General features: G+C 37.9%; 71 protein-coding genes and 1 pseudogene (1 of these 72 cut by a window edge). 62 read left to right on the plus strand and 10 right to left on the minus strand.

The window, feature by feature from the left end; genetic code table 11:
• Positions 1–101: 101 nt before the first annotated feature.
• The 4 genes from CP355_RS00005 to rpoC all read left to right on the plus strand — a co-directional run bounded on the left by CP355_RS00005 (position 102) and on the right by rpoC (position 10677).
• Positions 102–557, plus strand: coding sequence for a GAF domain-containing protein (locus CP355_RS00005; RefSeq protein WP_098043637.1), 456 nt, complete (start codon positions 102–104; stop codon positions 555–557).
• 106 nt (positions 558–663) lie between these two features.
• Positions 664–3144: an ATP-dependent Clp protease ATP-binding subunit gene (locus CP355_RS00010; protein ID WP_098043638.1), complete on the plus strand. Its 2481-nt coding sequence runs from the start codon at positions 664–666 to the stop codon at positions 3142–3144.
• 222 nt (positions 3145–3366) lie between these two features.
• On the plus strand, positions 3367–7008 hold the full coding sequence (locus CP355_RS00015) for a DNA-directed RNA polymerase subunit beta (protein ID WP_098043639.1): 3642 nt from the start codon (positions 3367–3369) through the stop codon (positions 7006–7008).
• A 15-nt stretch (positions 7009–7023) separates the two neighbouring features.
• Positions 7024–10677 carry a DNA-directed RNA polymerase subunit beta' gene (gene rpoC / locus CP355_RS00020; RefSeq protein WP_025005269.1) on the plus strand — a complete coding sequence of 1218 codons (3654 nt, stop codon included), beginning with the start codon at positions 7024–7026 and terminating at the stop codon, positions 10675–10677.
• Positions 10678–10729: 52 nt separating this feature from the next.
• Here rpoC and CP355_RS00025 read toward each other — a convergent pair whose 3' ends face one another.
• The gene (locus tag CP355_RS00025) at positions 10730–11413 is read right to left on the minus strand and encodes an A24 family peptidase (RefSeq protein WP_087175957.1); all 684 of its coding nucleotides are present in this window, start codon (positions 11411–11413) and stop codon (positions 10730–10732) included.
• A gap of 182 nt (positions 11414–11595) precedes the next feature.
• Here CP355_RS00025 and rpsL point away from each other — a divergent pair, with 182 nt between their 5' ends.
• The 38 genes from rpsL (at position 11596) to rpsI (ending at position 32911) form a co-directional block, all read left to right on the plus strand.
• Positions 11596–12003 (plus strand): 30S ribosomal protein S12, encoded by a 408-nt coding sequence (gene rpsL / locus CP355_RS00030; protein ID WP_025014719.1) that lies wholly within the window; start codon positions 11596–11598, stop codon positions 12001–12003.
• A 15-nt stretch (positions 12004–12018) separates the two neighbouring features.
• Entirely contained in the window at positions 12019–12489 is a 471-nt protein-coding gene (gene rpsG, locus CP355_RS00035; RefSeq protein ID WP_003549021.1) for a 30S ribosomal protein S7, read from the plus strand.
• A gap of 33 nt (positions 12490–12522) precedes the next feature.
• A complete protein-coding gene (fusA, locus tag CP355_RS00040; protein ID WP_098043640.1) occupies positions 12523–14616 on the plus strand; it encodes an elongation factor G in 2094 nt (697 codons plus the stop codon).
• A 317-nt stretch (positions 14617–14933) separates the two neighbouring features.
• Positions 14934–15242 carry a 30S ribosomal protein S10 gene (rpsJ, locus tag CP355_RS00045; protein WP_013641475.1) on the plus strand — a complete coding sequence of 103 codons (309 nt, stop codon included), beginning with the start codon at positions 14934–14936 and terminating at the stop codon, positions 15240–15242.
• Between the two features lie 23 nt (positions 15243–15265).
• Positions 15266–15904 (plus strand): 50S ribosomal protein L3, encoded by a 639-nt coding sequence (gene rplC, locus CP355_RS00050; RefSeq protein ID WP_003625776.1) that lies wholly within the window; start codon positions 15266–15268, stop codon positions 15902–15904.
• Between the two features lie 14 nt (positions 15905–15918).
• Positions 15919–16536 (plus strand): 50S ribosomal protein L4, encoded by a 618-nt coding sequence (gene rplD, locus CP355_RS00055; protein ID WP_025005265.1) that lies wholly within the window; start codon positions 15919–15921, stop codon positions 16534–16536.
• A complete protein-coding gene (gene rplW / locus CP355_RS00060; protein ID WP_025005264.1) occupies positions 16536–16841 on the plus strand; it encodes a 50S ribosomal protein L23 in 306 nt (101 codons plus the stop codon). The genes rplD and rplW overlap by 1 nt, the downstream gene beginning before the upstream one ends.
• A 15-nt stretch (positions 16842–16856) precedes the next feature.
• Positions 16857–17693, plus strand: a complete 837-nt coding sequence (gene rplB, locus CP355_RS00065; protein WP_025005263.1) for a 50S ribosomal protein L2 — start codon at positions 16857–16859, stop codon at positions 17691–17693.
• 18 nt (positions 17694–17711) lie between these two features.
• Positions 17712–17993, plus strand: a complete 282-nt coding sequence (gene rpsS / locus CP355_RS00070) for a 30S ribosomal protein S19 (protein WP_025005262.1) — start codon at positions 17712–17714, stop codon at positions 17991–17993.
• A 19-nt stretch (positions 17994–18012) separates the two neighbouring features.
• Positions 18013–18366 carry a 50S ribosomal protein L22 gene (rplV, locus tag CP355_RS00075; protein ID WP_003625788.1) on the plus strand — a complete coding sequence of 118 codons (354 nt, stop codon included), beginning with the start codon at positions 18013–18015 and terminating at the stop codon, positions 18364–18366.
• Between the two features lie 13 nt (positions 18367–18379).
• Positions 18380–19054: a 30S ribosomal protein S3 gene (gene rpsC, locus CP355_RS00080; RefSeq protein ID WP_057729734.1), complete on the plus strand. Its 675-nt coding sequence runs from the start codon at positions 18380–18382 to the stop codon at positions 19052–19054.
• Complete coding sequence (rplP, locus tag CP355_RS00085; RefSeq protein ID WP_003625792.1) at positions 19054–19494, plus strand: 50S ribosomal protein L16; 441 nt, start codon at positions 19054–19056, stop codon at positions 19492–19494. The genes rpsC and rplP overlap by 1 nt, the downstream gene beginning before the upstream one ends.
• Positions 19484–19681: a 50S ribosomal protein L29 gene (gene rpmC / locus CP355_RS00090; RefSeq protein WP_025005260.1), complete on the plus strand. Its 198-nt coding sequence runs from the start codon at positions 19484–19486 to the stop codon at positions 19679–19681. Before rplP ends, rpmC begins: the two co-directional genes overlap by 11 nt.
• 18 nt (positions 19682–19699) lie before the next feature.
• Positions 19700–19966 carry a 30S ribosomal protein S17 gene (gene rpsQ / locus CP355_RS00095; RefSeq protein ID WP_005721626.1) on the plus strand — a complete coding sequence of 89 codons (267 nt, stop codon included), beginning with the start codon at positions 19700–19702 and terminating at the stop codon, positions 19964–19966.
• A gap of 31 nt (positions 19967–19997) precedes the next feature.
• Positions 19998–20366: a 50S ribosomal protein L14 gene (gene rplN, locus CP355_RS00100; protein ID WP_012211380.1), complete on the plus strand. Its 369-nt coding sequence runs from the start codon at positions 19998–20000 to the stop codon at positions 20364–20366.
• Between the two features lie 19 nt (positions 20367–20385).
• Positions 20386–20619 carry a 50S ribosomal protein L24 gene (rplX, locus tag CP355_RS00105; protein ID WP_003549035.1) on the plus strand — a complete coding sequence of 78 codons (234 nt, stop codon included), beginning with the start codon at positions 20386–20388 and terminating at the stop codon, positions 20617–20619.
• 14 nt (positions 20620–20633) lie between these two features.
• Positions 20634–21176, plus strand: coding sequence for a 50S ribosomal protein L5 (gene rplE, locus CP355_RS00110; RefSeq protein WP_087175958.1), 543 nt, complete (start codon positions 20634–20636; stop codon positions 21174–21176).
• A gap of 12 nt (positions 21177–21188) precedes the next feature.
• Complete coding sequence (locus CP355_RS00115; protein WP_003549037.1) at positions 21189–21374, plus strand: type Z 30S ribosomal protein S14; 186 nt, start codon at positions 21189–21191, stop codon at positions 21372–21374.
• A gap of 24 nt (positions 21375–21398) precedes the next feature.
• Positions 21399–21797, plus strand: coding sequence for a 30S ribosomal protein S8 (gene rpsH / locus CP355_RS00120; RefSeq protein WP_003625802.1), 399 nt, complete (start codon positions 21399–21401; stop codon positions 21795–21797).
• Between the two features lie 24 nt (positions 21798–21821).
• Positions 21822–22352, plus strand: a complete 531-nt coding sequence (rplF, locus tag CP355_RS00125) for a 50S ribosomal protein L6 (RefSeq protein ID WP_025005258.1) — start codon at positions 21822–21824, stop codon at positions 22350–22352.
• A gap of 25 nt (positions 22353–22377) precedes the next feature.
• The gene (gene rplR / locus CP355_RS00130; protein WP_007126808.1) at positions 22378–22737 is read left to right on the plus strand and encodes a 50S ribosomal protein L18; all 360 of its coding nucleotides are present in this window, start codon (positions 22378–22380) and stop codon (positions 22735–22737) included.
• A 17-nt stretch (positions 22738–22754) separates the two neighbouring features.
• The gene (rpsE, locus tag CP355_RS00135) at positions 22755–23261 is read left to right on the plus strand and encodes a 30S ribosomal protein S5 (protein WP_003625807.1); all 507 of its coding nucleotides are present in this window, start codon (positions 22755–22757) and stop codon (positions 23259–23261) included.
• 16 nt (positions 23262–23277) lie between these two features.
• Positions 23278–23463, plus strand: coding sequence for a 50S ribosomal protein L30 (rpmD, locus tag CP355_RS00140; protein WP_025005257.1), 186 nt, complete (start codon positions 23278–23280; stop codon positions 23461–23463).
• A gap of 23 nt (positions 23464–23486) precedes the next feature.
• Positions 23487–23927, plus strand: coding sequence for a 50S ribosomal protein L15 (gene rplO / locus CP355_RS00145; RefSeq protein ID WP_057729732.1), 441 nt, complete (start codon positions 23487–23489; stop codon positions 23925–23927).
• Positions 23927–25222 (plus strand): preprotein translocase subunit SecY, encoded by a 1296-nt coding sequence (gene secY, locus CP355_RS00150; protein WP_025005256.1) that lies wholly within the window; start codon positions 23927–23929, stop codon positions 25220–25222. The genes rplO and secY overlap by 1 nt, the downstream gene beginning before the upstream one ends.
• Positions 25223–25232: 10 nt before the next feature.
• Positions 25233–25889, plus strand: a complete 657-nt coding sequence (locus CP355_RS00155) for an adenylate kinase (RefSeq protein ID WP_025005255.1) — start codon at positions 25233–25235, stop codon at positions 25887–25889.
• A 71-nt stretch (positions 25890–25960) separates the two neighbouring features.
• The gene (infA, locus tag CP355_RS00160; protein WP_002878178.1) at positions 25961–26182 is read left to right on the plus strand and encodes a translation initiation factor IF-1; all 222 of its coding nucleotides are present in this window, start codon (positions 25961–25963) and stop codon (positions 26180–26182) included.
• A 16-nt stretch (positions 26183–26198) separates the two neighbouring features.
• Positions 26199–26315, plus strand: coding sequence for a 50S ribosomal protein L36 (gene rpmJ, locus CP355_RS00165; RefSeq protein WP_005721621.1), 117 nt, complete (start codon positions 26199–26201; stop codon positions 26313–26315).
• 28 nt (positions 26316–26343) lie between these two features.
• Positions 26344–26694 carry a 30S ribosomal protein S13 gene (gene rpsM / locus CP355_RS00170; RefSeq protein ID WP_003625815.1) on the plus strand — a complete coding sequence of 117 codons (351 nt, stop codon included), beginning with the start codon at positions 26344–26346 and terminating at the stop codon, positions 26692–26694.
• A gap of 24 nt (positions 26695–26718) precedes the next feature.
• Entirely contained in the window at positions 26719–27108 is a 390-nt protein-coding gene (rpsK, locus tag CP355_RS00175) for a 30S ribosomal protein S11 (RefSeq protein WP_003625817.1), read from the plus strand.
• Between the two features lie 45 nt (positions 27109–27153).
• On the plus strand, positions 27154–28092 hold the full coding sequence (locus CP355_RS00180; RefSeq protein WP_025005254.1) for a DNA-directed RNA polymerase subunit alpha: 939 nt from the start codon (positions 27154–27156) through the stop codon (positions 28090–28092).
• Between the two features lie 26 nt (positions 28093–28118).
• On the plus strand, positions 28119–28502 hold the full coding sequence (rplQ, locus tag CP355_RS00185) for a 50S ribosomal protein L17 (protein ID WP_003625821.1): 384 nt from the start codon (positions 28119–28121) through the stop codon (positions 28500–28502).
• A 183-nt stretch (positions 28503–28685) separates the two neighbouring features.
• Positions 28686–29537 carry an energy-coupling factor transporter ATPase gene (locus CP355_RS00190; RefSeq protein WP_098043641.1) on the plus strand — a complete coding sequence of 284 codons (852 nt, stop codon included), beginning with the start codon at positions 28686–28688 and terminating at the stop codon, positions 29535–29537.
• A complete protein-coding gene (locus tag CP355_RS00195) occupies positions 29513–30364 on the plus strand; it encodes an energy-coupling factor transporter ATPase (RefSeq protein WP_025005252.1) in 852 nt (283 codons plus the stop codon). Before CP355_RS00190 ends, CP355_RS00195 begins: the two co-directional genes overlap by 25 nt.
• On the plus strand, positions 30364–31161 hold the full coding sequence (locus tag CP355_RS00200) for an energy-coupling factor transporter transmembrane protein EcfT (RefSeq protein WP_087175964.1): 798 nt from the start codon (positions 30364–30366) through the stop codon (positions 31159–31161). Before CP355_RS00195 ends, CP355_RS00200 begins: the two co-directional genes overlap by 1 nt.
• 2 nt (positions 31162–31163) lie before the next feature.
• On the plus strand, positions 31164–31943 hold the full coding sequence (truA, locus tag CP355_RS00205; protein ID WP_056945456.1) for a tRNA pseudouridine(38-40) synthase TruA: 780 nt from the start codon (positions 31164–31166) through the stop codon (positions 31941–31943).
• Between the two features lie 113 nt (positions 31944–32056).
• Positions 32057–32500, plus strand: a complete 444-nt coding sequence (gene rplM / locus CP355_RS00210; RefSeq protein WP_025005250.1) for a 50S ribosomal protein L13 — start codon at positions 32057–32059, stop codon at positions 32498–32500.
• Positions 32501–32515: 15 nt separating this feature from the next.
• Positions 32516–32911, plus strand: a complete 396-nt coding sequence (gene rpsI / locus CP355_RS00215; protein WP_003625832.1) for a 30S ribosomal protein S9 — start codon at positions 32516–32518, stop codon at positions 32909–32911.
• A 98-nt stretch (positions 32912–33009) separates the two neighbouring features.
• On the opposite strand, the gene CP355_RS00220 is transcribed toward rpsI, so the two are convergent.
• Together CP355_RS00220 and CP355_RS00225 are read right to left on the minus strand one after the other, a co-directional pair.
• Positions 33010–33594 (minus strand): DJ-1 family glyoxalase III, encoded by a 585-nt coding sequence (locus CP355_RS00220; RefSeq protein WP_025005249.1) that lies wholly within the window; start codon positions 33592–33594, stop codon positions 33010–33012.
• 41 nt (positions 33595–33635) lie between these two features.
• On the minus strand, positions 33636–34295 hold the full coding sequence (locus CP355_RS00225) for an HAD family hydrolase (RefSeq protein WP_025005248.1): 660 nt from the start codon (positions 34293–34295) through the stop codon (positions 33636–33638).
• A gap of 73 nt (positions 34296–34368) precedes the next feature.
• Here CP355_RS00225 and CP355_RS00230 point away from each other — a divergent pair, with 73 nt between their 5' ends.
• The 6 genes from CP355_RS00230 to CP355_RS00255 all read left to right on the plus strand — a co-directional run bounded on the left by CP355_RS00230 (position 34369) and on the right by CP355_RS00255 (position 38732).
• Positions 34369–35127: a sulfite exporter TauE/SafE family protein gene (locus CP355_RS00230; RefSeq protein ID WP_098043642.1), complete on the plus strand. Its 759-nt coding sequence runs from the start codon at positions 34369–34371 to the stop codon at positions 35125–35127.
• 39 nt (positions 35128–35166) lie between these two features.
• Positions 35167–35847, plus strand: a complete 681-nt coding sequence (locus CP355_RS00235; protein ID WP_025005247.1) for a histidine phosphatase family protein — start codon at positions 35167–35169, stop codon at positions 35845–35847.
• A gap of 62 nt (positions 35848–35909) precedes the next feature.
• Complete coding sequence (locus CP355_RS00240; protein WP_098043643.1) at positions 35910–36809, plus strand: cation diffusion facilitator family transporter; 900 nt, start codon at positions 35910–35912, stop codon at positions 36807–36809.
• 8 nt (positions 36810–36817) lie between these two features.
• A complete protein-coding gene (locus tag CP355_RS00245) occupies positions 36818–37000 on the plus strand; it encodes a DUF308 domain-containing protein (RefSeq protein WP_025005245.1) in 183 nt (60 codons plus the stop codon).
• Positions 37001–37012: 12 nt separating this feature from the next.
• On the plus strand, positions 37013–37693 hold the full coding sequence (locus CP355_RS00250) for a 2,3-diphosphoglycerate-dependent phosphoglycerate mutase (RefSeq protein ID WP_087175968.1): 681 nt from the start codon (positions 37013–37015) through the stop codon (positions 37691–37693).
• Positions 37694–37796: 103 nt separating this feature from the next.
• Positions 37797–38732 carry an AAA family ATPase gene (locus tag CP355_RS00255; protein ID WP_098043644.1) on the plus strand — a complete coding sequence of 312 codons (936 nt, stop codon included), beginning with the start codon at positions 37797–37799 and terminating at the stop codon, positions 38730–38732.
• 66 nt (positions 38733–38798) lie between these two features.
• Here CP355_RS00255 and CP355_RS00260 read toward each other — a convergent pair whose 3' ends face one another.
• From CP355_RS00260 to CP355_RS00275, 4 genes and pseudogenes are all read right to left on the minus strand, one after another.
• Positions 38799–39128 (minus strand): hypothetical protein, encoded by a 330-nt coding sequence (locus CP355_RS00260; RefSeq protein WP_098043645.1) that lies wholly within the window; start codon positions 39126–39128, stop codon positions 38799–38801.
• 182 nt (positions 39129–39310) lie between these two features.
• Positions 39311–40146 (minus strand): annotated as a pseudogene (locus CP355_RS00265) (RhaT/GlcU family sugar-proton symporter).
• A 153-nt stretch (positions 40147–40299) separates the two neighbouring features.
• Complete coding sequence (gene pepC, locus CP355_RS00270; protein WP_098043646.1) at positions 40300–41649, minus strand: aminopeptidase C; 1350 nt, start codon at positions 41647–41649, stop codon at positions 40300–40302.
• Positions 41650–41979: 330 nt separating this feature from the next.
• Complete coding sequence (locus tag CP355_RS00275) at positions 41980–42282, minus strand: hypothetical protein (protein WP_098043647.1); 303 nt, start codon at positions 42280–42282, stop codon at positions 41980–41982.
• Between the two features lie 136 nt (positions 42283–42418).
• Between CP355_RS00275 and CP355_RS00280 the strand changes: the two genes are divergently transcribed.
• The 9 genes from CP355_RS00280 to CP355_RS00320 all read left to right on the plus strand — a co-directional run bounded on the left by CP355_RS00280 (position 42419) and on the right by CP355_RS00320 (position 51218).
• Positions 42419–42970, plus strand: coding sequence for a dUTP diphosphatase (locus tag CP355_RS00280; protein WP_025005238.1), 552 nt, complete (start codon positions 42419–42421; stop codon positions 42968–42970).
• A complete protein-coding gene (radA, locus tag CP355_RS00285; protein ID WP_098043648.1) occupies positions 42970–44346 on the plus strand; it encodes a DNA repair protein RadA in 1377 nt (458 codons plus the stop codon). Before CP355_RS00280 ends, radA begins: the two co-directional genes overlap by 1 nt.
• 75 nt (positions 44347–44421) lie before the next feature.
• Positions 44422–45921, plus strand: coding sequence for a glutamate--tRNA ligase (gene gltX, locus CP355_RS00290; protein WP_098043649.1), 1500 nt, complete (start codon positions 44422–44424; stop codon positions 45919–45921).
• 91 nt (positions 45922–46012) lie between these two features.
• Entirely contained in the window at positions 46013–47446 is a 1434-nt protein-coding gene (gene cysS / locus CP355_RS00295; RefSeq protein WP_098043650.1) for a cysteine--tRNA ligase, read from the plus strand.
• Positions 47439–47882, plus strand: a complete 444-nt coding sequence (locus tag CP355_RS00300) for a Mini-ribonuclease 3 (protein ID WP_025005235.1) — start codon at positions 47439–47441, stop codon at positions 47880–47882. Before cysS ends, CP355_RS00300 begins: the two co-directional genes overlap by 8 nt.
• A complete protein-coding gene (gene rlmB / locus CP355_RS00305; protein ID WP_025005234.1) occupies positions 47869–48621 on the plus strand; it encodes a 23S rRNA (guanosine(2251)-2'-O)-methyltransferase RlmB in 753 nt (250 codons plus the stop codon). Before CP355_RS00300 ends, rlmB begins: the two co-directional genes overlap by 14 nt.
• A gap of 142 nt (positions 48622–48763) precedes the next feature.
• Complete coding sequence (locus CP355_RS00310; protein WP_025005233.1) at positions 48764–49309, plus strand: sigma-70 family RNA polymerase sigma factor; 546 nt, start codon at positions 48764–48766, stop codon at positions 49307–49309.
• A gap of 75 nt (positions 49310–49384) precedes the next feature.
• Entirely contained in the window at positions 49385–49603 is a 219-nt protein-coding gene (locus CP355_RS00315) for a hypothetical protein (protein WP_005720420.1), read from the plus strand.
• 112 nt (positions 49604–49715) lie between these two features.
• On the plus strand, positions 49716–51218 hold the full coding sequence (locus tag CP355_RS00320) for a gluconokinase (protein WP_098043651.1): 1503 nt from the start codon (positions 49716–49718) through the stop codon (positions 51216–51218).
• A gap of 9 nt (positions 51219–51227) precedes the next feature.
• On the opposite strand, the gene CP355_RS10435 is transcribed toward CP355_RS00320, so the two are convergent.
• The 3 genes from CP355_RS10435 to CP355_RS00330 form a co-directional block, all read right to left on the minus strand.
• Positions 51228–51590, minus strand: coding sequence for a hypothetical protein (locus tag CP355_RS10435; protein WP_233186965.1), 363 nt, complete (start codon positions 51588–51590; stop codon positions 51228–51230).
• Between the two features lie 210 nt (positions 51591–51800).
• Positions 51801–52109, minus strand: coding sequence for a helix-turn-helix transcriptional regulator (locus tag CP355_RS10440; RefSeq protein ID WP_233186966.1), 309 nt, complete (start codon positions 52107–52109; stop codon positions 51801–51803).
• A gap of 123 nt (positions 52110–52232) precedes the next feature.
• The gene (locus CP355_RS00330; RefSeq protein ID WP_098043652.1) at positions 52233–53975 is read right to left on the minus strand and encodes a 1-deoxy-D-xylulose-5-phosphate synthase; all 1743 of its coding nucleotides are present in this window, start codon (positions 53973–53975) and stop codon (positions 52233–52235) included.
• 197 nt (positions 53976–54172) lie between these two features.
• Here CP355_RS00330 and rpmG point away from each other — a divergent pair, with 197 nt between their 5' ends.
• The 5 genes from rpmG to rplA all read left to right on the plus strand — a co-directional run.
• Positions 54173–54322: a 50S ribosomal protein L33 gene (gene rpmG, locus CP355_RS00335; protein ID WP_003549092.1), complete on the plus strand. Its 150-nt coding sequence runs from the start codon at positions 54173–54175 to the stop codon at positions 54320–54322.
• 8 nt (positions 54323–54330) lie between these two features.
• A complete protein-coding gene (gene secE / locus CP355_RS00340; RefSeq protein WP_087175978.1) occupies positions 54331–54498 on the plus strand; it encodes a preprotein translocase subunit SecE in 168 nt (55 codons plus the stop codon).
• A 100-nt stretch (positions 54499–54598) separates the two neighbouring features.
• A complete protein-coding gene (gene nusG, locus CP355_RS00345) occupies positions 54599–55156 on the plus strand; it encodes a transcription termination/antitermination protein NusG (RefSeq protein WP_087175979.1) in 558 nt (185 codons plus the stop codon).
• A 127-nt stretch (positions 55157–55283) separates the two neighbouring features.
• Positions 55284–55709, plus strand: coding sequence for a 50S ribosomal protein L11 (gene rplK, locus CP355_RS00350; protein ID WP_013853556.1), 426 nt, complete (start codon positions 55284–55286; stop codon positions 55707–55709).
• 82 nt (positions 55710–55791) lie between these two features.
• Positions 55792–56464 carry the 5' portion of a 50S ribosomal protein L1 gene (rplA, locus tag CP355_RS00355; RefSeq protein ID WP_056945458.1) on the plus strand. It continues 20 nt past the right edge of the window, so the window shows 673 of its 693 coding nt (coding positions 1–673); it begins with the start codon at positions 55792–55794; its stop codon lies beyond the right edge, outside the window.

The following is a 56464-nucleotide window of genomic DNA, read 5'->3' on the forward strand; positions in this document are numbered from 1 at the left end:
AAATCCCATTGATAGAATATCATAGAAATCTATCAACAGGATTTATCATAGAGCCTTTTCTTTTTGCTATAATACACACTAAAACTATAGGGGACATGAGAATGACAGCTACTACGAAAGAAAATTATGAATTGTTAGTGCAGCAGGCAAAGGCACTAGTTGATGGCGAAGATGACTGGATTGCCAATACTGCTAATTTATCTGCGCTTTTGTTTAATTCGCTTAATAATGTTAATTTTGCTGGTGTTTATCGCTTTGAAAACGGCGAGTTGATTTTAGGCCCATTCCAAGGGATGCCAGCTTGTGTGCATATTCAAATGGGTAAAGGCGTTTGCGGAACAGCAGCTAAGGAAGAAAAAACGCAAATTGTGCCCGACGTCCATGAATTTGCTGGTCACATCGCTTGCGACAGTGCTTCGAATTCTGAAATCGTCGTGCCTATTTTTAAGGATGAAAAATTATGGGGCGTTTTCGATTTTGATTCTACTAAGCTAAACAATTTTGATGAAACAGATCAAAAATATTTAACTGAAATTGCCGCCGCAATTTTTGATTAATTGCGCGTTTTTGATCATAATGATCACGGAGATAAGTTAAATTATTTTACTTACTGACAAAATAAAAGTAAAATACCATAACGTATTTTAAAGGGGTGGTGTTTGTATGGAAAACTCATATAGTAAAAGCGTTAATCAAGTATTGGAAATTGCACGTGAACAAGCACAGAATTTCCATCATCGCTTAATCGGAACAGAACACGTTTTATTGGCTTTAGTAATTGAAACAGACGGTGAAGCAGGGAAGATACTTCGTTCATGGGGCTTAACTCCTACTGCTGTGCGTGAAGAAATTGAGCGCTACACCGGCTACGGTTCAGCACCTAAAACTAGTTATATGGAAATGTCACCTCGTTTAAGCTTGGCACTAGATTATGCAAAAAGACAAGCCGATCAAGGTGGATATAAAGAAATTGAAACTAATCATGTTTTGCTTGGAATAACAGCTAGTGAACAAGTCTTGTCGGCCATGATTCTCAAGAATTTAAATGTGGATATTGGTCGCTTACGTCAAGATGTTAATGATAGCTTAGATCAGGAACAAGATTTTGGCGACTCAGCAAGCTGGTTAGGTAATAGCAATACAGCTACAGGGCAAAAGAAACGTAAAAATAGTACTACACCAACTCTAGATAAAGTAGCTGTTAATTTGAATCAACGTACTCGTGAAGGCGGTATTGATCCAGTTATTGGCCGCGAAAAGGAAATTAAGCGAGTTATTCAAATTTTGTCTCGTCGTACTAAGAATAATCCAGTTTTAGTAGGTGAACCTGGTGTAGGTAAGACTGCAGTCGCTGAAGCAATTGCTACAGAAATTGTTAATAAAAGAGTGCCAGAGGATTTACTCAATAAACGAGTAATGGCTCTTAACATGGGCAGTTTAGTAGCAGGTACCAAGTATCGTGGCGAGTTTGAAGATAGAATGAAGAAGATTTTGGATGAAATTGCTAAAGATGGCAGGGTCATTCTGTTTGTTGATGAAATGCATACTTTGATTGGTGCTGGTGGTGCTGAAGGAGCAATCGATGCTTCTAATATCTTGAAGCCATCACTTGCTCGTGGCGATATTCAAATGATTGGTGCTACTACATTTGATGAATATCAAAAGTATATTGAAAAAGATCAAGCATTAGCCCGTCGTTTTCAACAAGTACGTTTGAATGAACCTACTAAGAAAGATACATTGGCTATATTGAAGGGACTTAGACCTAAATATGAGAAGTTCCACCATGTAACTATTTCAGATGCCAGTCTTGAGGATGCTGTTGATCTATCTAGCCGTTACATTACCAATCGTTTCTTACCCGATAAGGCAATTGATCTGGTAGATGAAGCCAGTGCAGCTGTTAAAATTAAGACTAATGTTGGTTCAAATAAAGATTTAGTTCAAATTAATGAAAAAATAAAGAGTATTATTGAGCAAAAAAATGAGGCTGCTGCAAGTCAAAACTTTGTTCAGGCTGCGCAACTTCAAGAAGCACAAAATAACTTGCAAATGCAACGAGAAAAAATGGAAAATGCGCTGCAAGTTAAAGTTAGTGCTGAGGCTATTGTTGAACCAGAAGATATTGCCAAGGTAGTGTCTGATTGGACAGGCGTACCAGTTACTCAAATGAAGAGGGATGAGAGTCGCCAATTAGCTAACCTCGAAAGTATTTTGCACAAACGAGTTATTGGACAAGATAAAGCTGTCTCCGCTGTAGCTCGTGCAATTCGTCGTAGTAGAAGTGGTATTAAAGATGAACGACGCCCAATTGGATCATTCTTATTCTTGGGCCCAACTGGTGTAGGTAAAACGGAACTTGCTAAGTCAGTTGCAGCCGCAATGTTTGGCTCAGAAGATAATTTGATCAGATTAGATATGTCAGAATATATGGATCAAATCGCTTCCAGCAAGTTAATCGGATCAGCACCTGGTTATGTTGGTTATGAAGAGGGCGGTCAACTTTCTGAACAAGTTCGTCGTCATCCATATTCTGTTGTCTTGCTTGATGAAGTTGAAAAAGCTCACCCAGATGTATTCAATTTACTTTTGCAAGTCTTAGATGAAGGATTTTTGACAGATTCTAAAGGCAGAAAAGTTGATTTTAGAAATACGATTATTATCATGACTTCTAATCTGGGATCACGTACTTTATTTGACAGCAAGGCTGTAGGCTTTAATGCTGATAAGGTTGATCAAGCTAAAGCAAGACAAGCTAAGGTAGAGCAAGCAATTAAACAATTCTTCCGTCCAGAATTTTTGAATAGAATCGATGAGACGATTATCTTTGATGAATTAACTAAGAAACAATTGCGTGACATTGTTACCTTGTTGACTCATAAATTGGTAGTTCGTTTGCAGAAGAAAGGAATCACACTTAAGATTTCTCGCGCTGCTCTAGATAAAATCGTTCAAGATGGTTATGATCCCGAAAATGGTGCTCGACCACTTAGAAGAGCAATTCAAAATGATATCGAAGATAAGTTGGCAGAAATGTTGATTACCAGTGAAGTAAAATCAAATGATACTTTAAAAATCGGTAGTCAACATGGCCATTTAAAATTTGATGTTGTTTCTGATAAAAAGCTGGTAAAAACTAAGTGATATCAGGCATTAGACCTTGACAAAAAGTAGAAAAAGGCATATAATTTTTGCTGGTTTAAAAAGACTGAGATTCAGGATTTTGCTGATCTATTGTCCAGCAAAATGATAAGGACAAAAACGAAAAAGCTTCGTTTTTGTCTTTTTTATGCCTAAAATTGCAGTTTTTTGAATTTGTAACAGAAATGTAATATTTGCTTTCTTAGACAGAAAGGATGTTTTTCCTTGTTAAATGGACACGTAGTGAACTACGGTAAGCATCGAACTAGACGTAGCTTCTCTCGCATTAAAGAAGTATTGAAGCTCCCTAACTTAACTGATGTTCAAACCGAATCATATAAGTGGTTTCTTGATAAAGGCATTAAAGAAGTCTTTGATGACATCATGCCTATTAGTGACTTCTCAGGTAAGCTTTCATTAGAATATGTTGGCTACAAGCTTCAAAAGCCTAAGTATACAGTTGATGAAGCTCGTGATCATGATGCAACTTATGCTGCACCAATGCACGTAACTTTGAAGCTTACTAACCAAGAAACTGGTGAAATTAAGACTCAAGATGTATTCTTTGGCGATTTACCATTAATGACTGAATCAGGTTCATTCATCGTCAATGGTGCCGAAAGAGTTATTGTTTCTCAATTAGTAAGATCTCCAGGTGTGTACTACACTGGTGATTACGACAAGAATGGTCGTCAAATCTTTGGTACTACTGTTATTCCTAACCGTGGTGCTTGGCTTGAATATGAAACTGATGCTAAGAATGTTTCATTCGTTCGTGTAGACCGTACTCGTAAGTTGCCACTTACTGTTTTAATTAGAGCTATGGGTATTGGCTCAGACAGTGACATCATCGATATGTTTGGTCAAAGCGATACTTTGCAATTTACTTTGGACAAAGATGTTCACAAGAATCCAGCAGATTCTCGTGTAGCCGAAGCTTTAAAGGATATTTACGAAAGATTACGTCCAGGTGAACCTAAGACAACTGATTCATCACGTTCACTTTTGTATGCTCGTTTCTTCGATCCACGTCGTTATGATTTAGCACCAGTTGGTCGTTACAAGATCAACAAGAAGCTTTCTCTTAAGAATCGTTTGTATGGTCAAACTTTAGCTGAAACTTTGGCTGATCCAGATACTGGTGAAATCATTGCTAAGAAGGATACTGTTGTTACTCACGAAGTAATGGACAAGTTGGCTCCATACCTTGATCGTGATGACTTCAAGATGGTAACTTACCAACCTTCAAAGGAAGGCGTATTACCAGATCCTATTACAGTTCAAGAAATTAAGGTTTACTCAAAGATAGATCCTGAACGTGAAGTCAAGTTAATGTCAAATGGTCACATTGCTGCAGATGTTAAGCATTTAACTCCAGCAGATGTTTTGGCTTCAATCAACTACTTCTTCGCATTGCAAGACAAGATCGGTACAACTGATGATATTGACCACTTGGGTAACCGTCGTATTCGTCGTGTTGGTGAACTTCTTCAAAACCAATTCAGAATCGGTTTGGCAAGAATGGAACGTGTTGTTCGTGAAAGAATGTCAATCCAAGATCCTTCAACTGTTACTCCACAACAATTGATCAATATTCGTCCAATTGTTGCAAGTATCAAGGAATTCTTCGGTTCATCACAACTTTCACAGTTCATGGATCAACACAACCCATTGGGTGAATTGACTCACAAGCGTCGTATGTCAGCTTTAGGGCCTGGTGGTTTGACTCGTGACCGTGCTGGATATGAAGTTCGTGACGTTCACTATACTCACTATGGTCGTTTGTGTCCTATCGAAACTCCAGAAGGTCCTAACATTGGGTTGATTAACTCACTTGCTTCATACGCAATCATTAACAAGTATGGTTTCATCGAAACTCCATACCGTCGTGTATCTTGGAAGACCCACAAGGTTACTGACAAGATCGACTACTTGACTGCTGATGAAGAAGATAACTACATCATTGCTGGTGCTAACACTCCTTTGAATGATGATGGTTCATTTAAGAGTGATTTAATCTTAGCTCGTCAAAAGGAAGATAACGTCGAAGTTACTCCAGACAAGATTGACTACATGGACGTTATTCCTAAACAAGTTGTTTCTGTAGCTTCAGCATGTATCCCATTCCTTGAAAACGATGACTCTAACCGTGCTTTGATGGGTGCCAACCAGCAACGTCAGGCTGCTCCTTTGATCAACCCACATGGCTCACTTGTTGGTACTGGTATGGAATATCGTGCAGCTCACGATTCAGGTGCTGCCTTAGTAGCTAAGGATGCTGGTACTGTTGAATACGTAGATGCAAACGAAATCCGTATTAGACGTGAAGATGGTACTTTAGACAAGTACACTCTTGAAAAGTATCGTCGTTCAAACAACTCTAAGTCATACAACCAAACTCCTAATGTTAAGTTGGGTGATCATGTTGATGCTAGTGATGTTATTGCTAACGGTCCAACTATGGATCATGGTGAACTTGCTTTAGGTCAAAACCCACTTATTGCCTTCATGACTTGGAACATGTACAACTATGAAGATGCCATCATGCTTTCAGAACGTTTGGTTAAGGATGATGTTTATACTTCAATTAGTATTGAAGACTACGAATCAGAAGCTCGTGATACTAAGCTTGGTCCTGAAGAAATCACAAGAGAACTTCCTAACATCGGTGAAGATGCTTTGAAGGACCTTGATGCTGATGGTATTGTCCGCGTTGGTGCTGAAGTTCACGATGGTGATATTTTGGTAGGTAAGGTAACTCCTAAGGGCGTAACTGAATTATCTGCTGAAGAAAGATTACTTCACGCTATCTTTGGTGAAAAAGCTCGTGAAGTTCGTGATACTTCACTTCGTGTACCACACGGTGGTGGCGGTATCGTTCAAGACGTTAAGGTTTACACCCGTGAAGCCGGCGATGAACTTTCACCAGGTGTTAATACTATGGTTCGTGTTTACATTGCACAAAAGAGAAAGATTCAAGTTGGGGACAAGATGTCTGGTCGTCACGGTAACAAGGGTACTGTTGCTGCTGTCGTTCCAGAAGAAGATATGCCATACTTACCAGATGGTACTCCAGTAGATATCTGTTTGAACCCAATGGGTGTTCCATCACGTATGAACATTGGACAGCTTCTTGAATTGCACTTGGGTGCTGCAGCACGTCAATTAGGTATTCACGTAGCTACTCCAGTATTTGATGGTGCCAACGAAAGTGATGTTTGGGACACTGTTCGTCAAGCTGGTGTTGATAAAGACGGTAAGACTGTTATCTACGATGGTCGTACCGGTGAACCATTCCACAACCGTGTTTCAGTTGGTGTCATGCACTACTTGAAACTTACTCACATGGTTGATGACAAGATCCACGCACGTTCAATTGGGCCTTACTCATTGGTTACTCAACAACCTTTGGGTGGTAAAGCTCAGTTTGGTGGTCAGCGTTTCGGTGAAATGGAAGTTTGGGCCCTTGAAGCTTATGGTGCAGCTTACACATTGCAAGAAATCTTGACCTATAAGTCAGATGACGTTGTTGGTCGTGTAAAGGCATATGAAGCAATTGTTAAGGGCGAAAGAATTCCTAAGCCAGGTGTTCCAGAATCATTCCGTGTGCTTGTTAAGGAACTTCAATCATTAGGTTTGGATATTCGTGTTCTTGATATGAATCATAATGAAATTGAACTTCGTGATATGGATGAAGATTCAAGTGAACATTTAAACATTGATTCATTGTCACGTATGGCAGAAGAACAAGAAAAAAAGAAGTTAGCCGAAGAAACTGGAAAATCAGAAGATAAAAAAGACGATAAGAAAGATGCAGATAAGCCAGTAGCTCCTGCAGATGAATCTGACGACAAAGTTTCTAAATAGTAGGAGGTTAAACTTTTGATCGACGTAAATAAATTTGAAAGTATGCAAATTGGTCTTGCATCACCTAACAAGATCAGAAGCTGGTCATATGGTGAAGTTAAGAAGCCTGAAACCATCAACTACCGTACTTTAAAACCTGAAAAAGATGGTCTATTTGATGAAAGAATCTTTGGACCAACTAAAGATTGGTCATGTGCCTGTGGTAAATATAAGGGTGTTAGATACCGTGGCATCGTTTGTGACCGTTGTGGTGTTGAAGTTACTTCTTCAAAAGTAAGAAGAGAACGTATGGGACACATTGAATTAGCTGCCCCTGTAACCCACATTTGGTACTTCAAAGGTATCCCTTCAAGAATGGGTTTAGTATTGGATATTTCTCCAAGATTGCTTGAAGAAGTTATCTACTTTGCTGCATATATCGTAATTGATCCAGGTGATACTGATCTTGAGCCTAAGCAATTATTAACTGAAGCAGAATACCGTGAACAAAAAGCTAAATACGGTAACCGTTTTGAAGCTAAGATGGGTGCTGAAGCTATTCGCGAATTGCTCAAGAAAGTTGACCTTGATAAAGAAGTTAAAGATTTGAAGAAAGAGCTTCAAACCGCAACTGGTCAAAAACGTACTCGTGCAATTAGACGTTTGGATATTTTGGACGCATTTAAGAATTCAGGTAATAAGCCTGAATGGATGGTTATGGATGCAGTTCCAGTTATTCCACCAGATCTTCGTCCAATGGTTCAACTTGAAGGTGGCCGTTTTGCTACCTCAGATTTGAACGATTTATATAGACGTGTAATTAACCGTAACAATCGTTTGAAGAGATTGCTTGATTTGAACGCTCCTAACATCATCGTTCAAAACGAAAAGCGTATGCTTCAAGAAGCTGTTGATGCTTTGATTGACAACGGTCGTCGTGGTCGTCCAGTTGTTGGACCAGGTAATCGTCCACTTAAGTCACTTTCACACATGCTTAAGGGTAAGCAAGGTCGTTTCCGTCAAAACTTGCTTGGTAAGCGTGTTGACTACTCCGGTCGTTCAGTTATCGATGTTTCACCAAAATTGAAGTTCTATCAATGTGGTGTTCCACGTCCAATGGCTTTGGAATTATTTAAGCCATTTGTAATGCACGAATTGGTTAAGCGCGGTATTGCTTCTAACATTAAGAATGCTAAGCGTAAGATTGATCGTGAAGATGATGATATTTGGGATGTACTTGAAGACGTTATTAAGGAACGTCCAGTTCTTTTGAACCGTGCACCTACTCTTCACCGTTTGAGTATTCAAGCATTTGAACCAGTTTTAGTACCAGGTAAGTCAATCAGACTTCACCCATTAGCTTGTGAAGCCTACAATGCCGACTTCGATGGTGACCAGATGGCCATCCACGTACCACTTTCTGATGAAGCTGTTGCTGAATCTCGTTTACTTATGCTTGCTGCTCACCACATCTTGGCTCCTAAGGATGGTAAGCCAATCGTTACTCCATCACAGGATATCGTTTTGGGTAACTACTGGTTGACTCAAGCTGAACGTGGTCGTGAAGGTGAAGGCATGATCTTTAGTTCACCAGCTGAAGCAACTGTAGCTTATGAAAATGGTGATATTCACTACCATACTATTATTGGTATGTCAGCTGATGCTATGCCTAAGAAGCCATGGCCACAAGGTCATGAACATGGCATTTTCATTACTACATACGGTAAGCTTGTCTTTAACCAATTATTCCCAGATGATTACTTCTACATCAATGAACCAAGTGAAGAAAACTTAAATAATCCTTTGGATGCTAAGTACTTCTTAGGTGAGGGTCAAGATATTCATGACAAGATTGATGAAGTTGGCGATGATTTAATTGCTACACCATTCAAGAGTAGTTTCTTGTCAGACTCTATTGCTACTATCTACAAGTACTACAAGGTTCAAAGAACTTCAGAATACTTGGATGACTTGAAGAAGTTAGGTTACACTAGTTCAACTACTTCAGGTATTACTATTGGTATGAATGACGTCCCAGAAATTCAAGATAAGGATGAAAAGGTAGCTAAGGCACGTAAGCAAGTTGATATTGTTTCTAAGCAATTCAGACGTGGTTTAATTACTGAACAAGAACGTCACGACCGGGTAATTAGTATTTGGAATGCATGTAAGGATGAAATCCAAAACGAAATTGCTCAAATTCACTCACCACGTAACCCAATTTCAATCATGGCCGACTCAGGTGCCCGTGGTAACATTTCTAACTTTACTCAGTTAGCTGGTATGCGTGGTTTGATGGCTACTCCTAACGGTGGTTTGTTCGAAATTCCTGTTACTTCAAACTTCAAGGAAGGTTTGTCAGTATTGGAATTATTCATGTCCACTCACGGTGCTCGTAAGGGTATGACGGATACTGCCTTGAAGACTGCTCAGTCAGGTTACTTAACTCGTCGTTTGGTTGATGTTGCTCAGGACGTTATTATTCGTGATGATGATTGTGGTACTGATCGTGGTATTACAGTTAGCGCCATCATGGAAGGTGACGAAATGATCGAACCATTATTTGATCGTTTGGTTGGTCGTTTCACTGCTGAAACAGTTAAGGATCCTAAGACTGGTGAAGCTATTGTTGGCAGAGATGTCATGATGGATGAAAACATGGCTCATAAGATCTGTGATGCGGGAGTAACCCATGTTAAGATTCGTTCAATTCTTACCTGTGATACTCCACACGGTGTATGTCGCAAGTGTTACGGTATGAACCTTGCTACTGGTGAAGAAGTTGAAGTTGGTGAAGCAGTAGGTACTGTTGCCGCTCAATCAATTGGTGAACCTGGTACTCAGCTTACTTTGAGAACTTTCCACAACGGTGGTGTTGCCGGTGCCGAAGATATTACTCAAGGTTTGCCTCGTGTGCAAGAATTGTTCGAAGCACGTAACCCTAAGGGTCGTGCAACCATTTCTGAAGTAGATGGTGTAATTGATTCAATTCAAGAAAATCCAGCAGAACATACTCGTGAAATTACTGTTAAAGGTAAGATTGATACTAGAAGTTACAGTGTTCCTTACACTGCTTCTGTTGCTGTATCTGAAGGCGATTATGTTCACCGTGGTGATAAGTTGACTCTCGGTTCTGTTGATCCTAAGGAATTGATCCAAGTTACTGATACTTTAACTACTGAAAAGTACATCTTGGCTGAAGTTCAAAAGGCATATAGAATGCAGGGTGTAGACATTGCCGACAAGCACGTCGAAGTATTGACTCGTCAAATGCTTCAAAAGGTACGTGTCCTTGATCCAGGTGAAACTGACATCTTGCCAGGTGAAGTTATGGATATCGGTCAATTTAGAGACCGTAACAAGGAAGTTATTATTTCTGGTGGTATTCCAGCAACTGCACAAAGCGTTATCTTGGGTATTACTAAGGCTGCTTTGGAAACTAATAGTTTCTTGTCAGCTGCTTCATTCCAGGAAACTACTCGTGTTCTTACTGATGCTTCAATCAGAGGTAAGAATGATCCACTTCTTGGACTTAAGGAAAACGTTATTATCGGTAAGATTATTCCAGCTGGTACTGGTATGCCTGTATACCGCAGCATGGAACCTGAAGCTGACGTTAAGAAGCCAGATTCAGTTTACTCAATTGCTGATATTGAAAAGCAAATGAAAGAAAAAGAACAAAGTAAGTAAAATTTAGTTCTTATAAAAAGCGTTTCTATTCATAAAGAATAGGAACGCTTTTTTAGTTTAAAAATTGTGTTAGAACTAAACCTAAGAAAATAAATGGTATGAAAGGATAATGATAGTTGGAATCTTTATGTTCAATTACGAAAAATAATAAAAGTGAGAAGCAAGCAAATAAAAATATTATGTTAGCAATAGAAGGAGTTAAGTAACTGGCAATAGTGAGATAAATTAATAGGTCGCCTAGCCCCATTTTATGCTTAAAAATATTCCAACTGAAAATTGAAATAATTAATATAAGAGAAATAAAATCTAAGGTCGTAAAAGCAGAGAACTTATTTTCTAAGATAGCGATAGTTATTGCAGGAAAAAGAAAGAAAAGATCAAATTCTTTTTCATAAAAATCAGCGATAGCCGTCAAAAGAAGAGAGGAAAGAAACACAGAAGATGTGATGCCACTAATAGAGCTGAAGTCAATCAAAGAAAAGGCAAATCCTCCAACTAATTCAAACAGAAATAATTCACTTGGAATAGATTGTTTACAATAATGACAACGTCCTTTCAATAATAAGTAAGAAATAAGAGGAATCTCGTCCAGCAAAGATAATTCAAAGTGACAATTTTTGCAATAAGAGCGAGAAAAAATGAAATTTCTGTTCTCCCATCGATCAAAAACTACTGCCATGTGGGATGCAATACAAGTTCCAATTGCAAAATTAGTAAAAGTATAAATTAAATTCAAAAAATCACCTCACTATTTAATACGCAAAAAATCATTGTTTTTCTTTTTTTATTTTGAAAAAGTTTGATTTCTATTAAAAACCGAGTACAATAGTGTTTGTATGTTTTGAACAGTCTGTTCGTGAGTATAAAAAGAAACTCCCGGATGTGTGAACAAAATAGTAATTTTAGGAGGAAATTTTAATGCCAACCATTAATCAATTGGTAAGAAAAGGCCGTCATTCAAAGGTTACTAAGTCAAAGTCACCTGCTTTGAATTACAGCTACAACAGTATGAAGAAGGAATCAGTATTCAACCCAGCTCCACAAATGCGTGGTGTTGCAACTCGTGTGGGTACTATGACTCCAAAGAAACCTAACTCAGCTTTACGTAAGTACGCTCGTGTTCGTCTTTCAAACTTAATCGAGGTTACTGCTTACATTCCAGGTGAAGGACACAACTTGCAAGAACACTCAGTTGTTTTAATTCGTGGTGGTCGTGTAAAGGACCTTCCTGGTGTTCGTTACCACATCATTCGTGGTGCCCTCGATACTGCTGGTGTTGATGGCAGAAAGCAAGGCCGTTCTAAGTACGGTACTAAGAAAGATTAAAGGAGGAGTTAAATAATGCCTAGAAAAGGTCACGTAACTAAAAGAGACGTTTTAGCAGATCCAGTTTACAACTCAAAGCTTGTTACCAAGTTAATTAACCACTTGATGATTGATGGTAAGAGAGCTAAGGCATCTTCAATCCTTTACGATGCTTTCAACATTGTTCAAGACAAGACTGGTAAGGAACCACTTGATGTATTTGAAGAAGCTATGAACAACGTTATGCCAGTTTTGGAAGTTAGAGCTCGCCGTATCGGTGGTTCAAACTACCAAATCCCAGTTGAAGTACGTCCTGAAAGAAGAACTACTTTAGGTTTAAGATGGCTTGTTTCATACGCTCGTTTACGTAACGAACACACTATGGATGAACGTTTAGCTAACGAAATCATCGATGCTTCAAACAACACTGGTTCAGCAGTTAAGAAGCGTGAAGACGTTCATCGTATGGCTGAAGCTAACCGTGCATTTGCACACTACCGCTTCTAATTCGTTCGTTTTATTTTAAGGAGAGAATAATTTATGGCTAACAAGCGTGAATTTCCATTAGCAAAGACACGTAACATTGGTATTATGGCCCACATCGATGCGGGTAAGACTACTACTACTGAACGTATCCTTTACTACACTGGTAAGATCCACAAAATTGGTGAAACTCACGAAGGTGATTCACAAATGGACTGGATGGATGAAGAAAAGGAACGTGGTATCACCATTACTTCTGCAGCCACTACTGCACAATGGAAGGACTACAGAATTAACATCATTGATACCCCAGGACACGTTGACTTCACTATCGAAGTTGAACGTTCACTCCGTGTTCTTGATGGTGCCGTAACTGTTCTTGATGCCCAAGCTGGTGTTGAACCACAAACTGAAAACGTATGGCGTCAAGCTGAAACTTACGGTGTTCCTCGTATTGTTTTTGTTAACAAGATGGATAAGATTGGTGCTGACTTCGATAAGTCAGTTAAATCATTACACGAACGTTTAAATGCTAACGCTCATGCTGTTCAAATGCCAATTGGTTCAGCTGATACCTTCGAAGGTGTTATCGACTTGATCAACATGGTTGCTGATATCTACGATGAAGACAAGCTTGGTTCAAAGTGGGATACTGTACCAGTTCCTGATGAATACAAGGAAGAAGCTGAAAAGCGTCGTGGTGAGTTAATTGAAGCTGTTGCTGACGTTGACGACGGCATCATGGAAAAATACCTTGGCGGTGAAGAAATTTCTAACGATGAATTAAAGGCAGCTATCCGTAAAGCTACTTTGAACTTGGAATTCTTCCCAGTATATGCTGGTTCAGCATTCAAGAACAAGGGTGTTCAAATGATGCTTGACGGTGTTATTGACTACTTGCCATCACCACTTGACGTTAAGCCTTACGTTGCTCACGATCCTAAGACTAGTGATGAAGTTGAACTTATGGCTGACGATAAGAAGCCATTTGCAGCTCTTGCATTCAAGATCGCTACTGACCCATTCGTAGGTCGTTTGACTTTCATCCGTGTTTACACCGGTTCTCTTGAATCAGGTTCATACGTATTGAACGCTTCAAAGAACAGTCGTGAACGTGTAGGTCGTTTGCTTCAAATGCACGCCAACTCAAGAACTGAAATTCCAGAAGTATTCTCAGGTGATATCGCTGGTGCCATCGGTTTGAAGAACACCACTACTGGTGACTCATTAACTGACCCAGATCACCCACTTATTTTGGAAAGCTTGAAAGTTCCAGATCCAGTTATCCAAGTATCAGTTGAACCTAAGTCAAAGGCTGACCGTGATAAGATGGACGTTGCTTTGCAAAAGCTTACTGAAGAAGACCCAACTTTCCGTGCTGAAACTAACCCAGAAACTGGTCAAACTTTGATCTCAGGTATGGGTGAACTTCACCTTGATATCATGGTTGAACGTATGAGACGTGAATTTAACGTTGATGCTAAGATCGGTGAACCACAAGTTGCTTACCGTGAAACCTTCACTAAGGAAGCTAAGGCACAAGGTAAGTTCGTTCGTCAATCAGGTGGTAAGGGTCAATACGGTGACGTTTGGATTGACTTTACTCCTAACGAAGAAGGTAAGGGTTACGAATTTGAAGATGCCATTGTTGGTGGTGTTGTTCCTCGTGAATTCATTCCTTCAGTTGACCAAGGTTTACAAGAAGCTATGAAGAATGGTGTTCTTGCAGGTTACCCATTGATCGATGTTAAGGCTAAGCTTTACGATGGTAGTTACCACGAAGTCGACTCATCAGAAGCTGCCTTCAAGGTTGCTGCTTCACTTGCTTTGAAGAACGCTGCTTCAAAAGCTGGCGCTGTTATCTTGGAACCAATTATGAAGGTTCAAGTAACCACTCCAGAAGAATACTTAGGTGATGTTATGGGTTCAATCACTGCTCGTCGTGGTACTATGGAAGGTATGGAAGACAGAGCAGGTGCTAAGATCATCAACTCATTTGTTCCACTTTCAGAAATGTTTGGTTACGCAACTACTTTGCGTTCATCAACTCAAGGTCGTGGTACATTTACTATGGTATTTGATCACTACTCACCAACACCTAAGTCAATTCAAGCTGACATTATTAAAAAGCGCGGCGGCGAAGCTGAATAATTTTTAATAGTGAAAAGCTTTATGCTTTTAGCTTAATTGAAAACAATTACATATAAAAAAGAGTTATTGAGAATTTTCAATAACTCTTTTTTTGTAAATCTTTTTTAGAAAAAATGCCCTTAAGCCTTGATATTTAAGGAAAGACAAAGTAAAATAGTCTTTGTGCTTAAGGGACGATTGTGCCTTGAGTAATTAAAATTGTTGTAAAGCGTTGACGCAAAAGGTTGCGGCACGCCAGGCTGCATTGCCACAGTGGCGTGCGGGGAATTTTTGCCGAGCGAGTCATCTTTTAAAGAAGACGTTAAGGAGGTAATTTAATGGCAAGTCAAACAATTCGTATTAGACTTAAGTCATACGAACACGGTATTCTCGATGAATCAGCTGCTAAGATCGTAGCTACTGCAAAGAGAACTGGTGCTGAAATTTCAGGTCCAGTTCCTCTTCCAACAGAAAGAACTTTATTCACTGTTCTTCGTTCACCACACATGAACAAGGACTCACGTGAACAATTCGAAATGCGCACTCACAAGCGTTTAATCGATATTTTGAATCCAACACCTAAGACTGTTGATTCATTAATGAAGCTTGATCTTCCAAGCGGCGTAGACATCGAAATTAAGTTGTAATTTAAATAGAAAGAGGTGTAAACATGACCAAAGGAATCTTAGGAAGAAAAGTTGGTATGACTCAAATCTTTACTAAAGATGGTGTCCTTGTTCCTGTAACAGTTGTAGAAGCAACTCCTAACGTTGTTATGCAAGTTAAGACTGTTGAATCAGACGGTTATGAAGCTGTTCAATTAGGTTACCAAGACAAGCGTGAAGTTTTGAGCAACAAACCAGAAAAAGGTCATGCTGATAAGGCAAAGACTTCACCTAAGCGCTTCATTCGGGAAATCCGCGGTGTTGAGCTTAAGGACTATGAAGTCGGCTCAGAAGTTACTGTGGATACATTCAAGGAAGGTGACGTTGTAAACGTTACTGGTACTTCAAGAGGTCATGGATACCAAGGTAACATCAAGCGTTGGGGCCAATCAAGAGGACCAGAAACCCACGGTTCAAGATACCATAGAATTCCTGGTTCAATGGGTTCCATCATTAACCGTGTACCAAAGGGCAAGCGTTTGCCAGGTCACATGGGTATGAAGAAAGTTACCATTGAAAACTTAGTAATTGAAAAAGTTGTAGCAGACAAGAACGTATTGATGATCAAGGGCAATGTTCCAGGTGCTAAGAACTCATTAATCGTTGTTAAGACTGCTTCTAAAGCTGTTAAGGCTGATAAATAGGAAGGAGGACTAGAATGGCTAATTTAAAAGTTATGGATCAAAACGGTAAAGATTCTGGTGAAGTTACTTTAAACGATAAAGTTTTTGGTATTGAGCCTAACGAAAGTGTCGTTTTTGAAGCAATCATTAGACAAAGAGCCGGTAAGCGTCAAGGTACCTCAAAGGTTAAGAACAGATCTGCCGTTCGCGGTGGTGGTAAGAAGCCTTGGAGACAAAAGGGTACTGGTCGTGCTCGTCAAGGTTCTATCAGATCTCCACAATGGCGTGGTGGTGGTACAGTATTTGGCCCAACACCTCGTTCATACGCATACACGATGCCAAGAAAGCAACGTCGTTTGGCTATTAAGTCAGTTCTTTCCCAAAAGATGATTGATAAGGATTTGATCGTTTTAGATAAGTTGACTATGTCAGCACCTAAGACTAAAGATTTAGTATCAATGTTAAACAGCTTAAATGTTGATGGTAAGGTTTTAATTGTTTCAGATGATAACAATGTACAACTTTCCGCAAGAAACTTAGCTAAGGTTAAGGCTGTTCCAGTTAACGGTTTGAACGTTGAAGATGCAGTTAACTATGATAAGTTAATCTTGACTCAAGATGCTGTTAAGAAGATCGAGGAGGTTTTGGCTTAATGGACGCACGCGATATCATTTTAAGACCTGTCATTACTGAAAAGTCCACGAACTTAATGGATGATAAGAAGTACACATTCGACGTGCTTTTAACTGCAACCAAGACACAAGTTCGCAATGCTGTTGAAGAAATCTTCGATGTTAAGGTAAAGAGCGTTAACATTATGAATGTTCGCGGTAAAGACAAGCGAGTAGGTCGTTACACTGGTAAGACTGCTCGTCGTAGAAAGGCAATCGTCACTTTAACTAACGATTCAAACGACATCAAGATTTTCCAAGACGAAAATAAAGAAGACAACAAGTAATAGGAGGTCAGTCAATTGGCTATTAAGATTTACAAGCCAACCACTAATGGTCGTCGTCATATGACTTCTTCCGACTTTGCTGAGATTACCAAGACAAAGCCTGAAAAGACTTTACTTGAATCACAATCACATACTGCAGGTCGTAACTCATATGGTCACATCACTGTAAGACACCGTGGTGGTGGTCACAAACAAAAATACCGTATCATCGACTTTAAGCGTAATAAGGATAATGCAAAGGCAGTTGTAAAGGCTATCGAATACGATCCAAACAGAACTGCTAACATCGCATTACTTCACTACACTGATGGTATTAAAGCTTATATCTTAGCACCTAGGGGATTAAAGGTTGGCGATATCGTTGAATCAGGCGATTCAGTTGACATTAAGCCAGGTAACGCATTAGCATTAAAGAATATCCCATCTGGTACTTCAATCCACAACATTGAATTGAAGCCAGGTAAGGGTGGCCAACTTGTAAGAAGTGCTGGTACTTCTGCTCAAGTTTTGGGTGTTGATGGTGATTACACTTTAGTAAGATTACAAAGTGGTGAAGTTCGTAAGATCTTGTCATCATGCCGTGCAACTATTGGTGTTGTAGGTAATGAACAACATTCATTAATTCAATTAGGTAAAGCTGGTCGTAAGCGTTGGTTAGGCAAGCGCCCACAATCACGTGGTTCCGTAATGAACCCTAACGATCACCCACATGGTGGTGGTGAAGGTAAGGCTCCAGTTGGTCGTCCACAACCTATGACTCCATGGGGTAAGAAGGCTCGCGGTATCAAGACTAGAGACACCAAGAAGGCTAGCGAGAAGTTAATCATTCGTCACCGTAAAGGTAGCAAGTAATAGAAGGAGGGTTAATTAATGAGCCGTAGTATTAAAAAAGGTCCTTTTGCTGATGCATCATTATTAAAGAAGGTTGATGCACAAGCAGATGCAGATAAGAAGCAAGTTATTAAGACTTGGTCACGTCGTTCAACTATTTTCCCTTCCTTTGTTGGTTTGACTATAGCTGTTTACGATGGTAGAAAACATGTTCCAGTATACATTACTGAAGACATGGTTGGTCATAAGTTAGGTGAATTTGTTCCAACAAGAACTTTCCATGGACACAAATCCACTGAAGATAAAACCACAGCACAATAGAGGAAGGAGAAACATCTAAATGGCAGAACAAATTAGTTCAGCTAAGGCAGAAGCAAGAACTGTTCGCATCGCTCCAAGAAAAGCTCGTTTGGTCGTTGACTTAATTCGTGGTAAGAGCGTTGCCGAAGCATTAGCAATCTTAGAATTTACGCCTAGAGCTGCTTCCCCAATCGTTGAAAAAGTTTTACGTTCAGCAATTGCTAACGCAGAACACAACTACGATCTTGAAAGTGCAAATCTTTACGTATCAGAAGCATATGTAAACGAAGGTGCTACTTTAAAGAGATTCCGTCCCCGTGCTAAGGGTATGGCTTCCCCAATTAACAAGAGAACCAGTCACGTAGTTGTAGTAGTTTCAGAAAAGAACGATTAAGGGAGGTATATTAATGGGTCAAAAGATTAACCCAAACGGTTTTCGTCTCGGTGTCATCCGTGATTGGGAATCAAAATGGTATGCTGACAAAGGATACAAAGAAACTTTAAATGAAGACCTTCGAATCAGAAAGTTTATTTCAAAGAAATTGAAGGATGCTTCAGTGTCTACTGTTGAAATTGAACGTGCAGCTAACAGAATTAACATTTCAATCCACACCGCAAAGCCTGGTATGGTAATTGGTAAAGGTGGTTCTGAAGTTGAAGCTTTAAGAAAACAATTAAATGCTTTAACTGGTAAGCAAGTTCACATTAATATTGTTGAAATTAAGAAACCAGATCTTGATGCTGAATTGGTAGCAGATAGTATTGCTCGTCAACTTGAAGCTCGTATTGCTTTTAGACGTGCTATGCGTCAAGCTACTCAAAGAGCTATGCGTGCTGGTGCCAAGGGTATCAAGGTTCAAACTTCTGGTCGTTTGAACGGTGCCGACATGGCAAGAAGAGAATGGCACACAGAAGGTCGTGTTCCATTACAAACTTTGAGAGCTGATATTGATTATGCTTGGGTAAATGCTTTCACTACTTATGGTGAAATTGGTGTTCAAGCTTGGATCAACCGTGGCGAAATCTTACCTACTCGTAAGAACAAGCCAGCTTCAAAGCCAGCGAAGGGAGGAAATAGATAATGCCTTTAGTACCAAAACGAGTAAAACACCGTCGTGAATTCCGTGGTAAGATGCGTGGTGCTGCTAAAGGTGGTAAATATATTGCCTTTGGTGAATATGGTCTTGAAGCCCTCGAATCACATTGGATTACTAACCGTCAAATCGAAGCAGCCCGTGTTGCTATGACACGTTACATGAAGCGTGGCGGTAAAGTTTGGATTAGAATTTTCCCTCAAAAGTCATACACTGCTAAAGGTGTAGGTGTACGTATGGGTTCTGGTAAAGGTGCACCTGCAGGTTGGGTAGCTGTAGTTAAGAGAGAAAAGATTATGTTTGAAATTGGTGGTGTTGATGAAGCAACTGCTCGTGAAGCTTTGAGACTTGCTTCAACTAAGTTACCAATTAAGACTAAGTTTGTAACTAGAAGTTCGGAAGTAGGTGGCGAATCTAATGAAGGCTAAAGATATCAGAGCATTAACCACTGATCAAATGTTAGAAAAAGAAAAGCAATATAAAGAAGAACTCTTTAATTTGCGTTTCCAACAAGCAACGGGTCAATTAGAAAATACCGCTCGCTTGAGTAAAGTCCGCAAGAATATCGCCAGAATCAAGACTGTTCTGAGCGAAAAAGCATTAGAAAACAATTAATGGAAGGGAGCTATTAACTTGAGCGAAACAAACGAAAGAAATCGTCGTCACGTATACCAAGGTCGTGTAGTTTCTGATAAGATGGACAAGACTATCGTAGTCGTTGTTGATACTTACAAGAACCACCCAGTTTACAACAAGCGTATTAGATATTCTAAGAAATACTACGCACAAGACGAAAATAACGAAGCTAAAGTTGGCGATACTGTACGTATCATGGAAACCCGTCCATTATCTCGTAAGAAGCGCTTCCGTTTAGTAAAGATTGTTAAGAAATCTGTTTAATTTGCGGATTTAGTGAGGGGAGGATTCTACAGTGATTCAAAACGAATCTCGTTTAAAGGTTGCTGATAACTCTGGTGCCAGAGAACTTTTAGTTATTAGAGTCTTAGGTGGATCAAAGCGTAAGACCGGTAACATTGGTGACATCGTTGTATGTACTGTTAAGCAAGCAACACCAGGTGGCGTTGTCAAAAAGGGCGACGTTGTAAAAGCTGTAATTGTCAGAACAAAGTCAGGTGCACGTCGTGAAGATGGTTCATACATCAAATTCGACGAAAATGCTGGAGTAATTATTAACGCAGATAAGAGCCCACGTGGTACTCGTATCTTTGGGCCAGTTGCACGTGAGTTACGTGAGTACGACTTTATGAAGATCGTCTCTCTTGCTCCTGAAGTCTTATAATTGATAGTGAGGTGCACTGATGTTCGTTAAAACTGGTGACAAGGTAAAAGTTATTGCCGGAAAAGATAAAGGTAAAGAAGGTACTGTTCTTTCTGTTAATGTTAAGAAGAACCGTGTAGTTGTTAAGGGTGTTAACAAGATTAAGAAGCACCAAAAGCCTTCTCAAACCAACGCTAATGGTGGTGTAGTTGAATCAGAAGGTTCAATTCACGCATCAAACGTTAAAGTTATTAGTAAAAAAGAAGATAAGTAGAAGGGAGGACACAAATGGCAAGTTATTTAGCTGAAGAATACAAAGAAAAAGTAGCTCCTGCATTGGCAGAAAAGTTTGATTACAAGTCATCAATGCAAATTCCAAAGATCGACAAGATCGTTTTGAACATGGGTGTCGGTGACGCTGTTTCTAACGCCAAGAACTTGGACGAAGCTGTTGAAGAATTAACTTTAATTTCTGGTCAAAAGCCATTAATTACTAAGGCAAAGAAGTCAATCGCTAACTTCCGTTTACGTGAAGGTATGTCTATCGGTGCTAAGGTAACCCTTAGAGGCGACAGAATGTACGACTTCTTATACAAGTTAATCAATGTTTCTCTTCCACGTGTTCGTGACTTCCGTGGTGTATCAACTCGTTCATTTGATGGTCGTGGTAACTACACTTTAGGTGTTAAGGAACAATTGATTTTCCCAGAAATCGATTTTGATAAGGTTAACCGTACTAGAGGTTTAGACATTGTTATCGTAACTACTGCCAACACTGATGAAGAAGCTCGTGAACTTTTGACTCAATTTGGTATGCCGTTTGCAAGATAGTGGAGGACATTAATGGCTAAAACATCACAAAAAATCAGAAATCGTCGTCCTGCTAAGTTCTCTTCACGCGAATATACACGTTGCGAGAGATGTGGTCGTCCACATTCCGTATACCGTAAATTCGGTTTATGCCGTATTTGCTTAAAGGAATTAGCACACAAGGGTCAAATCCCTGGTCTTAAAAAGGCTAGTTGGTAGTATACGGTTAGGAGGATAGCTTAAATGGTCATGACAGATCCAATCGCAGATTACTTGACTAGAATCAGAAATGCCAACATGGCAAAGCACGATTCAGTTGAAATTCCTGCATCAAATATTAAAAAGTCTATTTCAGAAATTTTGAAACGTGAAGGTTTCATCCGTGATTACGAAGTTGCTGATGATAACAAGCAAGGCGTTATCAAGGTATTCTTGAAATATGGTCCAAATGGAGAACGCGTTATTTCAGGCTTAAAGCGTATTTCTAAGCCAGGTCTTAGAAACTACGTAAGTGCTGAAGACTTACCTAAAGTTCTTAATGGTTTAGGCATTGCCATCGTTTCTACTTCTGCTGGTGTTATTACTGACAAAGAAGCAAGACAAAAGAACGTTGGCGGCGAAGTAATTGCCTACGTTTGGTAATACTGACAGAAAGGAGAACAATTAATGAGCCGAATCGGTTTAAAGACTATTGAAGTCCCTGACAGTGTCACTGTTACCAAGGAAGGCGACAACATTACTGTTAAGGGCCCTAAGGGTGAATTAACTAGATACTTCGATCCAAAGATCACTTTTGAACAAAAAGACGGTGAAATTAACTTTTCACGTTCAAGTGAAAATGATAAAGCAATTCACGGTACTGAAAGAGCTAACTTAGCTTCAATGATCGAAGGTGTAGTTAACGGTTATAAGAAGACTTTAAAGTTAATCGGTGTTGGTTACCGTGCACAAGCACAAGGCAACAAGATTACTTTAAACGTTGGTTACTCACACCCAGTTGTATTGACTGCACCAGAAGGTGTTTCTGTTAAGGCAACTTCAGCAACTGATGTAGAAGTTGAAGGTGTTTCAAAGCAAGATGTAGGTCAATTTGCAGCTGAAATCCGCGCCGTACGTCCACCAGAACCTTACAAGGGTAAGGGTATTCGTTATGTTGATGAATACGTACGTCGTAAGGAAGGTAAGACAGGTAAGTAATAAGTAGTTATTTTGAGGTGAAATTGTGATTTCTAAACCAGATAAAAACAAGTTACGCTTAAAGCGTCATAAACGTATTCGTGGTAAGATTTCTGGTACTGCTGAGCGCCCACGCTTAAGCATTTTTCGTTCAAATAAAAACATCTACGCTCAATTAATTGATGACGTAGCGGGTGTTACGCTTGCAAGCGCCTCAACTTTGGATGAAAACGTATCAGAAGATGCAACTAAGGTAGAACAAGCTGCTGCTGTAGGTAAGGCTATTGCTGAAGCTGCAAAGGCTAAGAACATTTCTACAGTTGTATTTGATAGAAGTGGTTACTTATACCACGGCCGTATTCAAGCGTTAGCTGATGCTGCTCGTGAAAACGGATTAGATTTCTAGGAAAGGAGAATTAACACATGGCAAACCGTAATGATTCTCGTAATAATCGCAGAAACAAAGACGATATCGAAGATCAATTAGTCGCTGTCAACCGTATCACTAAGGTTGTTAAAGGTGGTCGCCGTATGAGATTTGCTGCTCTTGTTGTTGTTGGCGACAAGAAAGGCCGTGTAGGTTTTGGTACTGGTAAAGCTCAAGAAGTCCCAGAAGCAATCCGTAAGGCTGTAGAAGACGGTAAGAAGAAGATGATTAACGTACCTAAAGTTGGTACTACTATTCCTCATGAAGTTATTGGTCACTACGGTTCAGGTAACATTTTATTGAAGCCTGCTGAAGCTGGTTCCGGTGTTGCTGCTGGTGGTGCCGTACGTATCGTTATGGATATGGCTGGTATTTCAGACGTAACTTCAAAGTCACTTGGTTCTAATACTCCAATCAACGTTGTTCGTGCAACTATCGATGGTTTGAAGAAGCTTAGAACTAGCGAAGAAGTAAATAAACTTCGTCAACCTGAAAGAGCTTAGATTAGGGAGATCATAGATGACTGATTTAAAGATTACTTTAATTAGAAGTGCTGCTCACCGTCTACCTGAACAAAGAAAGATTGTTAAAGCTCTTGGCTTAGGTAGAGTAAATAGTACTGTTGTTCTTCCAGACAACGCTGCTACTCGCGGTGCATTATTGAAAATTGCTCACTTAATCTCTGTTGAAGAGATTAATAAATAAGATATCAAGGAGGTGCCAAATTAATGAAGCTTCATGAATTACATTCTACTGAAGGCTCACGTCGCAATAGAAAACGTGTTGGTCGTGGTACTTCAAGTGGTTACGGTAAAACTTCTGGCCGTGGTCAAAAGGGTCAATTAGCTCGTCAAGGCGGTCATACACGTTTAGGTTTTGAAGGTGGTCAAATGCCATTATTCAGAACTATGCCAAAGCGTGGTTTTAAGAATATTAACCGTAAAGAATATGCAATTGTAAACTTAGATGACTTAAATAAGTTCAATGACGGTAGTGAAGTTACTGTTGAAACTCTTAAGGAAAACGGTTTGGTAAAGAAAGAATTATCAGGCGTTAAGTTACTTGGCAACGGTGAATTGAAAGTTAAATTAACTGTAAAGGTTAACAAAGTTTCCGCAGCTGCTAAGAAGGCAGTTGAAGCCGCTGGCGGAACTGTTGAGGTGATCTAATGTTTTCGACCTTGAAGAACGCCTTTAAAGATAAAGAAATTAGAAATAAAATTTATTTTACACTCTTTATTCTTTTAATATACCGGATTGGTGCTAATATTGCTGTTCCTGGTGTTAATGCAAAGGCGATCACTCAGGTTGCTCAAACTGGATTAGTTCCAATGCTAGATACTGTATCTGGTGGTGGACTAGATAACTATTCAATATTTTCCTTGGGTGTTTCTCCCTATATTACGGCCCAAATTGTAATTCAATTATTACAAATGGATATCGTACCTACATTAGTAGAATGGGGAAAACAAGGTGAAGTTGGGCGTCGTAAGACTAATCAAGTAACTAGATATTTGACATTAGTTGTTGCTTTTGTTCAAAGTATTGGTATTACATTAGGTTTTAACGCCTTGACTGAAATGGGGTTGGTAAAGAATCAAACTCCACAAACTTATATAGAAATTGCTATTATCATGACCGCCGGAACTATGTTATTAACATGGTTAGGTGATGAAATCACAGATAAGGGACTTGGAAATGGTGTATCAGTAATTATCTTTGCTGGTATTATTGCAAGATTACCTAGTGGATTATGGCAAATCTATAAAGAAGGAATTATTAATAATAGTGCCAGTGATCGTTGGCAAGGTATTTTGTTCTTCATCGCGGTTATAGTTGCAATCCTTATTGTAACCCAATTGGTTACATGGGTTGAACAAGCTGATCGTCGTATTCCTATTCAATACACAAGAAGAGCGACGATTAGTGGTTCTGAAAGTTTTCTACCATTAAAGGTTAATGTATCTGGAGTTATTCCAGTTATTTTTGCCAGTTCTTTTATTGTTACACCGGCAACAATTTTAATGGCCTTTCAAAGAACCCAAGGTGATCAGCAATGGTTTAAAGTAATGAACCAGATCTTTAGTTTACAAACTACACCTGGAGTTATTATCTACACCTTTTTAATTATTCTATTTACATTCTTCTACGCTTTTGTACAGGTTAACCCTGAGAAGCTAGCAGAAAACTTACAAAAACAAGGTGCTTATATTCCTAGCGTTTGGCCAGGTAAAGATACCCAGAATTATATTTCAAAAATGTTGATTAAATTATCAACTGTAGGTTCAGTATTTTTAGGCTTAGTTGCATTATTGCCTCAATTAGCTACTAACTTTTGGAATCTCCCAAGTTCCATTGGTTTAGGAGGAACAAGTCTTTTAATTGTTATTGGGGTTGTTCTTGAGTTATCTCGTCAAATTAACGGATTGTTAATGAAGAGAGAATATGTTGGATTCATCAGATAGGAACGGATAAATGATTAACTTAATTCTTTTAGGTTTACCGGGTGCTGGTAAAGGTACAGCATCAGAGAGAATCGTCGATAAATATCACTTAACTCATATTTCAACTGGAGATATGTTTAGGGAAGCAATGGCTAATAAGACTAAGGTTGGTCTTGAAGCTAAAAGTTACATTGATAAAGGTAACTTGGTACCAGATGAAGTTACTGCTAAGTTAGTTGAAGAACGTTTAAGCCAACCTGATATTAAAGAAGGTTTCATCTTAGACGGTTTCCCAAGAACTACTGTACAAGCAGAACTTCTTGATGGTATTACTAAACGCTTAAAGAAACCATTAACAAATGTTATTGCGCTTGAAGTTGATGAAGATACTTTGATTAAGCGTTTATCAGCTAGATACATGTGTAAAAATTGTGGTGCCACTTATAATAAACTTTCAAAGCAACCTAAAGTTGAAGGTACTTGTGATCGTTGTGGTGGTCATGAATTTTATCAACGTGAAGATGATAAGCCAGAAGTTGTTAAGAATCGTCTTGAAGTTAATGAAAAGATGAATGCACCTTTGAAAGACTTTTATCAAAAGAAAGGTTTGCTTACTGTAATTAATGGTGAACAAACTCCAGAAAAAGTCTTTGAAGATATTGATGCGGTATTGAGTAATAATCAATAGAATAAATTTGTATAATTTTTTATCCGTGTTATAATTTCAAAGTATGACTGTTTAATTGCGGAGGAACAACTTTGGCAAAAGATGATGTCATTGAAGTAGAGGGTAAGGTAGTAGATACCTTACCTAATGCTATGTTTAAAGTTGAATTAGAAAATGGGGCTACTATTTTAGCACATGTTTCAGGTAAAATCAGAATGCACTATATTCGCATTTTGCCTGGAGACCGTGTAACAGTAGAATTATCTCCATATGATTTAACTAAAGGTAGAATTACGTATCGGTTTATAAAGTAATATAACGGAGGGAAACATGAAGGTTAGACCATCTGTTAAACCAATGTGCGAACATTGTAAAGTTATTAAGAGACATGGCCGTGTAATGGTTATTTGCTCAGCAAATCCAAAGCACAAGCAACGTCAAGGTTAATAGTGTAGAAAAAGAGGAGGTGTAGTTTATGGCTCGTATTGCTGGTGTTGACTTACCAAGAGATAAAAGAATTGTTGTTGCTTTAACATACATTTATGGTATTGGTGATGCAACTGCTAAGAAGATTTGTGCTGATGCTGGTGTTTCTGAAGACGTTCGTTCAAAGGATTTAACTCCAGAAGATCAAGAAAAGCTTCGTACTGAAGTTGATAAGTATCGTGTTGAAGGTGACTTACGCCGTGAAGTAAGCATGAACATTAAGCGTTTAGTTGATATTGGTTCTTATCGTGGTATTCGTCACCGCCGTGGACTTCCAGTTCGTGGTCAAAATACCAAGAATAATGCTCGTACTCGTAAGGGTACTAAGAGAAATCGTTAATTTTATTTATAAGGAGGTTTATTGATGCCTGCAAAGAAAACAGCACGTAAGCGTCGTGTGAAGAAGCATGTTGAAAGCGGTGTGGCACACATTCACTCAACGTTTAATAATACTTTAGTCATGATTACTGACGTTCAAGGTAATGCAGTTGCTTGGTCTTCAGCTGGTGCATTGGGCTTTAAGGGTAGTCGTAAGTCTACTCCATTTGCAGCTCAAATGGCAGCAGAAGCAGCAGCTAAGAGTGCAATGGACCAAGGTATGAAACATGTAGAAGTTTCTGTAAAAGGTCCTGGTGCTGGTCGTGAATCTGCTATTAGATCACTTCAAGCAACTGGTCTTGAAATTACTGCAATTCGTGACGTTACGCCAGTTCCCCACAATGGTTCCAGACCACCAAAACGTCGTCGTGTTTAATATTGTCCTTGATATAGGACGTTACGTTTTGAAAGGGGCCCAGTAATGATTGAATTTGAAAAACCAAATATTACCGTTGTTGAACAAGAAGATTCTTACGGTAAGTTTGTTGTTGAACCACTTGAGCGAGGCTTTGGTACTACTTTAGGTAACTCTCTAAGAAGAGTCTTACTTACTTCTATTCCAGGTACTGGACTTGTTTATGTGCAAATTGATGGCGTTTTACACGAGTTCTCAACAGTTCCTGGCGTCAGAGAAGATGTAACCAAGATTATTCTTAATTTGAAGAAACTTGAATTAAAGTCTCTTTCAGATGAGAGAAAGGTTATTGAGTTAGACGTTGAAGGTCCTGCCACAGTAACTGCTGATGATCTTAAAGTTGATGCAGACGTTCAAGTCTTAAATCCGGATCAATACATTTGTACCATTGCTGAAGGTGGACACTTGCACATGGAAATTGCCGTGCAAAATGGTAGAGGTTATGTTGCTGCAAGTGACAATAAGAGTGATGACATGCCAATTGGAGTAATTCCTGTTGATTCTCTATTCTCACCAATTAAAAAGGTTAACTACCAAGTTGAATCAACTCGTGTTGGTAAGAGAGACGATTTTGACAAGCTCACTTTTGAGATTTGGACTGACGGTTCAATCAAGCCTAATGACGCCCTTAGTTTTGCTGCTAAGATTTTAGTTGAACATTTCAAGGTATTTGAATCAGCTGATGCAGATACTAAATTCAGCGAAGTAATGGTGGAAAAGGAAGACGATAAGAAAGAAAAGAAACTCGAAATGACAATTGAAGAGCTTGATCTTTCTGTTCGTTCATATAACTGCCTGAAACGTGCCGGCATTAACACTCTTCAAGAGTTAACTGATAAGACAGAATCAGATATGATGCGTGTACGTAACTTGGGACGTAAATCATTGGAAGAAGTTAAGAATAAATTAACCGACTTAGGTCTTTCACTTCGTCAAGAAGACTAAAGTAGGTAAATAAAGGAGGCAAACCCATGGCATACCGTAAATTAGGTCGCGATAGTGCTCACAGAAAAGCAATGCTAAGAGAAATGACTACTCAATTAATCATGAACGAACGTATTGTTACTACTGAAACTCGTGCTAAAGAAGTTCGTAAGACTGCCGAAAAGATGATCACTTTAGGTAAGCGCGGCGATTTAGCTTCAAGAAGAAAGGCTGCAGCATTCGTACGTAACGAAGTTGCAGATGTTCATGAAGAAAAAGATGCAGTTGTTGTTAAGTCAGCATTGCAAAAGCTTTTCAGCGATGTAGCACCTCGTTACAAGGATCGCAATGGTGGTTACACCAGAATTTTGAAGTTAGCTGTTCCTCGTAAAGGTGATGCTGCTCCAATGGTTATTCTTGAATTAGTTTAATTCAGAATTACCACAACTTAATACGTATTAAGAATTATCCATGAAAGTGAGAAAAAGCGTAAAGATGATGGCGAAAGCTTAGTCTAGCTTAGATGATAGAAATCATCCCTCTTCATGGATGATTTTTTTTGCTCTTTTTTCTGTTACAATTACTAATAAGTAGTTTAGAGGGGAAGTGTCAGCATGCCTAAGGATGATGCTGTTGAGTTTCAACATGTCAAGTTTACTTATCCAGATACAAAAAAAGCTGTTTTAAAGGATGTTAATTTTACAGTAAAAAAAGGGTCATGGACGTCTTTAATTGGACATAATGGTAGCGGAAAATCAACAATTTCCAAGTTGATCAATGGGTTACTGTTACCAGATGAGAATTCTAATAGTAAAATTACAGTTTTAGGTACACCTGTGACGGCTGAAAATATCTGGAATATTAGAGAAAAAGTTGGAATAGTTTTTCAAAATCCAGATAATCAATTTGTTGGTGCTACTGTAGGGGATGACGTAGCTTTTGGCTTAGAAAATCGCGGCGTACCTAGAGAAGAAATGATAAAAACAGTAAGGAACGTTTTATCTGAAGTAGGCATGTTGGAATATATTGACTCTGAACCCGCTAATCTCTCTGGTGGACAAAAGCAAAGAATAGCTATTGCTGGAATACTAGCTGTCGAACCCAAAATTATTATTTTAGATGAATCTACTTCTATGCTTGATCCGAGTGGGAGAAAACAAGTTCTTAAAATAATTAGTGAGTTGATGCAGAAAAAGGATTTAACGGTTATTTCCATTACACATGATATCGATGAAGCCAGTATGGCAGATAGTGTGATTGTTTTAAATGATGGTGAAATAATTGATCAGGATCCACCAGAAAAGATTTTTAATAAAACTTCTATGCTTAAACAAATAGGGTTAGATATTCCATTTACTAATAAATTAATACTGGAATTAAATAAAAATGGGATTCGAGTGCCCCAGAATGTAAAAACGAAAGATGAGTTGAAGCAATATCTATGTCAATTAAATTTGAAAATGTAAATTATGTTTATTCTCCTGGAACAACAATGGAGAAAAAAGGGTTAGACAATGTTTCTTTTGAATTATTAGACAATAGTTTTATTGCATTAATCGGACATACAGGTAGTGGAAAATCGACTTTAATGCAGCATTTTAATGCATTGCTAAAACCGAGTTCAGGAACAATTGATATAGCGGGATATCATATTACGTCCCAAACTGGAAATAAGAACTTAAAAAAACTGCGTAAAGAAGTAGGATTAGTGTTTCAATTTCCAGAAAGTCAATTATTTGAAAACACTGTACTTGATGATGTGAAATTTGGTCCAAAAAACTTTGGAATGAGTGATAAAGAGGCCGAAGCTAAAGCAAAGAAATGGTTAGAGCAAGTGGGGTTGTCAACGGATGTGATTTCTAAGTCTCCATTTGAGCTTTCTGGGGGACAGATGAGACGCGTTGCAATTGCAGGTGTAATGGTCAATGAACCTCAAATACTCTGTCTGGATGAGCCTGGAGCGGGATTAGATCCACGAGCTCGAGAAGAAATGATGCAGATTTTTGTGAATTATCAAAAGGCCGGTCATACTGTTATTTTGGTTACTCATAATATGGATGATGTTGCTAAATATGCGGATGATGTTTTAGTAATGGAACACGGAAAATTAATTAAACATGATAAACCACAAAAAGTTTTTGAAAATGAGGAATGGTTAAAAAAGCATTATTTAGATGAACCTACTTCTAGTTTGTTTGCATCATCGTTAAAGGGCTTCAGATTTAAAGAAAATCCGTTGACAATCAAAGAATTAGTTGATGGAATTAAGGAAAATGTGCAGGGGGGAGTTTAATGAGTAAGATAATTATTGGACGATATATTCCAGGTGATTCTCTTGTTTATAAAATGGATCCCCGAGGTAAATTATTAATCACTATTTTGTTTATTTTGGCCATCTTTTTAGCCAATAATCCTATTACTTATGCAATTATTACCTTATTTTGCTTTTTAGCGATAATTGCTACAGGATTAAAAGCTCGAGTGTTTTTGAATGGTGTTAAACCTTTAATAGGCTTAATTTTCTTTACTTCCCTATTACAATTGTTTTTTATGACTGGTGGCAAAGTTTTTTGGCATTGGTGGATATTTAGTATTTCAAGCTATGGTATCGTAAATGCGATATATATTTTTGTCCGTTTCACGTTAATCATTTTGATTTCCACAGTAATGACGGTGACGACTATGCCTCTGGAGATAGCAGATGCAATGGAATGGTTACTTAAGCCTTTAAAAGTGGTGAAAGTTCCTGTAGATAAAATTGCACTCGTCATTTCGATTGCTTTACGTTTTGTTCCGACTTTATTTGATGAGACATTAAAAATCATGAATGCTCAAAGATCACGTGGAGCGGATTTTAATGATGGTGGCTTAATAAAAAGAGCTAAAGCAATCGCACCGATTCTTATCCCATTATTCATTCACTCACTTGAGACAGCGATTGATCTCTCTACTGCGATGGAATCACGTGGATATCGTGGGAGTGAAGGAAGAACCAAATATCGAGTTTTAAATTGGTCAAAATATGATTTGATTTCTTTGGCATATTTTGTTTTGTTGGTAGGACTATTGTTAATTTTTAGGACACATTAATTATGGCAACTAGATATAAGATGACAATGGCATATGATGGTCATTTATTTCATGGCTTTCAGCTGCAGCCAGATCAACGTACAGTTCAGGGAACCGTTGAAGATGCATTAAAGAAAATGACTAAGGGAAAACGCATTATTGTTCAAGGCTCTGGTAGAACAGATGCTGGAGTTCATGCTGTTGGACAGGTAATTCATTTTGATTATCCTGGTAAAACTATTCCAGCTAATCGAATGATCTTGGCGTTAAATTCAATGATGCCAACTGATATTATTTTTAATGATTGTGAAATAGTTAATGAAAATTTTCATGCTAGATATTCTATTAAAGGTAAATGGTATCGCTATCGTGTAAGTTTGGATCATTTTGTTAATCCATTTAAACGGTTTTATACAGGACATTTTCCATATGTGCTAGACGTAGAAAAAATGCAAGAAGCTGCGCAAGACTTGTTAGGCAAACATGATTTTACTAGTTTTGCGGCAAGCGGTGGGCAAATAGAAGATAAAGTTAGAACAATTTATTATGTAAACATTGTTAAGGACGAAAAAGAGAATGAAATAATATTCGATTTTATTGGTTCTGGTTTTTTATACAATATGGTTCGAATTATGGTTGCTGCATTGCTTGAAATCGGCAATGGACGGCGTCCAATTCATGATTTAAAGCGTGTAATTGCCGCTAAAGATAGGCAGGAAGTACGACAAACGGCTCAAGCAAGTGGTCTTTATCTTTATCATGTTTTTTATGATGAAATACCACAAAAATATAGATTAGACTAGCATTTATAATTGACTTTTTAGCAAAAAGGACGTACTCTAGTATAGTATGTTTGTCCACGATAGGCCCCGGAAACTTATTGTTTTCAAACTGCAAATAAACGGAGGAATTTAAATTGCGTACTACACCATTAGCAAAATCTAGTGAAATCGAACGTAAGTGGTACATTGTTGATGCAACCGACGTATCTTTAGGTCGTCTTTCTGCAGCTGTAGCCACTATTTTGAGAGGTAAGAACAAGCCTCAATACACACCTAATGTTGATACCGGTGATAACGTTATTGTTATCAACGCTTCAAAGATTAAGTTGACTGGTAAAAAGGCTTCAGACAAGTTCTACTACCACCACTCAGAATGGCGTGGTGGCTTGAAGGCTGTTTCATACGGCGAGTTGCTTGCTAATAACCCAGTTAAGATGGTTGAAATCTCAGTTAAGGGTATGCTTCCAAAGAACACTCTTGGTCATCATGAATTCATGAAGATGCATGTTTATGCTGGCGAAGACCACAAGCACGAAGCACAAAAGCCTGAAAAGTTAGATATCAACAAGTTAATTTAATTAGGAGGTTAAATAATGGCACAACAAGCTGCATACACAGGTACTGGTCGCCGCAAGGATTCAGTTGCGCGTGTTCGTTTAGTACCAGGTAACGGTAAGATCACTGTTAACGGTAAAGATGTTGATCAATACATTCCATACCCTAACTTGGTTAAAGATTTAAAGCAACCTTTAACATTAACTGAAACTGAAGGTCAATACGACGTTCACGTTAATGTTAACGGTGGTGGTTTCTCTGGCCAAGCTGGAGCTATCCGTCACGGTATTGCACGTGCTCTTCTTGAAGTTGACCCAGACTTCCGTGGTCCACTTAAGAAGGCAGGTTTCTTAACTCGTGACCCAAGAATGAAGGAAAGAAAGAAGCCAGGTTTGAAGAAAGCCCGTAAAGCTTCACAATTCTCAAAACGTTAATCTTTGGATTTACGTTTATACAAAAAGCATCCCAATCAGGGATGCTTTTTTGGTGCAATAAAAAACTAAGAACATTTTAGCTCTTAGTTTTCCACAAATTATAAACTATCTTGAATATTATCAGCTAAGTAGTCGTAAAGCATACCATGCTTCAATTGCTTAGTATCAACACCAAGTGCTTCTGCAATAGCGTAAGCAAATGCCCAAGCAGTAGCTGGACCACGGCTAGTCAAAACTTTGTGTTCTTTGTCAGTGACAGTAATTCTTTCACTGAAATGAGCGCTTGGATCATACTTAGCACATTCTTCTTCAATACCTGGATAGCAAGTGAACTCAGCATCTTTTAATACACCATAGCGAGCTAATGCACGAGGAGCAGCACACATTGCAGCATCCCACTTTCCAGCTTCATGACGCTTAACCATTAAATCGCGTAACTTTTCATCATCACGTAAGTTAGCTGAACCAGTCATTCCACCCGGAAAAGCAACTAAATCGTAGTCAAGCAAACTGTTGTCCACAACTTTGTCACAAGTTAACTTAATGTGGTGATCACCATCTACGTCTTTACTGTGCAAGCCGACCATATCACATTCAACATTTAGACGGCGTAATACATCGACTACACTTAAACCTTCAACTTCTTCACAACCATCTGCAAAGATAACAGCAACTTTTGTCATCAAAATCATCCTTTCTAAGTGACATATATTTATTATAACTATTAATCAAGGTCTAGATAAAAATCAAGGTCTGCTAATTTGCTTAAATGCAGGGTAGGACGAGGTGAGATAGGAATTTTATCCTTTTTTGGTGCAAGCCATAAAGATTTTAGATTTGCGTTTTCTGCGCCTTGAATTTCTTCATCTAGATTTGTGCCAATCACGAGAGTACTGTCAGGATCAATCTCAGGATGATCCTTCAATATTTTGAAAAAGATATTTTTACTAGGCAGCTTATCTTTAAAATCGTCTGCAAAATAAGCAAAGTTAAAAGAACTGAGTAATTCAGTTGGCGCAAGACGTGGCTCAATTTGAGCTTTGGTTTCTTTAGCAAGTAGAATTAGACGAAGAGAACCAGTAATTTCATCTAAAAAATCTGTAGCGCCTTTAACTAAGCGAGTTTGTTCTTGCATTTTTTGTGCAAAAACAGCTCGTGTTTCAGCTAAATCTTCTTTTAGGTATGTGGACAAAGCTAGATCGATTTGTTCATCTGTGGATAAAAGCTTAAATTGCTTTTGCAAACTAGTATATTTAATCCGTTCAGCTGGTCCCCAATCTATGCCGTAATGTTTTAAAGTTTGGCGAAGAGCATTTTTTTCAGCTAGTTTTTCATTTAAAAGACTGCCCTCAGGAATAAAAATTAAAGTATTGAATGTAGACATTTGATAACTTCCTTTATGTTAGTAACTACTAGAATTATAATGGATTGGATGATGTAAAGAAAGGGAATAGAAAATGACGATTTGGACGATAATCTTTTTATTGTTAGGTGGAGTAGCTGGCGGCTTACTTTCTTCTATTGCATCAATGGCATCACTTGCCTCGTATCCGGTGCTTTTAGCTGTGGGTATTCCGCCGGTTTTTGCCAATGTAACAAACGATGCCGCATTAATTTGGACTAGTATAGGTTCAACTGTCTCCTCTACGAAAGAGTTAAAGGAACATTGGAAACAGGTCTGGTTTTACACTATTTTTACTGTAGTCGGTTCAATTATTGGTTGCATGCTTTTACTTTCATTTCCATCCAGTGTCTTTGAAAAAGCAGTACCATTTTTCATAGCATTTTCTGGAATTATGATCATTGTTTCAGGCAAACATCATAGTTTGAATACCAAAAAGCAGCCGATGTGGTTAAAGGTGATCTATTTCATTGCGCTTTTAATAATGGGAGCCTACACTGGCTATTTCGGTGCAGCCGGTGGTGTAATAGTACTCGTGCTTTTGACCTACATTACTAATGAAAAATTCATCGTGATTAACGCAATCAAAAATGTGATTTGTGGTTTTGCTAATTTAGTGGCTCTTATTATTTTTATGTTTACTTCGCATATCTATTGGCTGCAGACAATACCATTAGCCATAGGGATGTTTGCTGGTGGCTATATTGGACCTGCAATTTTAAGGCGAGTGCCAGAGAAGCCAGTTCGAATTTTCATTGCTACACTTGCATTTGTTCAAGCATCATATTTCTTTTATACAGCATATATTCGTTAAGTTTGATACAATGTTTATTAATGTAAAGGGAGGGTTAATATGTCAACAGAAGTTTATTTAGTTCGTCATGGTGAAACCATGTTTAACCAATTGAATAAGGTGCAAGGCTGGTGTGATTCACCACTGACTGTTAAGGGAATTAACGATTTAAAAGTGACTGCTAATGCTTTGAGTCAAGTTCACTTTGATAATATGTATTCATCTGATTTAAAAAGAGCAATTGATACTGTTCATTTAATGAAAGATGCTAACTTGGTCTCAGATATTGGTAAAATTAAAAAGTTGCCTGAATTTCGTGAAGTATTCTTCGGAACTTTTGAAGGTGATGATATTAACCAAACCTGGGATCAAGTAGCAATGGCAGCAGGTATAGGGCATGAAGATAATGTTGCTAAGATTATCAACCAAGTAGGTTTGCGTGAATTTCGTGAAGCTACTAAGAGAGCTGATCCAAGACACTTAGCCGAAGATAAAGATGAGTTAGATAAACGTATGGTTCGTGCCATCGATGTGTTAAAAGATGTGACTAAAAATGAACAAAGAGTTTTATTAGTAACTCATGGTGATTTTATCAAGACTTTATCTATTAAATATTGGAATAAGAGCGATGGTAAGCACGATATCATTTTCCCAGATAATGGAAGTGTCACTCGTGGAATTTTGCACGATAATGGTAAATTTGAAATTGTAGATTACAATGTCAATGCCGAAAAACTGTAAAAATAAGTCCTACTGCATAAGTAGGGCTTTTTTGGTACACTGATAACGGAAGGAAAATATTTATGAATAAAGATCATACAACAAAGCGTTATGTATTTGTTACATTGCTTAATGTGATAATTACTATTGCGGAATTTTTAGGTGGTATTTTATCAGGTTCACTGGCATTGCTTTCAGATGCTGTGCATAACTTAAGCGATGTGGGGGCCATTATTTTATCTTTTGTAGCTCACTTAATTAGTAGAAGAAGTCGCAATCAACGAAAGACTTTTGGCTATGATCGAGCCGAAATCTTGGCTGCGTTTACTAATGGAGTTGTGCTAATAGTTATCAGTGTTGTATTATTCGTCGAAGCTATTCAAAGATTTTGGCAACCGGAACATATTCATGGTGGAATTATGTTAGTTGTATCAATTATCGGACTAGTCGCCAATATTATTTCTATGTTAGCGATGCATCATGATGCTAAAGGAAACTTAAATGTCCGTTCAACATTTATCCACATGCTTAGTGATGCGCTATCTAGTGTGGCTGTTGTAATTGGTGCGATTTTTATTTACTTTTGGAATGTAACTTGGCTTGACCCTGTTTTGACAATTCTAGTTTCAGTCTTTGTTTTACATGAGGCTTATGAGATCACGATGAAGGCTGCTAATGTATTGATGGAATCAAATCCTGATATTGATTTAAATTCGGTTAATGACATTGTGCTTTCTTTTCCAGAAGTAAAGAATATTCACCATGTCCATGTATGGCGCTATAGTGATGACTTTATTATGATGGATGCCCATATTAATGTTGATCGCAATCTTCATGCAGATGAGCTTGAGAATCTTTATCAAGATATTGGTAAAAAACTTAAAGCCAAATTGGGTATTAACCATGTGACGTTACAAGCGGAATGCGAACGTGGACGCAATGATAAAATGATCTTTCCAGGCCGTGGGACTAATGAGGATTAGGTGAAAAGATGTTCTCAGTTAATATTTTTACAGCGATAATTGTTTTAATCATGGGAATCTATGACATGTCTTATGCCTTTAATAGACGCAAGCAGCCCAATAATAAGGGCGGCATTAAGGCGTTTATGATTTTGGGGATAATTTTTACAATTGCTGGTATAGTTATGATTGTTAGATGTTTACTTAAATAAAGGATCGATAAAATGGCGAAATTAGTATTGGTTCGACATGGTGAAAGTGTTGCTAACGCCGCAAATGTTTATACGGGCTGGAATGATGTGCCATTAACTAAGAAGGGCGAGCAACAAGCTAAAAAAGCAGGTGAATTGATTAATACTATTTCTGATTTTGCACCAACGCATATTCATACTTCTGTCTTATCTCGTGCCATTGTGACGGCCAATATTGTAGCTGAAACATGCGATTTTTTGTGGCTACCTATGACTAAGACGTGGCGCTTAAATGAACGGCATTATGGCGCCTTGAGAGGCCTCAACAAGGATATCTCACGCAAAGTCTTTGGTGTAGAACAGGTTTTATTATGGCGGCGCAGTTTTGATTCCATTCCGCCCAAGCAGGGATCGCCAATTATTGATCGTCGCTATAAGTTGTGTGATCAACATTTAATGCCGCGTGCAGAGAGTTTGCATCAAACGCAAAAGAGATTGATGCCATATTATTATGATCACATTGCCTCAAGATTGCTTAATGGAGAAGATCAATTAATAGTAGCTCATGGTTCAAGCCTGCGAGCTTTAATCAAAAAACTAGAAAATATTAACAATCACGATATTGTAAACTTGGAAGTGCCTAACGCAGAACCAATTGTTTATACTATGGATGATCAGTTAAATATTGTTAAAAAAGAAATACTTCGGGGGTAAAATGCAGCTTGCTGCATTTTTTTAGTGCTCTTAATAATGATTTTCGCGTATCTATGGTAAAATCTATAATGATTTCTAGTATATTTAGTTTGGAGTATTAGGCATGCGTAAATTATTTTTATTACGAGGTGCACCTGGCTCCGGTAAATCTTCTTTTATTGCACGCCATCACTTAACGCCTTATGCGATTAGTCGAGATCAAATAAGGTTATTATTGGCGGATTTGACAGTTTATTATCAAGAGGATGCGGATGTATTACACCAAGTTATTCCGCGGCACGTAACAGTGCGTACTGAGCAAATGGTGGATCACCTTGTAGAACACAAGATGGAACATGGGGAAACCGTAATTGTCGATGGAACGCATATTGTTCCAAGTGCAATTGAACATTTTAAGTCATGGGTGGATAAGTATCATTATGAATGTTTTGTGGTTGATTTGATGCAACACAATACATTAGAGAATTTGCTTAAACGTAACCAGACAAGAATGCATTATGACTGGGTAAAACCAGAAGTAGTTAAGCAAATGTATCATTCATATGAAGCCCATCCTGAAGTACCATATTGGGCACACAAGATTGTCCCTAATCAGATGGATCACGCTTTGTCCCAAAGAGAAAGTAATTTAGATAGTTATGCACATGTGATTGCAGTTCCAGATCAAGTGGAAGAAGAAGATTTTCCACATGTGCATATCTCTAATTTCTATTTTTCATTTAATGAAAAGTTTACTGAAAAATATGGTACATATCGCAATGTAGTTTCAATTGCTAAGACCGAAGATGAAGCTGTAAAACAATTTAAGTTACCATACTTTGTATTCAAGTTTCATCACAAGCATTTCTTAATTTCGGCATATCCAATTAGAAATGAAATGCTTGACCCAATTAGAAAAGTGAAGGGTGTATGGACATATTCAACTGGACTGTACAACGTTGCTGATTTTATTAAAGAATTTCCAGAAAATTCTAAGCAGCATGTTCATCAGTTTAACTTAAGCAAGTTAGACCCAACACGTTTGTTACATATTTGGTAAAAACAAAAAAACACAGTTGGTAAGATTTTCTTACCTAACTGTGTCTTTTTTATTTTACTGAATAAATTATTCTAATTTACCAGCTTTTGCTAAAACTTCTTTAGCTTTTTCAAGTGAGTGGTGTTCTTCACGATAACGTTTAATATCGTCGCCATCAGTATCACTTAACTTATCAAGCTTTTCATCAGCTTTAGCATCGATCTTAGCGTCATATTCACCGACTTTTCTAGCATGCTTTAAAATGGACTTAATGTCCTTAATAGTTTCATGTTGTGCAGTACGGTGACGACGGTCAGGAACTGAATCTTCGATTCTAGCTAAGTGACTTTCAGCGTCACTAATCTTCTTAGAAATTCTGTCTAAAGCTTTCAATTGTCTCTTTGAATAATCTGTCATGTTTATTACCTCCTAGGTAAATGATAATCTCTGCTAAATACGCTTTCATTGTATGTTTCATTTTTGAATAAAGCAAGAATATGCACTTGGAAATGTGAAAGCATTATAGATTTATGATATTGATAGTAAATACAAAAAGACTTCAGAATAAATCATCTGAAGTCTTCGTTAGTTTTAGTATTTCATTGAATAGCTGCACCAATGATAATTAAGATCAAGCCAACGAAAGTTTCAACTAATTCTAACTTAGTCTTATTTTCACCAATGAAGAAAATACCGCCTAAGGTAGAAATTATTACGCAAAGTTGACTATAAATAAAAGCAGTAATAACACCATTTAGTTGAGTTGAAAAGATATATGCGAATGCGGCAATACCGAATGAAAAGCCGGAAAAGATATTAAGCCAGGTAGCTTTTTCTTTTAATACCTTGGTTTGATGAGATACCAATAAAAAGATGAAACTACCAATAAAAATACCGATCATTTGTGGTAAAAATAGGGTCTGCGTATCGGCTGTAATAGCTTTTGGAAATGATGAATAAATCCAATAACCAACTGATGTGAAGAGCAATAAAATAATACCTCTTATTTTGAGCTTTGCACTTTTATCCTTGCTGAGAGCGGTCAAGCTAACGTAATTAATACCAAGGCTAAAGTACCAATTAAATATTGAGAACTGCTAGTCCATTCTCCGAAAATTATGGCTCCAATTAAGGTATTACCAATCAACTGTAAACCTGTCGATAAAGGCATCGTTTTACTGATGCCAATATTGCGCATTGAAATAAATTGTCCAGATTGTCCAATCGTCCAAAAGATTCCGGAAATCAATGATAATGAAAATATCGTAAGGTTGGAATTGGTAGGATGGATAATGGCTATAATAATACCGACTATTAATGCACCAGTTCCCAATCCCATTAATTCATTAGCAGGTTGACTGTTTTTGATTTTACCAGCAATAAGCGGAAAAATACCCCAACCAAGTGCTGGAATTAAAGCAATGAGTATATTCATAAATCGCCCTACTTATTTTTTGTAAGTATAAACATAATAATAAACTAAATAAAATTAAATTGCTAGCAAATTATTTTGATTTATGGAGAAAAAAGACTAGGAATGCCTAACTTACATTCCTAGTCTTTCAAGTATGTTGAATAAAATTATTTATTAATACTTAAATGCTAAAGCACCCATTGGGTCCCATGGCAATAATTGAATTGGGTTATCCTTGCCTTCGTCGTAAGCCTTCTTGAGGTCTTCTGGCAAGATATCCTTGTTGATAACTGCTTGGTAAACAAATGAGTTAAACCATGAATCACTCATTACGAAGTAGCCCTTAAAGCCTGGTTTTTCACCCCATGAATTTTCAATTTTCCACTTAGTTGGCTTGCCGTCAACAATGTCAACACCAGTGATGACCATTGCGTGGTCCATCATGCTTTCGCCTGAGTCAAGCTTGTCAGCCTTAGACATTGAGAAGTCAACATCAAACAATTGATCACGGCGGTAAAGGTTAGTGTCAAGCAGACCAGCACGACGTTCAGAATCCTTAACAACGTTTGAACCAAACCAAACAACTTCACCGCTCTTCAATTGCTTGATGATTAAATCCTTCATTTCATCAACCTTTAAGTTCAAGTGACGAACTTGACGACCGCCCTCAACGTTACCCAAGTATTCAACTGAGAATACCTTGTGGAAAGGCTTATCGCTGGTTGGGGCATTGATAGTTGAAATGTGGTTAGCTAAATCCATACCAACATATTTATCGAAGAATTCTTTAGGTGTAATGTCCTTGTCGATGTGATAATTGTGATCATCATCACGGTATTCAAAGTTGAACTTCTTTGGTGGAACACCAAGTGAAATTGCGAGAACACGGAAGACATCGTTTAACATTTTTTCTTTGCGAGCTTGTACTTCGTCTTCTGATTTGCCAGCATTAACAAGTCTGCGTAATTCAAGACCGTCCTTACGAAGCAAAGTGTTCAAAGTATCGTTTAATGCACTTGAATTAGTTGCGTTAGCAGTTTCTGGGTAAACGCTCTTTGGCACAATACCGTATTTTTCGATGATGCCGCAAAGCATGTCCCATTGACCACCATCTTGTTGTGGGGTAGTGAATAAGAATGAAACCTTACGATCGCCTAAGTCTTTATCAGCTGTTGCAATTACGTTTTCAAAGAACCAGTTAGATTTTTCAAATTTATCCCAGAAGTTAGTGTAGTTTTGAGATAATTCAAAGTCCTTTAACTTAAACTTCTTTTGTAATGGGTGGCGCATAGTGTTTAAAGCGCTAAACATCCAGCAACGGCCTGATTGTTTTTGATCAGCTGGCTTACCAGTATCAATTTCAATTGAGAAAGTTGGGTCTAGGTCGATCTTAGTTTGTAAGTTTTGACTTGCTTTGTAAATGCCATTTTCTTGTGCTGCGTGACTTGCAACGTTAAAAACAGGATGATTGTTTAAATCATTTTCAAATTTTGCAATGGTATCATTATTAATTTCTTTTGCCATTAAAAATCCTCCTTTTAATATATACCTCTTCATTCTATATTTTAGCTGATAAAAAGGAAGTAGTCTATTACTAGTATTGATATACCTATTTTAGATAAGATATATAAAAATTTTATATCACGATAAAGATTAATTAAAAAGTTCGGCCTATCTCGATTTTAGTAATGGGTACGATGCAGGGGTATTAAGATGTAGTAGTGAAAATAATGAAACTAAATTGGTAGAGCAACAAACGACTTGGAATGGCTATAACAAAATAGATTTCAAGTTACCAGATGGTGCAAAATATAATCAATTGCAAAGAAAATAAGAGCCCACGTATGTGGACTCTTATTTTGTGTAAGGCTGATGATACCAAATACTGTGAAATTCGGGATGCTTTTCAAAATAGTTGATAACTATTGGATCAAGTGGCCAAATAGGGTAGCGGGATTCTTGGGCAACGGATAAAGCGGTAGGCATTTCCTTTTCTAATGCCTCTTCTAAATTAGAATTAGGATTAATAAAGAAATGATTCATCACCCAAACGGTACCGTCATTTCTTTTTATTTTATCCATCGTCCAGCTACTGGTTAAAACGTTGCTATCATCATGATCTTCAAATGATAGATGTGATTTATTAATGTCAAACATAAAATTTCACCTTTTTAAAAGAAAAAATCACTCTTTTTTGCGTAATAAATAATAGAGAGTTAAATATTTTGTGTTTACTCAAAACATTGTAGAATATATATCTGTTAAATGAAAAGTAGTAAATGGAGTTATCGAAATGAAAACACGCGGATTTGAAGTAGTAAAGAAGTATCAAGATAAGGAAATTAATTTACCACGTCGTCAAACTTTAGCTAGTGCGGGTTATGATATTGAAGCTGCTGAAGATATCACTATTCCTAGCATTTGGCGCTTGGATTTCGTTAGAATCTTTCGCTTGATTCGTAATGGACATCAACTGTATCAACGCGATTTTGAAATGGCTGATAAAATTTTAAAGCCGATTTTGGTGCCAACTGGTTTAAAAGTTTATATGCCAGAGGATGAAGTGTTAATTTTGGCTAATCGCTCATCCAATACATTTAAAAAACACTTATCTTTACCTAACGGTATCGGTGTGATTGATGCAGATTATTACAATAATCCCAATAATGAGGGTGAGTTATTTGTTCAAATGTTAAATTACGGAGTTTGTCCACTGCATATCCATAAAGGCGATCGAATTGCACAAGGAATTTTTATGAAGTATTTAAAAACCGATGATGACAATCCGATTAGTCGTGCGCGATTAAGTGGCTTTGGTTCAACTAATGAAGAGGAAGATGATTAATGGCTAGAGTAAAAACACAATATAAATGTCGTTCCTGTGGCTATATCTCTGCTAGTTACTTAGGACGCTGTCCTAATTGTGGTGCATGGAATCAATTTGAAAAAGAAACTGAAGAAGTGCAAAAGCGTTCTACTAAGGCAACCGCCAGTCGTTTAATTCAAAAAACGGGAATTAATGAACCAGTTCATTTGGATAAAATTAAGGCGGAAAAAGAAGAGCGAATTCCAACTAAATCTGAGGAATTAAACCGTGTCTTAGGTGGCGGAATTGTCCCCGGATCTCTTGTCTTAATTGGTGGTGACCCTGGAATTGGTAAATCAACTTTAATGTTGCAGATTATGAGTGATTTGGCAGAAAAATATAAGGTTCTTTATGTTTCAGGGGAAGAGTCAGCTAACCAAATTAAATTGAGAGCGGACCGTCTTGGAGTCGGTCAAAGCAATATGTTGCTTTATCCAGAAACGGATATGCATGATATTCGCGAACAGATTAATGATGTTAAGCCGGATTTTGTCGTTATTGATTCTATTCAAACGATGAATGAACCAAGTCTTGATTCAATGACCGGTTCTGCTTCACAAGTACGTGAAGTCACTAGTGAATTGATGAAAATTGCTAAAATGGACGCGATTACCGTTTTCGTAATTGGACACGTGACTAAAGAAGGTGCAATTGCTGGTCCAAAAATTTTGGAACATATGGTGGATACTGTCCTTTATTTTGAGGGGGATGAACATCATACGTATCGGATTTTGCATTCCGTGAAAAATCGTTTTGGTGCTGCTAATGAAATCGGGATGTTTGAGATGGAAAATGAAGGATTACGTGAAGTAACTAATCCATCATCGATTTTTCTTGATCAAAGACTGCCTAACTCAACTGGTTCAGCCGTGGTAGTTTCACTAGAAGGAACACGTCCGCTTTTGGCAGAAATTCAAGCTTTGGTAACACCAACTGCATTTGGTTATGCTAAAAGAACTACTTCGGGAATTAGTTTTAATAAAGCATCATTATTGTTAGCCGTACTTGAAAAAAGAGGCAATTTGATGCTTCAAAATCAGGATGTTTATTTAACGGCTACCGGTGGTATCAAGTTAAATGAACCGGCAATCGATTTGGCAATTGCAATGTCAGTTGCATCAAGTTATACCGATAAAGAAATTTCGCCTACTGATTGTTTCGTAGGTGAAGTAGGGTTGACCGGCGAAGTACGCCGCGTTGATAAAATCGAAGCAAGAGTAAAGGAAGCTGCCAAGATAGGTTTTAAACGTATTTTTATTCCTAAACACAATATGTATCAAAGCTTAACGGAAAACGGGATTGAAGTAATTCCGGTTTCTAGTATTCCTCAAGCATTAAAATTAGTTTTTGGTTAGCACAGATTGAATTCTTCCTATATAACGAGTAAACTAAAATTGTTTGAATTTACTATTTTGAAAGAGGCATGAATTTTGGCTAAAGAAAAAATCCGTGTAAGATATGCACCAAGTCCAACTGGTCACTTGCACATTGGTAACGCACGTACTGCACTTTTTAACTATTTATTCGCCCGTCATAACAAGGGTACTATGGTATTGAGAATTGAAGATACCGACCAAAAACGTAACGTTAAGGGCGGTTCCAAGTCTCAGATGGAAAACCTTCACTGGTTAGGTATTGACTGGGATGAAGGTCCAGATAAAGGTGGAGACTACGGTCCATACCGTCAATCAGAAAGAAAAGAAATTTACCAAAAGTATATTGATCAATTGATCGATGAAGGTAAGGCATACTACTCATACAAGACTGAAGAAGAACTTGAAGAACAACGTGAAGAACAACGTGCTATGGGTGTTGCACCTCACTACACTTATGAATATGAAGGCATGACTGCTGATGAAATCACGCAAGCTCAAGAAGAAGCTAAGGCTAAGGGCTTAAAGCCAGTTGTTCGTATTCATATTCCAGAAATGGAAACCTACTCATGGGATGATATCGTTAAGGGCCACCTTGAATTCGAATCAGACACCATCGGTGGTGACTTCGTTATTCAAAAACGTGATGGTATGCCAACTTACAACTTCGCCGTTGTAATTGATGACCACTTGATGAAGATTACCCACGTACTTCGTGGTGATGACCACGTTTCAAATACACCTAAGCAATTAGTTGTTTATGAAGCACTTGGTTGGGAACCACCTAAGTTCGGTCACATGACTTTGATCATTAACTCAGAAACTGGTAAGAAGCTTTCTAAGCGTGATGAATCAGTTCTTCAATTTATTGAACAATATCGTGACCTTGGTTACTTGCCAGAAGCTATGTTTAACTTCATTACTCTTCTTGGTTGGTCACCAAAGGGTGAAAACGAAATCTTTAACAAGCGCGAATTCATCAAGCAATTTGATCCAGCTCGTTTGTCTAAGTCACCTGCTGCATTTGACCAAAAGAAGCTTGAATGGATTAACAACCAATACATCAAGAAGGCTGATCGTGATACCTTGCTTGACCTTGCTTTGAACAACTTGCAAGAAGCAGGTTTAGTTGATGAACATCCAGCTCCAGAAAAGATGGAATGGATTCGTCAATTGGTTAACATTTACTCAGTACAAATGTCATACACTAAGCAAATCGTTGACATGGCTAGGATCTTCTTTGAAGATACTAAGGATCTTTCAGATGAAGAAATTGAAGAAATCAAGAATGATGATGGTCGTGGTGTAATTGAAGAATTCAAGAAGCAATTAGACCTTATCCCAAGATTTACTTCAGTTCAAATTATGGGTGCTATTCAAGCTACTCGTAAGGCAACTGGCGTTAAGGGCAGAAAGCTCTTTATGCCAATCAGAATTGCTACTACTCGTTCAATGGTGGGTCCTGGTATTGGTGAAGCTATGGAACTTTTGGGTAAGAAGCGTGTGGTTGAACACATCGACTTAACCTTAAAGCAAATGAGTGAAAATGGTCTTTAATTAAAGACGATTAGAAAAAGAAGCTGCAGATAACTGCAACTTCTTTTTTCATTTGCTAAAATAAGGATAGCTATTTTTACAGAAGGGATAAGTGTTAGCCGTGAAAGTATATAATACACTGACGCGTAAAAAAGAAGAATTTAAACCTTTAGTTCCAGGACAAATTAGCATGTACGTCTGTGGACCTACTGTGTATAACTATATTCACATCGGAAATGCTCGTAGCTCAATTGCCTTTGATACTATTAGACGCTATTTGGAGTACAAGGGCTATAAGGTTAAGTATGTTTCTAACTTTACTGATGTTGATGACAAGATGATTAACGAAGCCCGTGCTGAAGGCACCACGGTTCCTAAGTTAGCTGAAAAGTTTATTAATGCGTTTTTAGAGGATACAACTGCTTTAAATATCGAGCCGGCAACACTGCATCCCCGTGCTACTCATGAAATTAAAGAGATCATCAATTTTGTTCAAACTTTAATTGATAAGGGCTATGCTTATGAGAGTCATGGTGATGTTTATTACCGTGCTAAGAAATTTAAGCATTATGGACAGCTCAGTGATCAAAATATTGAACAACTTGAAGAGGGCGCTTCAGAACATATCAATGATGAAGAACAAAATCGAAAGGAAGACCCAATTGATTTTGCTCTTTGGAAAGCTCAAAAAGAACCAGATGAAATTGCTTGGGATTCTCCATGGGGCAAGGGGCGTCCAGGTTGGCATATTGAATGTTCAGTAATGTCTACTAAATATTTAGGTGACACAATTGATATCCATGGCGGTGGTCAAGACTTGGAATTTCCGCACCATGAAAATGAAATTGCCCAAAGTGAAGCTAAAACTGGTAAAAAATTCGTTAATTACTGGCTTCACAATGGTTTTGTGACTGTGGGTAAGGATCAAGAAAAAATGTCTAAGTCATTACACAACTTTGTGACTGTACACGACATTTTAAAAGAAGTTGATCCACAAGTTTTGCGTTTCTTTATGGCAAGCGTACAATATCGTCGTCAGATTAATTATTCTGCAGAAAACTTGCAACAAGCTGCTACTATTTTAGATAGATTTAAAAATACTTTAGTTAACATCAATTACCGTCTTGAAGATGACACGCCAAGTGAAGATTCAAGTGAGTTAGCAACTGCTATTAATAAAACAAATGAAGAATTTGAAGCTGCAATGGATGATGACTTTAATGTTCAAAATGCTTTAACCGCTATTTATGATTTGTTGCCAGTAATTAACGCTAATGCCAATGCAGAAAAAGCTGATAAAGAATCATTGAAGCTTTTTAAGGATAAGCTTTCCGCATGGCTGTTGGTATTTGGTATCGATACTGAAAAGCTCTGCAGTCAAAGTGCAGGTTCAAATGATGATGAAATTGATCAATTGGTTAAAAAGCGTGATGAAGCACGTAAGAACAAGGATTGGGAAACTAGTGATCAAATCCGTGATCAATTAAAAGAAATGGGTATCACTATTCAAGATACTCCACAAGGGACAAGGTGGACTCGTGATTAAAATAAAGAAATTAACGGAAGAAGAAGTAAATCCGGATACTTTGAATGGACAAACGCTTGCCTATTTGGGGGATGCAGTTTATGAAGTAATCATTCGCCGTCATTTAGTTAAAGGCGGAATTGTTAAGCCGCAGGTCTTGCAGCGTGAAGCGACTCATTATGTTTCAGCTAAAGCTCAAGCCGGCTTAGTTACTAAATTGCAAGATGAAGAGCGATTAACTGAAGCTGAATTAACAGCTTTCCGCCGCGGTCGTAATGCCAAGAGTCATACTAAAGCTAAAAATACTAGTTTAAAGACCTATCAATTATCCACTGGTTTTGAAGCTATGATTGGTTATCTTGATTTATTGAATAAAAATGATCGCGTTCAAGAGTTGACTGAATGGTGCATTAATACCGTAGAAGAGGATGGATTAAAAGATTATGACTTCAAGTAAAGATTTCGTTTTTGGACGCCATGCTGGTCTTGATTATTTAAAGACACAAAGTGCTGATAAAATTAATAAAGTATTTTTACAACATGGTATTCAAGAAGATTTTGCTAATCAGGTTTATGTTATTTGTAAAAAGAAGCGATTAGTAATTCAAAATGTGCCTAAAAATAAACTTGATCGTTTGGTTGATGGTGGTAATCATCAAGGCTTAGTTTTGGCTATTTCTAGTTTTGAATATGCCGATTTAAGCAAATTATTGGATCAATTTGATGATGAAGGTAAAGAACCATTTTTATTGATGCTTGATTCAATTGAAGATCCTCATAATTTAGGTTCAATTTTGCGTTCTGCTGATGCCACTGGTGTTGACGGGATTATTATTCCTAAGCGCCATGCAACAGGATTGACCTCAGTTGTAGCAAAAACTTCAACAGGGGCAATCGATTATGTGCCAGTTGCTCGCGTCAATAATTTGGTACAAACTACCAAAGAATTAAAAAAGCGCGGCTATTGGGTATTCGGAACAGATATGGCTGGTACGGATTATCGTGAATGGAATGCTAAAGGAAAAACGGTTTTAGTAATTGGTAATGAAGGTAAGGGAATTGCGCCATTGCTTAAAAAGCAAATGGATCAAACAATCACTTTACCAATGATTGGACATGTGCAATCTTTGAATGCGAGTGTGGCTACAGGAGTTTTACTTTATCAGGCTTATAATAGTAGACACCCGTTGCATTAATTAATAGAGGTGGACAAAGAGATGGCTTTGTCCATCTTTTTTTATACAGGGAAATAGTTGTGTGACAATAAACGTTTGTTTTCTTCTCGACTTCAGAGAGCTACAGGTATTCTCAACGAAGAAAAGTTGAGAGGAAATATAAATGCAAGCTAAAGAAAAGAAGTTGATTAAGCAAGTTAAAAGAGGAGATGACGAAGCCTTAAAGGAGTTGTTTACTTTATATCAACCCCTAGTCAACAAAGTGCTGAAGGGATATTATTTACGTCATTATGATCAAAATGATTGGCAGCAAGAGGCGATGATTATTTGTTATGAAGCGGCCATGGTTTATTCTGAGCGTAAAGGCAATTTTGCGGGTTTATATAAAGCTAAGTTGACTAATCATGCGCGAACTTTGGTACGCTATCATACTGCATTAAGGCGGCGAACGTATAATAATTCGGTTTCTTTAGAGAGACTTGATTTGCAAAGTATTAATGAGCCTAAACGTTCTGAACTCGCGATTCCAATTGATGATACTTATAATAATTTTGTCAAAAGCTTATCCCGGCTTGAACTAATTGCATTATTAACAATTTTAGGTGAGATGAGCGTTGAGTATGTAATTAATCATTTAAATATTGGAGCTGCCAAACTATTACGGGCGAGATCTAGAACGATTCAAAAGATGAGGAATGTTCTTTTTTAATATTTCAATTTGTAGCTGATCAAAAGAAAGTGCGGTATAATACTAAATGTAGAATATTTTAGGAGGTAATTTAAGATGGCAGACGAAATTATTAAGACTGCATTGTTAGACCGTCACATGAAGGAAGCTTTTGACTGGAGTGATTCAGATATGCCAGTTAGAGATGCCCTTTGGGACTACTTTATGGAAAAGAATGGTAGAGATACCATGAAGACGGAAGAAGATATGCTTCCATTTTTGAAAGACTCAGATGATAAAATCGAAGCCTTCGTTAACGAAAATCTTAAGAAGTAAATCCGACTAAAAACAATGTTCTACGCACCGTGGTCACGCATGTTTGACCACCAAGGCAGCTGCTCTCCGGCAGCTGTTTTTTTGTCGCAAAAAATGAATAAGGATTAAATTTATGAAATACATAATTGGCATAGATATTGGAACAACTGCAACTAAGGGAGTGCTATATGATTTAGATGGTCAAACTATTATGATTGTAAGTCAAAGCTATCCATTAATTCAAAAGGAATTAGGGCAAGCAGAAGAAGATCCACAGGTAATCTTTAATGCGGTGCAAAAGATTATTTTTAAATTGGCTAAAGAAGTGCAGGGGAAAATTGCGGCAATCTCATGGTCGAGTCAAATGCACAGTTTAATTGGGCTAGGGAAAAATAATCAAGTTTTGACTAATAGCATTACCTGGGCAGATAATCGCTGCACCACTGTAGTTGAAGAAGCAAAAGAGACTGACTTAGCACAGAAGATTTATCAAAAAACGGGAATGCCGCTCCATCCGATGGCTCCGATTTATAAATTGATATGGCTAAAGCAGAGTAATCCCGATCTTTTTCACCAGGTACAAAAATGGATTGGGATTAAGGAATATATTATTTATTGTTTGACTGGCAAAATTGTAACAGATACAACGATGGCAGCTGGAACAGGGATGCTTAATCTAAAAACATTAGATTGGGATCAAGATTTGTTAAAAGCGGCAGAAATTGATGCAGCTAAATTACCGAGTTTAGCTGATCCAGCAACGGTTGTTGGAGAAATTTGTGCAAAATATGTGCATAACCTGGGGATAAGTTCGGACGCGAAGATTGTTTTAGGCGCAAGCGATGGCTATTTGTCCACGGTAGGTGTAAATGTTGTGGACGAAAATCATTTTGCATTAAATGTTGGTACTTCTGGTGCCGTGCGAACGATTGTTAAAAATTCACAAATAGATCAAGATGCGCGTTATTTTTGTTATCCAGCAAGCAAACAGCAATTTTTATTAGGCGGTCCAGTAAATAATGGTGGAATTGTACTGGATTGGGCAAGACGAACTTTGCTAGATGAAAAAGCAACAGTAGAGGATTTCCTGCAATTGGCTAAAAATGCACCGGTTGGTAGTAAAGGCTTGATCTTTTTACCATATTTAGGTGGAGAGCGTGCACCTATTTGGGATGCAAAGGCTCGTGGTTCTTTTGTTGGCCTGACTCGTCAGCATACCAAGGCTGAGATGGCACAAGCAGTAATCGAAGGGATTATCTTTAATCTTTACGATGCAGCAACGGGGTTAATTGAAAGTACTAAAAAACCAGCTGCGATAAATGCAACTGGCGGATTTTTGCAAAGTGATTTTATTAGACAGATGTGTGCTGATATTTTTGATGTGCCGATTGTCACGATGAAGGAGCAACAAAGTGGAACGCTTGCAGCTATGTTTTTAGCAAGACAGGTATTAGGGCTAAATAAAAAGATTGATGAAATAGGACAATTTGTTGAAAATGACAAAGTTTATTATCCCCACAAAAAAGAAGTAGCTGCTTATCAAAAAATGTTTCCACTTTATCGTGAAATTGAGAATGATTTAGCTACTTCTTATCAAAAATTATCTTCTTTTCAAAAGATGCATTCTAAAAATTAGAGGATATGTCTAATCTATTTTCTTAATAGGCAGCATTTCAATGTAACCTCTGCTTCCGATAGGTTCAAGTTGAATTCTTGGATTGGATTCATCCCAAAGATAGCCTTTAGTTTTAGGATCATATTCTTTAATTGCTGCTCTTACATCTTCAATAGTTGCACCGCAGTTTTCTTCTGCAAATGGTGCACTTTTAAACATTAAATATTTAGCAGCGGGTAATTCAATAACGTCAAACCCTTTTGGCACTGGAGCGTTATAATCTGTTGCTACTTCAACACCTTGAATATATTCGGAAGTATTGGGCTGACGATATTTAGCAGGTAGCCAGAGGCAAACAGGTTCTCCACTGATTGATTTAATGCTTTTAAGCAATCCCTATACTTCACAGCCAACCTCATCACAGTAGTCTAAGTAATCAGTTGCCTTAATGCCGCGTTAAATAATTACTTTTCTTTTAGGTTTATCAACAACCTGAATAGAAATTTTCTTAGTAGTGTTCATGGGAGACTCCTTTCTATATCTATTAGGTTTGTATTTAACGCCATAAGGATTAAATAGATAAATTGGAACAGGATGTGCAGCCTATTCACTAGGATTGCATTTAAATTCGCGGTAGAAAGCTCGCTGAAAACCATCTACACTCTTAAAGCCACTTTCTAATGCAATGTCAGTAATGCGATCTTGATAATCTCGCAATTTTAACGCAGCTTGTGATAAACGCACCCGTCTGATATATTGTGCTGGCGTCATGTTGAGATAGCTTACGAATAGACGATAGGAATACCAAGGTGAATATAATGAAACCTTTGATAATGCAGTAAGTGTGATCTGCTCAGACAAATGATTTTGAATAAATTCTTGCATCTGTTGAACTGATTCAATTTGTTCCAAAATTTTTACCTCCTTACAGCTTGTATTATGCAGGATTAATTGAAAAACTACTCGACTTATTTTGCCATGAAAAAATCTTCGGATAAATCACCCGAAGATTTTTTTAGATATAATTATTAATTTCTAAGCATTTTTGATATCTTCAACAATTTGGTCAACTGTCATTCGGTTCTCCTTTAAAATATCCTTTAATGGCGTTTGATCAGTGTAAACTCTCTTTTGACCATAGTTCAAAACTTTGACATCTTTGTCGCCTAAGTAGGAAGCTACCTTCTCACCAAAACCACCATCTAAAGTATTGTCTTCAATAGTGACGATGACTTTATTTTCTTTAGCTAATTTATCTAGAGCGTCTTTGTCTAAAATATTAGCTGAAACTGGGTTAACTAAGGTCGCGTTAAGTTCTTGCGCTACTTTTTCACCAAATATTGCATACATGTCGCCCAAAGCTAAGACAGCAACGTCTTTACCTGGCTTAATTTGGTAGGTGATTTTACTGTAATCTTCTTGAGCGTCACCATTTTCAGGGACAGCCTTAGTTGGCATCTTAATAGCCACAGGGTGTTTTCTTTGCTTGATCGCCCACGTCATCATGGCTTTTTCTTCAGCTAAATTAGTAGGAGCTAAGTAAATCCAGTTAGGCAAGTTAGAAATCATTACTTGGTCAAAAATACCCAGGTGAGTTTTACTGGTGCCTGAGATTCCGCCGCCAGCAACCATCATGACTACTGGTAAATCATTAGCTGCGACATCATGTGATAATTGGTCAAATGCACGTTGCAAGAAAGTGGAATTTTCAAATAAAACTGGAACTGCACCTTCCTTAGCAGCACCAGCTGCAAAAGCAACAGATTCTTGTTCAGCAATACCAACATCTGTGTAGTGGTCTGGATATTTGTTCTTAATTTTATCTAAGCCAAAGACACCAGGAATAGCAGCGTTGATTGCCATTAAGTTAGTGCCTTTTTCGATTTCTTCACTAACAACATCTAAAGCAACTGAATTAGCAGTTGGTGCCTCACTAGCAGGTGCTAATGGCTTATCAGTCTTTAAATCGAATGGCATTACCCAGTGGTGAGCCTCTTCTTCATCAATTGCTGGTTTGTAGCCTTTACCTTTTAAAGTATTGATATGCAAAAGAATAGGGTGATCAACATCTTTGACTGCTTTAAAGGCCTCAATCATTGATTTAATATCATTACCATCGGCAACATAGCGATAGTCGAAGCCCATTGCAATAAATGGATTTTCCTTAGTTTCACCATTTGAATCACGTAACTTCTTTAAAGCAGTGACTAAACCACCGACGTTTTCATCGATGGACATTTGGTTATCATTAACTACCACAACTAAATTATGTTTTTCAATTGCGGCATTGTTTAAGCCTTCATAAGCAAGACCACCAGTCATTGAACCATCACCAATTAAGGCCATGATGTTTTCGTGATTACCCATTAGGTCTCTAGCCTTTGCCATTCCAGTTGCAAGTCCAATTGAAGTAGAGGTGTGGCCAACGGCGTAGTAATCGTATGGACTTTCATCAGGATTGCTGTATGGAGTAACATCTTCATAATGATCAGGGTCAAGCCAAGCAAGAGCACGGCCGGTTAACATCTTGTGTGGGTAGGTTTGGTGAGATACATCCCATACAATCTTGTCTTTTGGAGCATCGAAAACATAATGATAAGCAATAGTAGCTTCGACAATTCCGAGATCAGGTCCTAAGTGCCCACCTTCAGTAGCGTCTTTTTCTAAGATTAAGGTTCTAATTTCTTGTGCCAATTGTTGCATTTGAGCGATAGATAATTTCTTTAAGTCTTGTGGACCAGAGATTTTATTTAATAAATATTCTGGATGTTTGTTCATTTAAAGTAGTCCTTTCTAAAAACTCGTTAAACTTATTATAGATAAGTGATAGAACTATTTGAAATATTAAGTTGCTATGGATTAGGATAGGTTTTAGTTATTGGTAATTCTAATTTAGAATATTGACGTAATTGCATTTGACAGTATAAAATACTGAATAAGTATGTGTTTTTATATAAAAGTTTGGAAGTGAGATTATGGCAGTGAAAAAAGCAGCTTTAGCCTGCAGCGTATGTGGGTCACGCAACTACTCAATCACCGCAAGTAAAAATCGCACTCAGCGACTTGAACTGAAGAAGTTCTGCAAGCATTGCGGTAAGATGACTTTACACAAGGAAACGAGGTAAAAAGGTTAATGATTAAGTTCTTTAAGAGCGTTGCCCATGAAATGAAATTGGTTACTTGGCCAACTGCAAAACAAAATAGACATGATACTATGACTGTTATTACAAGTTCAATTTTGTTTGCTGCATATTTGGGTGCACTTGACTGGCTCTTTAGCTGGTTAACTCAACATATGTAATCAGAATAGAAATTATTATTGGTTCATGTTATAATAATGACAGCTAAGAAAAACCTCTGTGGGAGGTTTTTTTGTTTACCCAAAAACAAGGAGAAGAATTATGGTCGAAACTGCAAAAAAGCAATGGTACGTTTTACATACTTATTCTGGCTATGAAGACAAGGTTAAGTCAGATTTACTTTCTCGTGCTCAAAGCATGGGGATGCAAGATTATATCTTTCGTGTAATGGTTCCCGAAGAAGAAAAAGTCGAAACTGTTCGCGGTAAGAAACAAGAAATTGAAGAAAAGATTTTCCCAGGTTATGTTTTAGTCGAAATGGTTATGACCGACGAAAGTTGGTTTATCGTTAGAAATACCCCTAACGTAACTGGCTTTGTTGGTTCACACGGTGGTGGTTCAAAACCTTCACCACTTCTTCCTGAAGAAATAGAACGTCTTCTTAGAAATCAAGGCCAACCTGCTAAGAAGCCAACTGAAAACTTTGAAATTGGTGAATCAGTAACTATTATTGAAGGTGCATTTAATGGCATGGTAGGTAAGATTACTGATATTCAACCTGATAAATACAAGTTATATGTTTCAGTTGATATGTTTGGTCGTGCTACTACTGCTGAACTTGATTACGATCAAGTTAAAAAGCTAGATGTAAACGAATAACTATAAATTTTAGTTGTAATTGTAGCTAAACGATGTTATTCTAATACGGTACGTTTATTATTGTGGGAGGAGAAAAAAGGAAAATTCTCCATTTTAACCGCATCACGGAATCAAGGAGGTTTTGACCGTGGCAAAGAAAGTTATTAACGTAGTTAAGTTACAAATCCCAGCTGGTGCTGCTACCCCAGCTCCTCCAGTTGGTCCTGCTTTGGGTCAAGCTGGTATTAACATTGTTGGTTTTACTAAGGACTTCAATGCTAGAACTGCTGACCAAAAGGGCATGATTATCCCTGTAGTTATTACAGTATATGAAGATCGTTCATTCGAATTCATTACTAAGACTCCACCAGCACCAGTGCTTTTAAAGCAAGCTGCTAAGATCAAGAAGGCTTCAGGTGAACCTAACACCAAGAAGGTTGGTAAGGTAACCAAGGATCAAGTCAAGGAAATTGCTGAGACTAAGATGAAAGACCTTAACGCTGCTGATATTGAAGCTGCTATGCGCATGGTTGAAGGTACCGCTAGAAGTATGGGTATCGAAGTCGAAGACTAATCCTGTTAATTTTATTTAGTTAACACTTTAGGTGGGAGAGTTAGAGAAGCTCGTTTGACCACATATACAAGGAGGAAATCACATGCCAAAGCATGGTAAGAAATATTTAGATGCTGCCAAGAAGGTAGACTCAAATAAATTATACTCAGTAGCAGAAGCTATGAAACTTGTTAAGGAAACTTCATACGCTAACTTCGACGCTACAATTGATGTAGCTTACAACTTAAGCGTAGATCCTAAGCAAGCAGATCAACAAATTCGTGGTTCACTTGTTTTGCCAAATGGTACTGGTAAGACTCAAACCGTTGTAGTATTTGCTGAAGGTCCACAAGCTGATCAAGCTAAGGCTGCAGGTGCTGACTTTGTTGGTTCAGATGATTTAGTACAAAAGATCCAAGACGGTTGGTTGGACTTTGACGTTGTAGTTGCAACCCCAATGATGATGGCTAAGGTAGGTCGTTTGGGTCGTATCCTTGGACCTAAGGGCTTAATGCCAAACCCTAAGACTGGTACTGTAACTATGGACATCGAAAAGGCTGTTAAGAACGTTAAGGCAGGTCAAGTAGAATACCGTGTTGACCGTCAAGCAGCTATTCATACTCCAATTGGTAAGGTTTCATTCACTGAAGATCAATTAGTTGAAAACTTTGATGCTTTACGTGATGTTATCTTACGTGCACGTCCAGCTTCAGCTAAGGGTCAATACATCAAGAGTGTTGCTGTTTCAGCTACTTTTGGCCCTGGTATCAAGCTTG

It is taken from the genome of Lactobacillus sp. UMNPBX4 (assembly GCF_002554115.1).
GTDB classification, from domain to species: Bacteria; Bacillota; Bacilli; order Lactobacillales; family Lactobacillaceae; genus Lactobacillus; species Lactobacillus gallinarum.

Coding starts and splice junctions, on each gene's coding strand:
- rplC (WP_003625776.1), top strand. CDS start 15,266: ATGACCAAAGGAATCTTAGGAAGAAAAGTTGGTATGACTCAAATCTTT.
- rpsC (WP_057729734.1), top strand. CDS start 18,380: ATGGGTCAAAAGATTAACCCAAACGGTTTTCGTCTCGGTGTCATCCGT.
- rplQ (WP_003625821.1), top strand. CDS start 28,119: ATGGCATACCGTAAATTAGGTCGCGATAGTGCTCACAGAAAAGCAATG.
- rlmB (WP_025005234.1), top strand. CDS start 47,869: ATGACTTCAAGTAAAGATTTCGTTTTTGGACGCCATGCTGGTCTTGAT.
- CP355_RS00005 (WP_098043637.1), top strand. CDS start 102: ATGACAGCTACTACGAAAGAAAATTATGAATTGTTAGTGCAGCAGGCA.
- pepC (WP_098043646.1), bottom strand. CDS start 41,649: ATGGCAAAAGAAATTAATAATGATACCATTGCAAAATTTGAAAATGAT.
- secY (WP_025005256.1), top strand. CDS start 23,927: ATGTTTTCGACCTTGAAGAACGCCTTTAAAGATAAAGAAATTAGAAAT.
- secE (WP_087175978.1), top strand. CDS start 54,331: ATGATTAAGTTCTTTAAGAGCGTTGCCCATGAAATGAAATTGGTTACT.
- CP355_RS00220 (WP_025005249.1), bottom strand. CDS start 33,594: ATGACAAAAGTTGCTGTTATCTTTGCAGATGGTTGTGAAGAAGTTGAA.
- rplP (WP_003625792.1), top strand. CDS start 19,054: ATGCCTTTAGTACCAAAACGAGTAAAACACCGTCGTGAATTCCGTGGT.
- CP355_RS00280 (WP_025005238.1), top strand. CDS start 42,419: ATGAAAACACGCGGATTTGAAGTAGTAAAGAAGTATCAAGATAAGGAA.
- fusA (WP_098043640.1), top strand. CDS start 12,523: ATGGCTAACAAGCGTGAATTTCCATTAGCAAAGACACGTAACATTGGT.
- CP355_RS00275 (WP_098043647.1), bottom strand. CDS start 42,282: ATGTTTGACATTAATAAATCACATCTATCATTTGAAGATCATGATGAT.
- CP355_RS00010 (WP_098043638.1), top strand. CDS start 664: ATGGAAAACTCATATAGTAAAAGCGTTAATCAAGTATTGGAAATTGCA.
- CP355_RS00235 (WP_025005247.1), top strand. CDS start 35,167: ATGTCAACAGAAGTTTATTTAGTTCGTCATGGTGAAACCATGTTTAAC.
- rpmD (WP_025005257.1), top strand. CDS start 23,278: ATGACTGATTTAAAGATTACTTTAATTAGAAGTGCTGCTCACCGTCTA.
- CP355_RS00330 (WP_098043652.1), bottom strand. CDS start 53,975: ATGAACAAACATCCAGAATATTTATTAAATAAAATCTCTGGTCCACAA.
- rpsM (WP_003625815.1), top strand. CDS start 26,344: ATGGCTCGTATTGCTGGTGTTGACTTACCAAGAGATAAAAGAATTGTT.
- CP355_RS00240 (WP_098043643.1), top strand. CDS start 35,910: ATGAATAAAGATCATACAACAAAGCGTTATGTATTTGTTACATTGCTT.
- rplV (WP_003625788.1), top strand. CDS start 18,013: ATGGCAGAACAAATTAGTTCAGCTAAGGCAGAAGCAAGAACTGTTCGC.
- rpsI (WP_003625832.1), top strand. CDS start 32,516: ATGGCACAACAAGCTGCATACACAGGTACTGGTCGCCGCAAGGATTCA.
- CP355_RS00200 (WP_087175964.1), top strand. CDS start 30,364: ATGAGTAAGATAATTATTGGACGATATATTCCAGGTGATTCTCTTGTT.
- rplX (WP_003549035.1), top strand. CDS start 20,386: ATGTTCGTTAAAACTGGTGACAAGGTAAAAGTTATTGCCGGAAAAGAT.
- rplO (WP_057729732.1), top strand. CDS start 23,487: ATGAAGCTTCATGAATTACATTCTACTGAAGGCTCACGTCGCAATAGA.
- CP355_RS00320 (WP_098043651.1), top strand. CDS start 49,716: ATGAAATACATAATTGGCATAGATATTGGAACAACTGCAACTAAGGGA.
- rplD (WP_025005265.1), top strand. CDS start 15,919: ATGGCTAATTTAAAAGTTATGGATCAAAACGGTAAAGATTCTGGTGAA.
- CP355_RS00155 (WP_025005255.1), top strand. CDS start 25,233: ATGATTAACTTAATTCTTTTAGGTTTACCGGGTGCTGGTAAAGGTACA.
- rpsG (WP_003549021.1), top strand. CDS start 12,019: ATGCCTAGAAAAGGTCACGTAACTAAAAGAGACGTTTTAGCAGATCCA.
- rpsE (WP_003625807.1), top strand. CDS start 22,755: ATGGCAAACCGTAATGATTCTCGTAATAATCGCAGAAACAAAGACGAT.
- rpmG (WP_003549092.1), top strand. CDS start 54,173: ATGGCAGTGAAAAAAGCAGCTTTAGCCTGCAGCGTATGTGGGTCACGC.
- CP355_RS00180 (WP_025005254.1), top strand. CDS start 27,154: ATGATTGAATTTGAAAAACCAAATATTACCGTTGTTGAACAAGAAGAT.
- rplW (WP_025005264.1), top strand. CDS start 16,536: ATGGACGCACGCGATATCATTTTAAGACCTGTCATTACTGAAAAGTCC.
- rpsJ (WP_013641475.1), top strand. CDS start 14,934: ATGGCAAGTCAAACAATTCGTATTAGACTTAAGTCATACGAACACGGT.
- rpsL (WP_025014719.1), top strand. CDS start 11,596: ATGCCAACCATTAATCAATTGGTAAGAAAAGGCCGTCATTCAAAGGTT.
- CP355_RS00195 (WP_025005252.1), top strand. CDS start 29,513: ATGTCAATTAAATTTGAAAATGTAAATTATGTTTATTCTCCTGGAACA.
- rplF (WP_025005258.1), top strand. CDS start 21,822: ATGAGCCGAATCGGTTTAAAGACTATTGAAGTCCCTGACAGTGTCACT.
- CP355_RS00245 (WP_025005245.1), top strand. CDS start 36,818: ATGTTCTCAGTTAATATTTTTACAGCGATAATTGTTTTAATCATGGGA.
- CP355_RS00310 (WP_025005233.1), top strand. CDS start 48,764: ATGCAAGCTAAAGAAAAGAAGTTGATTAAGCAAGTTAAAAGAGGAGAT.
- CP355_RS00315 (WP_005720420.1), top strand. CDS start 49,385: ATGGCAGACGAAATTATTAAGACTGCATTGTTAGACCGTCACATGAAG.
- rplE (WP_087175958.1), top strand. CDS start 20,634: ATGGCAAGTTATTTAGCTGAAGAATACAAAGAAAAAGTAGCTCCTGCA.
- rpsH (WP_003625802.1), top strand. CDS start 21,399: ATGGTCATGACAGATCCAATCGCAGATTACTTGACTAGAATCAGAAAT.
- CP355_RS00260 (WP_098043645.1), bottom strand. CDS start 39,128: ATGACAGATTATTCAAAGAGACAATTGAAAGCTTTAGACAGAATTTCT.
- CP355_RS00225 (WP_025005248.1), bottom strand. CDS start 34,295: ATGTCTACATTCAATACTTTAATTTTTATTCCTGAGGGCAGTCTTTTA.
- rpsK (WP_003625817.1), top strand. CDS start 26,719: ATGCCTGCAAAGAAAACAGCACGTAAGCGTCGTGTGAAGAAGCATGTT.
- rpmJ (WP_005721621.1), top strand. CDS start 26,199: ATGAAGGTTAGACCATCTGTTAAACCAATGTGCGAACATTGTAAAGTT.
- CP355_RS00250 (WP_087175968.1), top strand. CDS start 37,013: ATGGCGAAATTAGTATTGGTTCGACATGGTGAAAGTGTTGCTAACGCC.
- truA (WP_056945456.1), top strand. CDS start 31,164: ATGGCAACTAGATATAAGATGACAATGGCATATGATGGTCATTTATTT.
- CP355_RS00230 (WP_098043642.1), top strand. CDS start 34,369: ATGACGATTTGGACGATAATCTTTTTATTGTTAGGTGGAGTAGCTGGC.
- CP355_RS00115 (WP_003549037.1), top strand. CDS start 21,189: ATGGCTAAAACATCACAAAAAATCAGAAATCGTCGTCCTGCTAAGTTC.
- CP355_RS00255 (WP_098043644.1), top strand. CDS start 37,797: ATGCGTAAATTATTTTTATTACGAGGTGCACCTGGCTCCGGTAAATCT.
- rpmC (WP_025005260.1), top strand. CDS start 19,484: ATGAAGGCTAAAGATATCAGAGCATTAACCACTGATCAAATGTTAGAA.
- nusG (WP_087175979.1), top strand. CDS start 54,599: ATGGTCGAAACTGCAAAAAAGCAATGGTACGTTTTACATACTTATTCT.
- radA (WP_098043648.1), top strand. CDS start 42,970: ATGGCTAGAGTAAAAACACAATATAAATGTCGTTCCTGTGGCTATATC.
- CP355_RS00190 (WP_098043641.1), top strand. CDS start 28,686: ATGCCTAAGGATGATGCTGTTGAGTTTCAACATGTCAAGTTTACTTAT.
- rpsS (WP_025005262.1), top strand. CDS start 17,712: ATGAGCCGTAGTATTAAAAAAGGTCCTTTTGCTGATGCATCATTATTA.